We start from the raw sequence: 47,424 nt of genomic DNA on the forward strand, positions 1-47,424 counted from the left end.
TCCGGGCCCGCCTGAGCACCGTCGATGAACTGAACGCCGAGGTCCTGTTCCTCGTCGAGAAGGGCGGCGAACTGACGTAGGAGAGAGCTCTTGCCGACTCCGGCGGGACCGCGGACGAGTACCACGTCGCCGGACAGCGCCTCGCGCAGGCGGGCCAGGGATGCCGACCGCGTGGCCCAGAACCGGCTCGTCCGCCGGCTCGTGCGGGCGCCAGGGGTGACAGAATCCACGTCGATCAGCATCGTTACCTCCAGTAGCTGGGATGACGGCTCCTCTTCGGGTGAGGAGTCGCGTCGACGCGACGAAGGAGCGGTCGCGTTGGAACGATCCTGAGGGTGACGCTCGGCGCGGACCGACCAAATCCGCCACTTTCATCCCCCACGTCATCCCCTCATCACCCCCCTCTGCATCACCCTTTTCATCACCCTTTTGCCCTCGGCTCCGGCTTCGTCCCCCGCCGCGTCTGAGGGCGGCGTCAGGAGTGTCGCGGATCCGGCCCTAGGCTGCCTGCGACCTCGACGACGCCCTCGTCGAGATGGGAAGGCGGAGTTCGAGTGGACATGCAGCGAGTGGTGCGCATCCTGCGCGCCTATTGGATGACGATCGGGGCCCTGTTCGCGCTGGGAGCGTTGGTCGGTCTGGGGTGGAGCGCGCTGCAGCCGAGGGTTTACACGGCCGACGCGAGCGGGTACGTCGCAACCGTCTCGTCCGACGGATCGACCGGATCCGCCCTCGCGGGTGATCAATTGGCGCTCTCCAAGGTGAAGTCGTTCGTCGACATGGGGTACTGGCGCAGCGTCGCCGAGGCCGCGCGGGAGTCCCTCGGCGTGGAGGACAGTCCGGAGTCGCTCGTTCAGCGCGTGCGGGTCTCGAACCCCGTCGAAACCGTCAATGTGCGGGTGGATGCCACCGGGTCGACTCCCGAGTCGGCGCGGGACCTCGCAGAGGCGTGGATCCGTGGCATGACGACCCAGGTCGACGAACTCGAGACGGGAGGCTCCGGTCAAGGCGCGGTGCGGCTCATCGCCGGAGACTCGGCACGCCTGCCGACGTCGCCCTCCTCGCCGAACGTCAAAGTCGATGTGGCCGTCGGGGCGATCGCCGGAGGCGTGCTCGGCGTCGTCTTCGCACTCGTGAGGCGCACCTTCGACCGGCGCGTCCGAACTGTCGAGGACATCACCGCCGCGGTCGGTGCCTCGGTTGTCGGCGTCCTCCCCATCGACAAGGAGCTCGCGAACGGACGGGCGGTGTTCTCCTTCACCGACACCCACGATGGGCGGGGCTCCTTCGCGCACAAAGAAGCGGTCCGGGAGCTGCGCACGAACCTGCAGTACGTCGACGTCGATCACCCCCCACGGGTCATCGTGGTGACGAGCCCGCTCCCGGGCGATGGCAAGTCGACGACCGCCGCGAACCTCGCCGTCAGCATCGCCGCGACGGGGCAGTCGGTGATCCTCATCGACGCAGACCTGCGTCGCCCGGTCATGGGCGGGGTGTTCGGCTTCTCGGACGACGTCGGACTGTCCGACGTGCTCGCCTCCCGCGCGCAGATCGAGCAGGTCGCGCATCAGGTCGATGATCATGGGCGTCTCTTCGTCGTCGCCGCCGGGCGAACCCCTCCGAATCCGACCGAGATGGTCGGTTCCCAGCGCATGCAAGCGCTCGCTCGGAAGCTCGCCGAGGACATGGTGGTGATTGTGGACTCGCCGCCGACCCTCGCGGTCGCCGACGCCGCGGTCATCGGGAGTTGGGCGGACGGGGTGGTGCTGGTGGTCACAGCCGGTCGGACGACCGATGACATGCTGACCCGCGCGGTCGACAACCTGTCGAAGACGCGGGGGCGCCTGCTGGGTATCGTCCTCAACCGAGCGCCCCTGCGCGGACCGGACTCTTCCTATTACGGAGCCCGCTACGGCGGAGCCTACGGGTACAGCGAGCCCGACGCCGACACTCGGAAAGGGGCGAAGCGGACGAGAGGTCGCGATCGGCGACCCTCCTCGGTCATGGGCGCTCCGGGTGCGACGGGCCCGCGTCGCCGCTCCGGTACGGCCTCGGACGATGCCCGAGTCGGGGCTTCGGGTGAGGTTCGTCGCAGCCGCGGGTGAGGCGTTGGGTCAAGGTGCCGGACGGGGCGGGCCCGTCTGGTGGTGATCGGCGGACCCGCTTGATGGGTGACCGCCGGATCCACGTCGGACGGCGAGGCGTGGGCACGCGAGGCGGAACGCTCGTCGCAGGCTCCCGCACTCGAGATCGGACCCGCGGAGTCGCCGTCGCCCCGGGCCTGCGGGCGACGACCGTCGGGGCTGAGGCGAACCGATCGGTGGGCGCAGTCAGTGCGCGGTGCCGCCCGGAGCGACGACGGCTCGGAAGGTTTTCGCGAGGATGGCGATGTCGCCCACCAGCGACCAGTTCTCCACGTAGAAAAGATCGAGTCGGATGGCGTCCTCCCACGCCAGAGAAGACCGCCCGCTGACCTGCCAGAGGCCGCTCATTCCCGGACGCACGATGAGCCGACGCCGCGCGTCGTCGTCGTAGAAGGCGACCTCTGCGTCACGCTGCGGGCGGGGACCGACGAGACTCATCTGGCCGAGGATGACATTGAAAAGCTGGGGCAGTTCGTCCAGCGAATAGCGGCGGAGCCAACGGCCGATGGGAGTGATCCGGGGGTCTTGCTCGACCTTGAAGAGAGGAGTGTCGGCCCGCCCCTGCGCACGGAGAAGCTCCTGCAGCGCGGTGTCGGCTCCGTCGACCATCGAGCGGAACTTGAACATGTCGAACGGGATGCCGCCCTGCCCTACTCGTTCCTGACGGAACAGGATCGGTCCCGGACTCGACGTTCCGACCATCACCGCGACGGCGGCGAGGAGAGGGGAGAGCAAGATGACCAGTACGCTCGCCCCCGCCACGTCGAAGATCCTCTTCGACAGCTGTTGAGCCCGCGAGTAGCGGGGGGTCTCCACGTGGATCAGCGGAAGACCCGCAACCGGTCTGGTGTGCAGGCGCGGTCCGGCCACATCGGTCAGGTTCACCGCCACGATGAGCTGTCGCCGGCGGGGGTCGAGGCTCCACCCTATGCGTCGGATGTCGTGCGGGTCGAGCACGGAGCCGCCGGAGACGAGGACCCCGTCGGCGTCCAGGTCGTCCAGTCGGCGACGAAGGAGATCGGATTGCTCGTCCGACCAGGATGTAACGCCCACGACGTGGCCGACGCTGTGCAGGCCGGCGACCCGAAGGCCGGCCGACGGTTGCCGGGCGAGTTCGGCGGACACCCGGGCGTTCTCATCCGAACTGCCGACAAGCACGACGCGCGTGCCCATCGATCCCGCGCGACGTCGGTGTGCGAGAAGCCGGCGGCAGAGCAGGCGCCCCATGACGAGCGAGATGCAGCCGAGGGGCAGGCTGAGGAGGAAGTATCCGCGTGAAAGGTCGGCGGTAGTCAGGTAGGCGGCGATGGCGACGATGCCGAACACCTGCATCGATGCGGTGACCACCAGTCGGAGCTCGACGGCACCGTAGCCGATGATGCGTTCCTGTCGTGAACCTCCGAGCGCGAGCGCCAGCATCCAGGCCGCGCCCACGACGATCGAGACCACGCTGTAGTCGAGATTCGATGAGGCCACTTCCGCCGAGCGCGATCCCAGCCACATGAACTGTGTGCCGAAGACGACGAGCGAGATGACGATGGCATCGGCGAGGAGTACCCAGCGTGCGTAGCGTCGTTGCCAGGGGGCTCTCTTCGTCGGTCGCTTACGCCCCGCATCGGGCGAAAAGCCGGGTGAGTCGTGGTGCGAAACAAGTGCCTTCACGGATGGTCCGCCTTCCGCGTCCGAGGACGTTCTCTCTGCACGGCGCTCGTCCGTCATCGCCGCTGAGCGCGATGACTCTGCCACCGCCCTCGGAGCGAGCCGTGCGACCGACACCGCGTGCTGGCCGGGTGAGGGGTTCGTGCGGAGCGTCGTCGACCGCGTTCCGCTCGACCACCGTCGAGGTCGATGGCCACCGAGAGCGGGATGCCGACAGTGGCCCCCGTCTCGTGCAGAGCAACCGGTTCTCGCCTCAGTTCTCACCCCGCCCACCGAGGCATTCACCATGCGATCGACGCGGTGGGGCGCCGTCCCGACGAGCGCGCCGAGAATGTTTACATGTTCATGTGAGAATGGCCCATCGCTCAGGCTTGAGCCATGAGCGAGTTGACCGACCCCTGGACCGATTTCGCCCGCGAGCTCGGAGTGCGGATGCTCCGCGCCCGCGCGGAGAAGCAGATGTCTCAGGAGCAGGTGGCTCATGCCGCCGGCCTCGCGACTTTCACCTATCGCAAGCTGGAGAAGGGCGAGTCCAATCCGGGTACTGCCGCGAATCCGCGTCTCAGGACCCTCGTTGCTCTCGCCGAGGTGCTGGATGTCCCTCTCAGCGACCTTCTGCCCGTCCCTCCGGAAGGTCTCGCAACCGGCCGGTGAGGGGGATGTCGGAGGTGTGCGTTTCACTGTGTTCGTGCCCACCGATGTTCGGACCGTCGCGCGCGACGGTCCCTCGAGGAAGGTGCACGCCATGAAAGACGAGACCCCCCGTAACCTCCCGTCGGTCCGACGGTGCGCATTCGCATGGTGCGCGACCCCACACGGCGAAACAGTCCACCCCGCGGACGAGGACCACCGCAGCGAGGGCTTCGCCCTGACCATCAGGGCGAGAGACGTGCGGACGCACGGCGACGGGGACACCGTCGACGTCGAGATCGGTGTCCTCCGGCGCCAGGACGACGATTCGACCTGGATCGTCATCGAGACGGGCGAGCGGTCGTCGGTCGCGATCCACCTCGACGACGCCGCGGCTATCGGGCGCCGGATCCTCCGCGAGACGCATCGGGCACGCGGGGTCGCCGTTCCCCCGACGGCATCCTCGATCGCGTGAAGCGGGGGCTCAGCTCTCGGAACGATTGCGGCGCTCGACGCGTCGGTCATGCAGCCAGGTCCACACCGCTGAGCCGGCGTACAGGGCGCAGAGGGGCAGGGCGATGACGAGCATGCTCAGCAGGTCGGCGGGGGGCGTGACAGCGGCGGAGAAGACGATGATCACGACGAGAGCGACCCGCCACCCCCGCACGATCGTGCGCCCGCTGAGCACCCCGACCGCATTCAGCGCGATCAAGACCAGGGGCGACACGAAGGAGAGGCCGACCCCGACCACGAGCTTCAGGAGGAAATCGAAGTACTGACTCGCCGTCAGCATCGTGGTCGATCCGGCGGGGGCGAAGCCCGCGAGCAGTGTCACGATCTGCGGCACCACCATCCATCCGAAGGCGACGCCGCCGAAGAACAAGGGAACGGCAGTCGCCACGAACAGGAGGCCGGCGCGCCGTTCGCGCGAGGTGAGCCCGGGTACCAGGAACGCCCACCCCTCGAAGATCCAGACCGGCGCCGCGAGCACGATGCCGAGCGCGAGGGCGATCTTGAAGCGCAGGTCGAAGGCCTCGCCGATACGGGTGAAGTTCAGCCCCGTGAGCGAGGGGCCCTGAAGATGCCGCAGGGGCTCGGCTGCGGCGGCGATCACGAGGTCGCTCATCGCGAACCCGGCGATACCGGCGACAGCGACGGCGATCGCGCAGATGGTCACGCGACGCCGCAATTCGGACAGATGGGCGAGGAGCGGCATCCGGCCCCCGTCCCCGGCCCCCTCCGGGGTCGGGAGATGCCGCGTCCCGCGGATCACGTCGTCGACGTCGTCGTGTCGGGGCGACCGGTCTCGGTGGTCTCGTCGGTGGAACGGCCGGGCTCCGACGCGGAGTCCTTCGTCTCCGAGCGCAGGATGCGGACCGACTGGCCGACGCTCTTGGCCAGCGCGGGGAGCTTCGCCGCGCCGAAGAGGAGAACGACGACGGCGAGGATGAGCAGTAGATGCCAGCCCGAGAACGCATTTCCGAAGATGCCCATGGCGACCTTTCTGTCGTGGATCCTCCCATCGTGCGAGCGCGAGCCGCATCGCCGGGGGATTACCGGCTCAACCTCGCCCGTCCGCCATTCCTACTTCACCCGCACCACGGGGACGCGATGATTTCCGGGGGTGAGGAGGTCCGGAAGAGGAGGGCGGTGTACTGGACGCCGTGCGTGAATGACGCGCGAGAGGAGAGTGCGATGCTCGAGGCCGTTCGATGATGCGTGACCGTCTGGTGATCGTGTGCACCGCCAACATGATCCGCTCGCCTTTCATAGCGGGCCTGCTCGCATCGCGGCTGGCCTCATCCCCTCAGGTTCGGCTCCATCTGGAGAGCGCGGGGACGGCCGCTCGGCCGGGGGCCTCGGCGACCGGTGAGGTGCTGGAGGTGGCACGGACGTACGGAATGGACCTCAGCACTCACCGCGCACGGCGACTGACGGACGGCATCCTCCAGCCGGGAGACACGGTGCTGTGCGCCGAACGCGCGCATCGCCGGGTCGTCCTCGACCTGCGACCAGACCTGGTCTCGTCGGTCTTCACGGTGCGCGAGTTCGCGCGACGCGCCGAGGCGGTGTGCGCGCGAGGCGAGGCGACCGACTGGCCGTCGATGGTTCGGGCGGCGGGGCGGCAGCGCCTCGCGACGCCCGGCGAGGGAGGTGGCGAGGACGACATCGTCGACCCGATCGGCGGCTCGCGGTCGGTGTGGCGCGACTTCGAACGCCAGGCCACTCTGGCGGTGTCGAGCATCCTGGGGGCCGTTTCGACGCTCTCCGTTCCGACATCCGCCACGAGCGAGCCGCGACCCATGACGCGGCGGGAGTATCGCCGCCGCTCCGTCGGCGCTTCCTCGCACCCGGTCGTGCGGGGGGCTTGACGATGCTGGGCCTCGACATCGACAAGCTGGTGCTGGTGGGCATCCTGATCGGTCTCGTCGTAGGACCCGGTCACCTGCGCGAGTGGAGCCGGGAGCTGCCCCGTCGCATCGGTCGTCTTCACGCGCTGTACCAGCAGGGGCGCTCGCAGGTACTCCGCGAACTCGAGACCGCGGCCCCCGAGTGGAGGGAATACGACCCGCGCCGTCTCGACCCTCGTCGGGTGCTTCGCGAGGTCGCGTCCGCGGACGCGCCGGAAAGTATCGCCCCGTGGCGGGTGACCTCAAACCCGACTTCGGGTGTGGTTTCGGGTGACTCGTCGGCAGACCAGGGCGGTCACGGTCACGCCGGCGAGGGCGCCCACGGCATTGGCGACGACATCCCCCGCACTCGCGGTGCGGCCGGGGAGGAGGACCGCCTGGGCGGTCTCGATGATCGTCGGGACGCCCAGCGACACGACCAGCACGACCCAGGGCCAGCGCCGCAGGAAGACGGCGAGCAGGACACCGAAGGGCACGAACAACAGCACGTTCAGCGCGAAGTCGACCTGCAACGGGTCCGCGCCGGGGAAGACCGCGTAGATGACGCCGTAGGCGAAGCCCGCGTCCCGATCGAGATGGTCGGGCCACAGGAGGATCACGGCCAGCCCCGCCGCGTAGAGCCCGCCCAGGACCAGGACGGCGCGCCGACGGGCGCTGATCTCGCGGCCCGGCCGCGCACCTCGCCCTGAGGCCGGCCCCCGGGGACGCACGCCCCACGGCGGCGTGCGTGCGGGGGAGCGGGCGGGCCGCGGCATCCTCAATCCTTCCTGGCGAACGTCCGACGGACGATGCGCAGCAGACCGAGGAAACCGAACAGCCCGACTCCTGCGCCCAGCACCGCGAAGAGCGTGATGGATCCCCCGAGCACGGGGCCACCACCGCTCACGATGAGCACGACAGCCAGGACGACGGCCGCGATCGACACGAGCGTCGACGCGATCTCCGCCGTCGCGCGGTCGAGAAGGCCGCGCAGGTCGCGGCCGTCCTCGCCGCGCAGGGTGATGCCGATCGACCCCTTCTCGGCACCGGTGAGCAGCGCGTCCAACCGACGCGGGATCTGTTCGAGGCGCGCCATGCCGATCACCGCGTTCGCCTGCACGTCGGTGGCCATGCGTGAGAGGGACAGCGTGCGGCGCAGGAGGGTGGGCATGAGCGCGAGCGCGCGACCGGCCATGTCGAAATCGTCCACGATCACGCGCAGGCATCCCTCGAGTGTCGCGAAACTGCGGAAGGCGGAGGCCAGTTCACCGGGGAGGGCGAGGCGATGCTGCCGGATCACGTCGACCATCCGCGTGAAGATGGACGCGTGCGCGTCGCTGCGCAGGTGCTCGGTCGTCAGGACCACGCCCACGTCGTGGCGGAAGGCTTCGAGGTCGAGGTCGGCGGGGGCCTCCACGATGAGGAGGAGGGCGTCGACGGCCGCGACGTCGTTCTCGCTCAGCGCGGCCAGCAGCAGGGCGGTGAGGTGCTGACGGCGACTGCGCTCGATGACCCCGACGGCGCCGAAGTCGATCATGCCGAGCGTGCCGTCCTCGCGCAGCAGCACGTTGCCCGGATGCAGGTCGGCGTGGAAGACGCCGTAGACGAGGATCTGCTCGATGACCGTCGACATGAGCACCTCCGCCAGGCGGTCGCGCGCGGCGGCATCCATCCGCGAGAGCCGATCCGCGGAATCGCTGAGCGCGGTGCCGTCGACCAGTCCCATCGTCAGGACGCGCTGGTGCGAAGCGGCGGGGAAGATCGCGGGAGCCGTGACGGCGCGCCGCCGGAGGGGATCGGCCCGGTCGATGCGGTCGAGGGTGGCGCCGATCATCTGCGTGTTGCGGGCCTCGATACGGTAGTCGAGCTCTTCGAGGAGCGTCGTGGTGAACCCCCGGGCGACGGACTCGATGCGCAGATCGCGGCCGACGCGCGTGCGCGCCTCGGCCCGGTGCGCGAGCCGCAGGATGATGTCGGCGTCCGCCTCGACCTGGGCGCGGGCCGCCGGCCGCTGCACCTTGACCACGACGTCGGTACCGTCGAGCAGACGCGCACGGTGCACCTGGGCGACCGAGGCTGCGGCCAGGGGAACGGGGTCGACCTCGGCGAACACCTGGTCGAGGGGGACGTCGAGATCACCCTCGATGACCGCGCGCACGGTCTGCCAGGGCAGCGTCGTGGCGTTCGTCTGCAGCGAGGCGAGGGCGCTCAGATACGGCTCGGGCACGAGGTCGCGACGGGTGGAGAGCACCTGTCCCAACTTGACGAAGCTCACGCCGGCGTCGTTAATGGTCGCGACGATCGCGTTGGCGCGCTCCTCCGACGTGCTGAGCTGCTCCTCGACACGGGCGCGGCCCCCGTGGAAGAGCCACCCGACCCCGTGCCGTGAGGCGATCGCGAGGATGTCGATGTAGCGCCGCGTGCGCTTGCGCTGACGGAGGGCCGCGCGGACGAGGTCGATCGGATTGGGCAGGGGGCGGGTGGGGAAGATGGCCTCGCTCGCGACGAGCGCGGCGACGCCCAGGGCGAAGACCCACGCCAGCGAGAGGACCGTCACGCCGATCCACAGCCACAGGTCGTCGGGAGGGACCGCCCCCGCGGAATCGAGGCCGGTCTGACGCAGGGTCCAGGCGGTCGAGGGCACGCCGACGAAGAAGACGACGAGGCCCACGACGATGCTGCGGGGCCATCCGACCGCGGTACCCAGGATCCGACGCGCCACGAATCCGACGAGCACCGCCGAGACGACGGCGGAGATCGAGATGAGGATGCTGGCGACCACGGGGTCAGCGTATCCCGGCGGGGATCGCGGCTCCGCCGGATTCGCCGACCCCGCGCGACGAGGTGGGGCGGGTCAGGAGCCGCCGGTGAACCGCTGCCAGAGGTCGCCCAGGAGCGGCCCGACGTCGCTGACGCGTTCCGCGGAGCCGGCCGCGACCGCGATCACCGGGAACGCGGTCACGGCGAGGGAGACCAGCACCGCGAAGACGGCGGCCGCCCACGCGGAAGCGGGACGACGGCGCGTCACCGCGAAGAGCAGGAGGGCCGCCACGACGACGATCCCCACCAGGGTCACGGCCGTCACGCTCAGGCCGGGGAAGGGCACGAGACCCGCGGATGAGGCGGTCACGCCGATCAGGAGTCCCGCGAGAGGCAGGAACAGTCCGAGCGCGACGAGCACGACGACGGCCGTGCCGGTGACGGCGGCGATCAGGCTCTGGCGCGACCGAACGAGACGGCCGGGGGCGGTGGTGCGCATCATCGACTCCTCTCGCGAGCGGTGCTCACTTGCGGAGTTCGCGGAACGTCTTCTCGGCCCGCTTCTGCGCCGCGGCTGCGGCCTTCTTCGCCGCCTTGTGGCGGCGCTTGCGGGCGCGAGGGTCGTTCCACAGGCGCACCAGCTGGTGGCCCACCGACTCACGGCTCTTCATCTGCACGCGCGGGGTGCGTGTTCCGACGACATAGGCGATCACCGCGACCGCGCCGATCAGGACGATCTTGTTGCGCATGGCATCCTCCGTTCGGACGGGCTCTCCCGCTCGGGGCCCCGCCCGGGAGGGCGAGACGGCGGTCCCGTCAGGGAAAAGACGTGTCGAGCGGGGGATTCGTCACGCGCGGCGCGCGCTCAGTCGTCGTGACCGCGCGCGAGACGGATGCGGCGGCCCTCGGCGACGTCCTTCTCTTCGCGCTCGCGCGCCTTCTCGAGCTTCGCGGTGCCGCGCGGCGGCAGCTGCAGTTCGCGCTCGGCGGGGATGCCGGCCTGGAGCTGACGGCCGCGTTCGAGCTCGGCATCCAATTCGGCTCCGAACAGGATCGCGATGTTGGCGATCCACAGCCACAGCAGGAAGACGATGACGCCGGCGAGCGATCCGTACGTGCGGTCGTAGCTCGAGAAAGTCGTCACGTAGAAGCCGAAGCCGGCGGTCGCGAGGGCCAGGATGACGATGGCCGTGAGGGCTCCGACGCTGATCCACCGGAACTTCGGCTGCTTCGCGTTGGGCGAGCCGTAATAGAGCACCGCGAGGATGAGCACGACGACCCCCAGGAGGACGGGCCATTTGACGATGTTCCACGTGGTCACGACGGCGGTGCCCAGCCCGAGGGCCTCGCCCACCGCTTCGGCGACGGGCCCGGACACGATCAGCAGCAGCGCCGCGAGGGCGACGAGGACCACCGTGATGAGCGTCAGCAGCAGCTGCACCGGCACGAGTTTGAGGAAGGGGCGGCCCTCGTCGATCTCGTAGATGCGGTTCATCCCGCGTCCGAGCGCGCGGACGTACCCGGAGGCGGACCAGATCGCGAGCACCAGGCCCGTGACCAGTGCGAAGCCCGCTGCCGGGGAGGCCGCCAGCTGCCGGATGGGGTCGCTGAGCATCTCGGCGGAGCCGCCCGGGGCGACATCGCGGATGATTCCGAGCACCGTTTCGGCCGCCGCGTCGCTCTGACCGATCACACCCAGCAGGGAGAACACCGCGATGAGCCCGGGGAACAGCGCGAGGACGCCGTAGTACACCAGGCTCGCGGCGATGTCGGTGCACTGGTCGGTTCCGAACTCCCGCACGGTCTTGCGCAGGACGTACTTCCAGGAGCGTGCGTGCAGGTCGGTGGGGGAGTCGGGTGCTGCGGTGGGTGCGGACACGTGGAGCCTTTCGCCGGGGGGACTCTCCGGTCTACGCGGCGCGAGTGAGGGCGTCGCGCCCGTTGACCGGGCCCCGCGCATATGGAAGACGCCCCAGCCGGGGCCGGGGCGTCTCGGGGCGCGAGGCGTCAGGGACGCCCCATCCCGTAGTAGGTCCACCCGGCCGCGCGCCACGCGGCGGGGTCGAGGCAGTTGCGCCCGTCGATGACGACGCGCCCGCGGGCGAGGGACGCCGCGTGCTCGGGGGAGAGATGGCGACGGTACTCGTCCCACTCGGTCACGACGATCACGGCGTCCGCATCGCGAAGAGTGGCGTCGAGGTCGCTGTCGTACGTGAGCTGGGGGTGCAGGCGCCGCGCGTTGTCGATGGCGGCCGGGTCGGTCAGCGTCACGCGGGCGCCGAGACCGTGCAGGCGCACGGCGACGTCGAGCGCGGGGGAGTCGCGGATGTCGTCGCTGTGGGGCTTGAACGCCGCGCCGAGCACGGCGATCTTCTTGTCGAAGACGCTGCCGTCCAGTGCGGTCGTCGCCAATTCGACCGCACGGTCGCGCCGGCGGAGGTTGATCGCGTCGATCTCGCGGAGGAAGGCGACCGATTCGCCTCGGCCGAGCTCCTCGGCGCGAGCCGAGAAGGCGCGGATGTCCTTGGGCAGGCAGCCGCCGCCGAAACCGATGCCGGCGCCCAGGAAGCGACGACCGATGCGGGCGTCGTGTCCGATCGCGTCGGCGAGTGTCGTGACGTCGGCGCCGGTGACCTCCGCGATCTCGGCCATGGCGTTGATGAAGCTGATCTTCGTGGCCAGGAACGCGTTCGCCGACACCTTGACGAGCTCCGCCGTCGCGTAGTCGGTGACGATGAACGGCGTGCCCTTGGCCACCGAGGGGTGGTACACCTCGCGCAGGATCTCGGCCGCCCGCTCACCCTCGGCAGTGGGGGCGCCGTCGTCCGAGGGGACGCCGGCGACGAGGCGATCCGGGTCGATCGTGTCCTGCACCGCCCAGCCCTCGCGCAGGAACTCCGGGTTCCAGACGAGGGTGGCCCCGCGCTCCGACACGCGGGGGGCGAGGCGCGCGGCCGTGCCGACGGGCACGGTGGACTTGCCGGCGACGATGTCGCCCTCGGCGAGGAAGGGCAGCAGTCCGTCGATCGCGGCATCCACGTAGGTGAGGTCGGCCGCGTACCCGCCCGCCTGCTGGGGTGTGCCGACGCCCACGAAGTGCACGGCGGCGCCCTGGGCAGCGGCCATGTCGGTCGTGAAGGACAGTCGACCCGAGGCGATGCCCTCGGTGAGGATCTCTTGCAGGCCGGGTTCGAAGAAGGGCGCCTCACCCTTGGAGAGGGCGGCGATCTTGCGCTCGTCGACGTCGATACCCACGACCTCGTGACCGATGGATGCCATGGCAGCCGCGTGCACGGCTCCGAGGTATCCGCAACCTACAACAGACAGACGCATGGCGAGAGCCTTTCAGTTCGGTGCCGTCCTCCGCCGATGGGCGGGAGCGCGGCGGGGAGGGGGTGAGTCATGCGGCGGTGTCGCCCGGGGCGAGAGCGGCGCGGGCTGTGCGGCCCAGGATGACGAAGTCACTCAGAAGGGTCCAGTTTTCCACGTACGACAGATCGAGGCGGACCGACTCCTCCCACGAGAGAGAGGACCGTCCGCTGACCTGCCACAGGCCCGTGATGCCGGGTTTGGCCAGGAAGCGGCGGTGCACGTGGTCGGCGTACACGGCGACCTCGGACGGCAGCGGGGGACGCGGGCCGACGAGCGACATGGACCCGCCGATGACGTTGAACAGCTGGGGCAGTTCATCGAGACTGAACTTGCGCATGATCCGCCCGATGGGCGTCACGCGCGGGTCGTTCTTCATCTTGAACAGGACCTCGTTGCCCGCGTCGCGCTGCTGCGCGGCGAGTTGGGCGAGCAGCTCCTCGGCATTGACGACCATCGACCGGAACTTGATCATGGTGAACTCGCGGCCGCGGAAGCCGACGCGCGTCTGACGGAAGAAGACCGGGCCTTCGCTGGACAGTCGGACCGCGATGACGAGGAACATCAGCAGCGGGCTCAGCAGGACGACCCCGACGGAGGCGGCGATCAGGTCGACGCTGCGCTTGAGGAAGCTCTGCCCGCGCGAGAACTTGGGGGTCTCGACATGGATGAGGGGGAGTCCGGCCACCGGACGCGTGTGCAGGCGCGGGCCGGCGATGTCGACGATGCTGGGGGCGAGGACCAGGTGCTGGCGACCCGCCTCGAGGCTCCAGGAGATCTGCTTGACCTTGTCCGCCGGGAGTTCGTCGGCGCTGGTGATGGCGACGGTGTCCGCACCCGTCGCCTGCAGCGCCCTCGTGACGTCGCCGACGTGGCCCATGACGGGGATCTGCGTGCCGGGGATGACGTCGGCGATCTTGCCGTTCGGGACGCAGGCCCCGACGACCCGGTACCCGGCGCTCGGGGTGCGGGCGAACTCGCGCGCGAGCTGGGTGACCGAGTGGAGTGAGCCCACGAGCAGCACGTTCGCCGAATAGCGTCCGCGCGAGCGCTGGACGACGAGCCACTGCCGCCACATCCAGCGGGTGAGGAAGAGCACGATGATGCCGAGCGGCAGGCTGACCAGCAGGTATCCGCGGGCGACGTCGATCTGCACGAGGAAGGCGATGATCGCGACTGCGCCGAAGAGGCGGAAGCTCGCGTCGGCGATGCGGACGTACTCGGCGGAGCCCGTTCCGACGACGCGGTCGCTGCGGGACTCCACGAAGGCGAGCGCCCACATCCAGGTCACGATGAGGATCGCCGAGAACGCCCAGTAGGAGAGATCGCTGATGCGACTGTCGCGACCGGCCGCCAGTTGCGCATTGCCGAGTCCGAACCAGAGGATCTGGGTGCCGTAGACGACCCAGATCAAGGAAGCCAAGTCGGTGACGACGAGGTTGCGCCGGTACCGCGCGCGCCACGGGTCGCGCGCGTGCGAGGGCGCGCTCACGGGCTCGGGTGCGGGGAGCGCGGATGCCGCGGGCGGCGCGGAATGCAGGTGGGGGCTCGCCGTCGAGGTCCGGCCGGCGTCGGGTTCGGACGCGTTCTCGCGAAGATCGAACGTCACGTCCCGCGCCCCTCCTCCACCGGCTCGTGCCGGTTCCCCCTGCGAACGATAACAGGCAAAGATCACCCGGAAAGTCACCCGTCATCGCTTTTCATGCGCGCGAAACGTGAACGGAAAACGACATTTGCTCACCCCGAGGGTGAGGAACGGCCGGAGCAGGCCGCTTCGATACACTCGGCGCAGGTCAGCCGATACCGGCGATCGCGAGATCGCCCCGCGCCGCGGGGGAGATGAACCGCCCACCGCACGAAGGTCACGATGTCCCGCGCCTCGACCCCGCCGCCGCGCCGCCGCGTGCCCGCGGGCCTGATCGCCGCGATCGCCGCCGCCGTCATCGTGGTCGCCGCCGTCACGGGCGTCTTCGCCTTCGCGCTCCTGCGTCCCGAGTCCGCGACCGTCGGCCCGGCCGTTGCAAGTCCGTCGACCTTTACCTCCCGCCCGACCGCCACCCCGACGCTCAGCCCGACCGTGTCACCCGCTCCGACCCCGACGGCGTCGTCGACACCGACCCCCACCGCGCCGGCCGTCCCCGCGTCTCCCGCCGCCCAGGGATGCCCGGGGTCGACCACCGTCATGACCGTGTGGGCCCACCCCGACGACGACATCATCTTCGCCAACCCCACGATCTCGGACGCCATCGCCGCCGGTCAGTGCGTCCGCACGGTCTTCGTCACGGCGGGAGACGCGGGCAAGGGCGGCGGATACGTGGATGCCAGGGAGCTCGGCATCCTGCGCGCCTACAACCACATGCGGGGCACGGACGGACTATGGGACGCCACCGAGCTCACGCTGAACACGGGGATGCACGCGCGGCGTCTGACCCCCCAGAACGACCAGCGGATGTCGGTGATCTTCCTCCGTCTGCCCGACGGCAACATCACGGGAGCAGGCTTCGACGCGACGGGGCACGCCACGTTGAGCAAGCTCTACGACGGCGGCATCTCGAGCTTCGCCCCGATCGACGGGGGTCCGGCGGTCATGCGGGACCAGCTGCTGGCATCCGTCCGCGAGATCGGCACCGCTCTCGCCCCGGCGGTGACCCTCACCCACATCCCCCGTGGCTCCGCCTTCGCCCCGGGCGACCACCCCGACCACTCGGTCGTGGGCAGCATCGTGCGCGACGCGCTGAGCGCGGATGCGACGGTGGGGCCCGGCATCCGCTACTTCGTGGGATACCCCTCTCTCGACCTGCCGCGCAACCTCGACGGTGCGGTGCTCGACGCGAAGGTCGACACCTACCGCATCTACACGCAGCAGGACGAGGTCATCCGGTGCGCGGACCGCTCCGCGTGCCTGAAGACCCGCAAGTTCGGCGAGTGGCTGCAGCGTTCCTACCCGAAGACCGAGGCGGAGCTGCAGTTCGGCTGAGCGGGCCTAGGCACCGTCGAGGGTCCCGGCGACCGCGGTTCGGGCGTCGCGTTCGGCAATGATCTCGATGAAGTCCTTGACGGGGGCGTCGGCGTACTTGTCGACGGCGGCCGCCGCCTCATCGTGGACGACCTCGTCGGGCGCCGCGGGGAAGCGCGCCTGCACGCGCTCCTCGACCTCCGCCACGGTCTCGTCTTTGTCGAAGTCCTGGTCGCGCGTCGTCATGACCGGCCTCAGTGCTGGTACGTGCCGTGCAGGATGGCGCGGCCGAGGGTCTTAAAGGCGAGATTGAACGAGACGACTGCGGGAGACGCGTCCGCGTCGACGCCGAGGGTCTCCTCGGACACCGCGTGCACGACGAAGAAGTACCGGTGGGGCTGATCGCCCTGCGGGGGCGCGGCGCCCATAAATCCCGACTCGCCACCGTCGTTGCGCACGTGGAAGGCTCCGTCCGGCAGTGTGGCGCCGGCCGCTCCCGTGGGCAGTTCCTGGACGTCGGCGGGCACGTCGACGAGGACCCAGTGCCAGAAACCACTCGGGGTCGGGGCGTCGGGGTCGAAGGCCGTGACGACGAACGATTTCGTGCCCTCGGGCGCACCGGACCAGCGCAGGTGCGGGGACGTGTTGCCCTTCTCAGCGACCTGATCGTCCTTCAGGGGCCGCCCGTCGGAGACGTCGTCGCTGGTGACGTCGAAGGACGCGACGGCGGGGAGCAGCGGATACGGGTCGGGGGTCTGGGGACGCGTGAGATCAGCCATGGGCGCGAACATAACGCGGCCCCCTGACGGGGCCGGAGGGCTTGCATCGCCCGCGGAGGGCGGTTAGCGCTCAGCGGGGGAGGGCGAGCAGCGAGCGCGCGGCGTCGTGGCATCCGTCCGGGGCGGGGAGCCCGTAGTCGATCTCGACGACGCCGCGCAGCTCCGCGGCAAGATCATCGACGGAGGGCCGGACGTCGAGGGCCTCGAGGATGGGGAGGATCAGGTCGTCGTACTCGTCGTCGGGCCACCCCCGGCCGATGAGATGCACGCCGATGGGGTCCCACTCGTTGAGGACCGCACGGACGCGGAGGGCTACGGGCGACAGTGACCGCGGCGGTGAGGACGTCTGCATAGGGCGAGTGTCGACGGGCTCCTTAGGTTCTCGCTGAGGATCGTCGATGCGTTCGGTGCGGGCTGCGGGGGCTGTCGGTTCACCCGTCGGATGATGAATCGCCGCGACCGGCTCACACGCCCGCCCGGCGGTGGCTCCGCGGGGTTGCGTGTCCGGGATGCCGCCCCGGGCGCGATAGCGTCGGATGGCGCCCACGGGTGCGGAATCCGAGATCCGTCGCCGGGGGGCGCATGACAGGACGGAGTCGCCGTGAGTGACATCGACGAGCCTTCGACCGGGGAACCCTCCCCGCCCGAGGGGGCGCCCGCGCGCCCCGGGCTCAGTCGTCGAGCGCTGCTGTTCGGCGGGATCGCCGTCGGCGGACTCGCCGCCCTGGGCGGAGGTGCCCTGGTGTACCGCGAGATCCGTCGCTCCGCCGGGCCCGAAGGCACGTGGGTCAAACTCAGCCCGATCGTCCCCGTGCCCGACGCGCTGCCGCGGGAGCAGTCGCCCGCGTTCGAGGAGGCGGGCACCGAAACCACCGTGGCCGTGTGGGCGCACGCCGACGACGACATCATCTTCGCCAACCCGCACCTGAGCACGGTCATCGCCTCGGGGGCGACGCTGCGGACGATCTTCGTGACCGCGGGCGACGCGGGTCGCGGACTGGCGTACGCGCAGCAGCGCGAAGCGGGCATCCGCGCCGCCTACGACATGATGCGGGGCAGCACGGCGCCCTGGCAGACGCGCGAGATCACCCTGCTGAGCGGTGCTCGGGTGACGCGGTTCGTGCCGAGCGACGACCCCCGCCTCTCGGTGACCGTGCTGCGTCTGCCCGACGGCAACCTCAGCGCGAAGGGCTTCCCCAGCACGGGCGATGCCGGTCTGACGCAGCTGATCAACGGCATCGTTCCGGCGCTGAAGCCGATCGACGACGGTCCGACGCTGGACGCGGGCCGTCTGTCCGACACGATCGCCGAGCTGATCCATGCCGCGGGGGCCGATCGCATCACGACGAACATCCCGCACGAGAGCGCGTTCGCCCGGGGCGACCACCCCGACCACTCGTGCGTCGGTTCGCTGGTGCGGGCGGTCGCGCCGGCGGTCGGGATAGCGGTGGATGCCGTGACCTACTACATCGGCTACCCCTCGCAGCACGAGCCGGCGAACGTCTTCGGCACCGAGCTCGACGGCAAGGTCGACGTGTACGAGACGTACGCCGCGCACGACCCGGTCGTGACGTGCGACGGACCGGCGGCGTGTCTGGCGCAGCCCGGGTTCGGTCAATGGTTGCGCCGCTCGTACGCCAAGGGCGATGCGGAGCTGCGCTTGGCGTGACGCGCCGGACGCAGCGACGCCGCCCGCGCAGGGCGGGCGGCATCGGGTCCTGCGCGAGCAGGCCGGGACGAGGCGCGATACGTGGGGCTCAGCGCCCCGCCCCGGGGTCGGGAGAGGTCAGTCCTCCGAGACGGTGACGGTGACGTCGATGTTGCCGCGGGTCGCGTTCGAGTAGGGGCACACCTGGTGGGCCTCGTCGGCGAGCTGCTGGGCGAGCTCGGACTCGATGCCGGGCAGGACGACCTCGAGCAGCACGGCGAGCTGGTAGCCGCCCTGGCCGTTCGGGCCGATCTGCACGCGGCCGCCGACCGAGGAGTCCTCGAGCTTCACCTTGTGGCCGCGCGCGACGGCGTGGAGGGCACCGTGGAAGCAGGCGGCGTACCCGGCGGCGAACAGCTGCTCGGGGTTGGTGCCGGCGCCCGATCCGCCCATCTCGGTGGGAGGGGCGACCTCGAGGTCGATGTACGAGCCGGCGGTCACGTGACCGGTGCGGCCGTGGCCGGTCGAAACGGCTTCTGCGGTGTAGAGAACGTCCATGATGTTCCTTTCTGGGGACGGTCGGTGGGAGCGGGCGTCACGCCCGGCGGCGGGGCGCTCCGACGGCGTCGAGGACGGTGCCGGGGTGATCGCGCAGGCTCTTCATCGCCTCGGTCAACTGGTGCAACGCGTCGATCAGGTCGCGGGCGCTGTCGGCATCCGTCAGTCCTGCGCCCGCCGCGATGCAGCGGGGGACGTGCGTGAGCTCGTCGCGCAGGGCGGAGCCGCGGGCGGTGAGCGAGACGGTGACGACGCGTTCGTCGTCGCCGCCGCGGGTGCGCGTGACGTAGCCGGCGGCCTCCATGCGGGCGAGCATGGGCGACAGGGTGCCGGAATCGAGCTGCAACGCGTCGCCCAGGCCGCCCACCGTCTGCGGGCCGTCGGACCATAGCGTCACCAGGGCGATGTACTGCGGGTACGTCAGGTTCCAGGGCTCGAGCAGCACGCGGTAGGCCTGGGTGGTCGTGCGGTTCGCGGCGTAGAGGGCGAAGCACACGAGCGAGTCGACGGCGGGCATGACAGAACTATTGCACACAATTCAATTGCGCACAATGTGATTTCTCCGGCGCGCGAGCGTGGTCGGCCGATGTCAAGCCCTGCCCTCGCTCCGCCCGGACGGCGAGCATGGGTCGCATGATCAGCCGGAGCGACGCGAGCGCCACGGGACCCGCGGGATTCCTTCCCGACGGCGACCGTGATCTGCTCGCCATCAACGGGCACCACTTCGACCTCGGCGAGGGCATCGCCCCGCTCGGAGGAGACATCGCCTGAGCCCCGCCTCGCCGTGCGAGGGCCGGGTCAGTCCCGCACGTCCGCGTCGTCGTCGGCGTCGTCGAGCGGATGCCGGGTGACCAGCAGTTCGGCGACGCGCCGACGATCGACGGCGCTGACCTGGAGGGTCGCACCGTCCACCTCGACGGTGTCGCCGACGCGCGCCAAGCGCCCCAGCCGCTCGATGACGAATCCCGCGACCGTGTCCGACGCGCCGCGGGGGAGGGCGACCCCGGTGGCCTCCTCGAAGTCCTGGAGGTTGAGCCGGCCCTCCACCGTCCCGTGCTCGCCCTCGGCGAGCGGCTGCTCGGCATCGGTGTCGTACTCGTCGAAGATCTCGCCCACGACCTCCTCGACCAGGTCCTCGAGCGTGACGATGCCGTCGGTGCCGCCGTACTCGTCGACCACGACGGCGATGTGGCTCCCCTCGGCACGCATCGCGGTGAGCGTCGGCAGGACCCGCGCGGTGGACGGGATGTAGCGGATCTCGCGCACGACCGCGGTCAGCGAGCGCGCGGTGTCGTCGTACAGGTCGCGCACGTGCACGAAGCCGATCACGTCGTCGATCGTCTGCTCGGCCACCGGGTAACGCGAGAACGGCAGGTCGCGCACGCGCTCGCGGGCCTCGGCGATCGTGCCGGCGGCATCCAGCGTCACGACCTCGGGGCGGGGGCGCATGACCTCGCTGACGTGCCGGTCGCGGAGGGACAGGACGTCGTCGAGGATGCGGCGCTCGTCGGCGGGGAGGCCCTCGTGGCTCGAGACGATGTCGCGCAGCTCCTCTTCGGTGAGCTCCTCGCCCGTCTTGTCGGGATCGCCGCCGAGAAGACGCACCAGCACGTTGGTCGAGATCGACAACAGCCAGATGACGGGTCGCATGAGAGTGGCGAAACCGTTGAGGACCGGGGCGACGCCGTAGGCGAAGGCGGCGTTGCGCTGGATCGCGAGGCGCTTGGGCACCAGTTCGCCCAGCACCAGCGACAGGTAGGCGATCACCAGGGTGAGGGCGATGGTGGCGACCGTCGCCGCGGCGGCCGGCTCGAGGCCGAGCCCGGTGAAGAGCGGGGTGACCGACGGCGCGATGGACGAGGCGCCGTAGGCGGCAGAGGCGAAACCGGCCACCGTGACGCCGATCTGCACGGCGGAGAGGAACGTGTTGGGGTTGCGGGCGAGATCGGCGACCTTGCGACCGCGCTTGCCGCGCGCGGCGAGGGCGTTCACCTGGCTCTCGCGCAGCGTCACCAGTGCCATCTCGGTCGCGGCGAAGACCCCGCCGATGAGCACGAACACGACGACCAGGACGATGTTGAGGGCGAGGTCGTTCATCGACCGGCCCCCGTCGTCGTACCGCGGACGCCCGGGGTCACCCGGGCGCGCGGATGATGACCGTCGGTGCCACGCGCTGCAATCATGCGCCGAGTGTAGTGAGCGCGACGGGACAGGCGCTCCTCGCTCGCGGGGCTTGCGCGCCGGTCCGGGATCTGCCCGGTCAGCGGATCGAGCCGTCCGCGCCCGAGACGCGGACCGCGGCATCGCCCTCGAACTCGATCTTCCACACGGCGCTGTCGTTCTCGCGTTCGAGCGAGGCGCTCTCGATGCGGTCGTCACCGGGGCTCTGCGATGCCGCGATGCGGAGCGCATCGGCAAGGGTGGTCGTGGCCGCTTCCAGCGCCCGACGGTCGTCGGCGTCGATCCCGTCGCCGTCGTCCTCGGAGGATTCGACGGCGGACCCGTCGGCGCTCACCCGGACGTCGACCTCGCGGTCGCCGACCGCGACGTGGATCTCCCACCGTCCGTCGTCGACGTCGAGCTCGAAACCCCGGCCGCCCGCGGCCGACTCGGCGGTGGTGACCGCGCGGACGCCCTCGCGGTCGGTGAACCCCCCGTCGCCGGTGGACGGTGCGCAGGCGGTCACCGCAAGTGCGACGGCGACGAGGAGGGCGACGGCGGGGATGCGGGTCGGGACCATGGCGAGAGGCTAACCATCGTCTCGGGCTCGATCCGAACCGTTGCGCCGGGGACCCTCGTGTGCTGACGGGTCGATGCTCTGCGCTCGTTACCAATCCGAGACCGTTCCGTCAACCGTCGGCCGTCGTCCAGGATGGAGGCGAACCATCTGGGGCATGAGCGAGATCACCGCACACCACGGACTCCTGACCGACATCGACCTGCACGTCGACGACACCGGCGGCAGCGGTCGCCCGGTCGTCCTGATCCACGGTTGGCCCCTCTCGGGCGAATCCTGGGGCCACCAGGTTCCGGCCCTCGAGTCGGCCGGCTACCGCGTCGTGACGTACGACCGCCGCGGATTCGGTCGCAGCGACAAGCCGCGCACCGGATACGACTACGACACCTTCGCCGACGACCTGCAGGCGGTGCTCGAGACGCTCGATCTGCGCGACGCGACCCTCGTCGGCTTCTCGATGGGCGGCGGGGAAGTGGCACGCTACCTCACCCGCCACGGCAGCGACCGCGTCCACAGCGTCGTCTTCGCCGCCGCGGTCCCGCCGTACCTGGCCCAGACCGAGGACAACCCCGAGGGCCCTCTCGACGATGCGACCGCCGACGGCATGAAGCAGGGGCTCACGGATGACGAGAAGTCGTTCTACCACCAGTTCACCACCGACTTCTTCTCGGTGAACGGCTCGCTGGCCGTTCCGCAGCAGGAGCAGGCCGAGGCGGAGCGACTGGCGAACCAGGCCGACCACCACGCCGCGCTCAAGGCCATGGAGGCGTTCGCCACAACCGACTTCCGCGAGGATCTGACGCACGTGACCGTCCCGGCGCTGATCATCCACGGCGACAGCGACTCGACGGTGCCCTTCGAGGGCTCGGGCAAGCGGACGCACGAGGCGATCGCCGGCAGCGAGCTGCACGTCGTCACGGGTGCGCCCCACGGCGTGAACGTCAGCCACGCCGATGAGTTCAACCGCGTCCTGATCGACTTCCTGAAGCGCTGAGGACGTCCTGCGGGGGAGGGCCTCCTTCCCCGCAGGCAGCCCTTCTGAGCCGTTCGGCATCCGCACTCTCGCCCGCACCCGCGGTGGATGTCCGGCTCCACGAATGCCCCGTCCTGCGCGACGGGGCATTCGTGCGTGCGTCCTCACCATGCGGGTGAGTCGGTGGGTGAAGGGTGAGGCGGGATGCCGCCGCCCACCCGAGGCACCCGACCGGACGGATGATCCCCGGTCTAGCCTGCGTCCATGACCCACCCGACCCGGCGCTCCGAAAGGCGAGGGGCCGTCCGACGGTCCTGGACCGCCGACGACGCGGTCGTCGACGGGTGGGGCGCCGAGCTGTTCGGGTGGGCGGTCGTCGGTATCGGCGTGGCCACGGTGATCGGGCACCTCATCCCGGACGTCCTGCCCGGTCCGGCGGGATCGGCGACGGTGCAGGCGCTCGTCTGGATCGCCCTCGGCATCCCGGTCCTCCTGGGGCTGCGACGGTCGCGACCACGCGACCTGCTCGCGATCCGCACGATCGACGTGGCCGCGGGGCTGCTCCTCGGCATCCTGTTGCGCCTCGCCGACGGCGCGATCGAGGGGATCGGCGGCGTCTCTGCCGCGTGGCCGGCGCTGATCACCACCGACGGGGGGATCCCGGGTGAGTTCTGGGGACGGGCGGCGGCCGGAACGCTGGTGACGCCGATCGTGGAGGAGACGCTGTTCCGCGGTGTCGTGCTCGTCAGCCTCGTGCTCCTGCTCCGGCCGGTCGCGGGCTCCTCGGCCGCGGCCGTCGCCGCGATCGCGCTCTCGACGACCCTCTTCGTGGTCGCCCACGCCCTCTCCGCGCCGCAGAGTGGAGCGGACCTGCTGACGCTCGCCCTCCTGGGACTGGTCGCCGGGATCCTCACGATGACCACGAGCCGCCTCGCTCCGGCTGTGGTCACGCACCTCGTGTTCAACGCCACGGGATTCGCGCTGCTCGCCGTCGGCACCCTGCTCGCGTGAGAAGAGCGTGCGCGTTTGGCGCTGGCATCCGGATGCCGTAGTCTTGCTCTTTGGTGACCGCCTCTCTGCGAGCGGGTTGCCCGAACGTGAGCCCTCCACCGGCCCTGTTCTCCCGGCATCGACGGGGCAACGGACCACCGGAGCGGGATTCACGAACTCCTCCGTTCGATCAAGAAAGCAGCACTACTGTGACGCGCACTTTCACCCCCAAGGCCGCTGAGGTCACGCGCGAGTGGGTCGTTATCGACGCCACCGACGTCGTCCTCGGCCGTCTCGCCTCCCACGCGGCGGTCCTCCTCCGCGGCAAGCACAAGGCCACCTTCGCCAACCACATCGACTCCGGCGACTTCGTCATCGTGATCAACGCCGAGAAGGTGGCGCTCACGGGTCAGAAGCTCTCGCAGAAGAAGGCCTACCGCCACTCGGGCTTCCCGGGCGGCCTCAAGTCCGTCACCTACGACGAACTCCTCGAGAAGAACCCCGTCCGCGCGGTCGAGAAGGCCATCCGCGGCATGCTGCCCAAGAACAGCCTCGGCGCGGCGCAGCTCAAGAAGCTCAAGGTCTACCGCGGCGCCGAGCACCCCCACGGTGCCCAGCAGCCCACGGCATACACCTTCGACCAGGTCGCCCAGTAAGCGCCGCCGGATAAGGACGAAACAGTGTCGAACATCGACTCCAGCAGCTACAGCACCGAGACGCCGGCCGAGCAGTCCGCCGTCGCCACCGAGCGCCCCGTGCTCTCGGTCCCCGGCGCAGCCGTGGGCCGTCGCAAGCAGGCCATCGCCCGCGTGCGTCTCGTCCCGGGCTCGGGCACGATCACGGTCAACGGCCGCACGATCGAGGACTACTTCCCCAACAAGCTGCACCAGCAGCTGATCAACGACCCGTTCACGGTCCTCGAGCTCGCCGGCTCGTACGACGTGATCGCCCGCATCTCCGGTGGTGGCCCCTCGGGTCAGGCCGGCGCGCTGCGCCTGGGCATCGCCCGTGCGCTCAACGAGATCGACGCCGAGAACAACCGCCCGACCCTGAAGAAGGCCGGCTTCCTCTCGCGCGACGCTCGCGTCAAGGAGCGCAAGAAGGCCGGTCTCAAGAAGGCCCGCAAGGCGCCTCAGTACTCCAAGCGCTGAGTTCGATCCTCCGTATGCCTCTTTTCGGCACGGACGGGGTGCGGGGGCTGGCCAACGGCCTCCTCACCGCCGAACTCGCGCTGCACCTGGCCCAGGCGACTGCTGTCGTCCTGGGCCAGGGCCGTTCTGCGGAGGCGCGCAAGGCGGAGGGCCGTCGACTGACGGCCGTCGTCGCGCGCGACCCGCGGGTGTCGGGGGAGTTCCTCGCCGCCGCGGTGGCCGCAGGACTCGCCTCCTCGGGCGTCGACGTGCTCGACGCCGGAGTGATCCCGACCCCGGCCACCGCCTTCCTCATCGCCGACCACGACGCGGACTTCGGCGTGATGGTGTCGGCCTCGCACAATCCCGCCCCCGACAACGGCATCAAGATCTTCGCCCGCGGCGGTACCAAGCTCCCCGACGTGGTCGAGCAGCGCATCGAGAGCGCCCTCGAGGGTCAGCGCCTGCAGCCCACGGGCGCCGGCGTCGGCCGCATCCGCCGCTTCGCCGACGCCGAGGACCGGTACGTCCTGCACCTGCTGGGGTCGCTGCCGCACCGGCTCGACGGCATCCACGTGGTCCTCGACTGCGCCCACGGCGCGGCCGCCGGGGTCTCGCCCGAGACGTTCCGCGACGCCGGCGCCCAGGTGACCGTGATCGGCGCCGAACCCGACGGGCTCAACATCAACGACGGGGTCGGCTCGACGCACCTCGACGTCCTGGCCGAGGCCGTCGTGCGCCTCGGTGCCGACGTCGGCATCGCGCACGACGGCGACGCCGACCGCTGCCTCGCCGTCGATGCGCACGGGAACGTCGTGGACGGCGACCAGATCATGGCGATCCTCGCCGTCGCGATGAAGGAACGCGGCGCGCTCGTGGACGACACGCTCGTGGCGACGGTGATGAGCAACCTCGGTCTGCATCGCGCGATGCAGGCGCACGGCATCCGCGTTCTGCAGACCGCCGTCGGCGACCGATACGTCCTCGAAGCGATGAACGAGGGCGGGTACTCGCTGGGTGGCGAGCAGTCCGGCCACGTCATCATGAGCGAGTTCGCCACGACCGGCGACGGCCTGCTGACGGGACTGCACATCGTCGCCGAGATGGCGCGTCAGAAGAAGACCCTCGCCGAACTCGCGTCGATCATGACGGTCTACCCGCAGGTGCTCGTGAACGTGCGCGGCGTCGACCGCGACGGTGTCGCGGACGCGGGCGTGCAGGAGGCCGTGGCCGCTTCGAGCGCGGCGCTCGGCGACTCCGGCCGCGTGCTGCTGCGCGCGTCGGGGACCGAGCCGCTCGTGCGCGTCATGGTCGAGGCCGCCGACGAGCACACCGCCCGTGCGCACGCCGACACCCTGGCCGCCGTGGTGCGGGAGCGTCTGGCGCTGTAAGCACGGCGTCTTCCGATGGGCTCGGCGCCCTCCGTTCCGGCGGGGCGCCGAGCCCTTCGTCGTCAGTACTCGAGCGACTCGATGTACCGCAGCAGCACGCCCTCGCGCAGGGCCCACGGCGAGACCTCGAGTTCCTCGACGTCCATCGCCTTCATCGCGCGCTCGACGACCACGGCTGCGGCGACGATCTGGAATGTGCGGTCCGCGGTGATGCCCGGCAGCGCTTCGCGCGCGTCGGCCGGGATGCGGGCGAGACGCGGGATCCAATCCTTCAGCTCGCGCCGCGGCAGCACCATGCGGTCGATGCCCGACCAGCCCGGCACCGGGTAGCCGGCCAGCTTGGCGAGCGAGCGGATCGCCTTCGACGAGCCGATCACGTGGTCGGGACGGGGGAGGGCGGCGAAGCGCTCGGCCACCGGGGCGAGGACGGATGCCGCGTGCCGGCGCATCGCATCGATCTCGGTCTCGCTGGGGGGATCGTGGGGAAGGAACCGCACCGTCGAGCGGCCGGCGCCGAGGGGGACGGACTCGGCCAGATCGGGCAGTTCATCGGCGCCGCCGGCGATCTCGAGCGACCCGCCGCCGATGTCGAACAGCAGGATCTGACCCGCCGACCAGCCGAACCACCGGCGGACGGCCAGGTAGGTCAGCCGGGCCTCGGTCTCTCCGCCGAGCACCTGCAGCGGCTGACCCAGCGTCTGCTCGATGAGCGCGATCACCGCTTCGCCGTTGGTGGCCTCGCGCACGGCCGAGGTCGCGGTGGCGAGCAGCTCGTCCACCCCCTCGGCGCGGGCGCGGTCGCGGGCGGCGGTCACGGCATCCACGAGTCCGCGCACCCCCTCGGGGGAGATCGATCCGTCCGGCTCGAGGTAGCGCATGAGGCGCAGAACTGAGCGATGCGAGCTCGTCGCGGTGGGGCGCCCGCCCGCCCGGGCGTTCGCGACCAGCAGGTGGACGGTGTTCGAGCCGATGTCGAGGACTCCCAGGCGCACGGTCCGAGCGTAGCGAAACGCGCGCGACGCGCGGGGCACGGGGCCTCCGCGGCCCCGCGGGTAGCATGAGCGGGTGTCCGCCGCCGAGACAGCCGTTCCCGCACCGTCGCTGAGTCCCTACCGCCAGATCGGTCGCGACGACTGGGCCCGCCTCGCCGGGGGCATCCAGCAGCCCCTCACCGAGAACGAGATCGTGCAGCTGCGCGGGATCGGCGACCGCCTCGACCCGCGCGAGGTCGCCGAGGTCTATCTGCCCCTCAGCCGTCTGCTCAGTCTCTACGCACGGGCCACGCGACGCCTGGGGGCCGATACGAGCGCCTTCCTGGGCGAACCGGATGCCACGACCCCCTTCGTCATCGGGGTCGCCGGATCCGTGGCGGTGGGCAAATCCACCATCGCGCGCCTGCTGCGCGAGCTGATGAGCCGCTGGCCCGACACCCCGCGCGTCGAACTGGTGACGACCGACGGCTTTCTGTACCCCAACGCCGAGCTCGAGCGGCGGGGACTCATGGAGCGCAAGGGCTTCCCCGAGTCCTATGACCGACGAGCGCTCGTGGAGTTCCTCAGCACGGTGAAGTCGGGCGCCGACGAGGCGCGCGCGCCGTTCTACTCGCACGTCCGGTACGACATCATCGAGGACGCCCACGTCACCGTGCACCGGCCCGACGTGGTGATCGTCGAGGGGCTGAACGTGCTGCAGCCGCCGCCGTCGCCGAACGAGGTCGCGGTCAGCGATCTCTTCGACTTCTCGATCTACGTCGACGCCGACGCCGCGCACATCGAGCGCTGGTACGTCGATCGCTTCCTCGCTCTGCGCGACAACGCCTTCACCAACCCCACGTCGTTCTTCCGCGTGTTCGCCGACATCAGCGACGACGAGGCCGTCGAGCGGGCCCTCGGCTACTGGCGCGAGATCAACCTGCCGAACCTCGAGGAGAACGTGCTGCCGACTCGGCACCGCGCCAAGCTCGTCCTGCAGAAGGGCGCCGACCACACGGTCGAGTCGGTGCTGCTCCGCAAGCTCTGAGCGCGGATCGCGGCTGCCCGCGCGGTGGTCCGCGTCGCCCGGGGGGTGCCGATCGCGCCGCTCGGAAAGTACCGGTGCCAGTAGTACCTAGCCACGCCACCGGGGCCGGCGGACCGGTAGCGATCCCCGTACCCCCGGGCGTTCACAGCCTGCGCATAGCCGCTTTGAATGGTTCGCACGGCTGTCGGAAGGCCGCAGAGGGTGCTGCAGTCGCGGTTCCCCGAGCACCAGGTACAGGAGCATCGCTATGGATCGCGAGGATGTGGGGACGTCCGGGGCATCGCCCGGGCGCTCCGGAACACGGAAGAGGAGCGGACTGTGGTCTCGCTCCCGAATCGGAAGGACGGCGGTCAAGACGGCCGCGGCGGTGGGGGCCGCCTCCTTGAGTCTGTTCGGCGGCGTCACGGCCGCCTCCGCCGCCCCCGGTGACACCTCGAACGCGACCGGGACGTTCCTGGGCGGCTCCATCCTCAGCCTGATCGATCTCGACGCCGTCGCCGAGATCGAGGGCGCGGAGGCGACCAACGACGGTACGCAGCCGACGGTCACCGATTACAACACCCTGGACCTCACGGCCCTCGGCGTCGTCACGATCGAGGTGGACGGCGGCATCCAGATCCCCGTCGACCTCGGCGACCTCGGCGTCGTCGGACAGTACGCGCAAGCGGATCCCGACGGGTCGTCGGTCGGCGCCTCGGGCGCGGTGGGCTCGGGCGGCGTCATCGGCACGGGTGCTCCCGCGACCGGTCCGCTGAACGTCAGCCTCGGCGGGGCGGTCGACGCCCTCGCCGGGTCGTTTGCGGAGGACCTCGTCGCCGAGCTCGGAGATGTGGATCTCACGCTGGATGCCGTCTCCGCCCGCGCCTCTCTTCAGGCGACCGAGGACGGCGAGCCCGAGCTCGTCCGCGACTACACGATCGCCGGCGGTCGACTCGTCATCGAGAGCGCGACCCTCGCTGCCCTCACCGCCGACCTCAACGCCGCGGTCGCCGAGGCGCAGGGCACGGTCGACAACGTCGACACCGGTCTGAACAGCACGCTCGCCGCGCTGCTCGGACCGCTCGGCGGTGCGGTCACGGCGAACCTCACCGTGAACACGACGAGCCTGACCGATGCGATCGCGGATCTTCTGCAGGGCCAGCTCACCTCTCCCGATTACCCCGGGGTGGTCATCGATCTGTCCACGGGCGAGATCATCGTCGATCTCGACGCGATCCAGCCCCTCAACGGCCTCGCTCCTGGAACGAACATCCTCGGGTCCGAGACGGTGGGGAAGATCGGCGACGCCGTCTCCGCGCTCGTCGGAGGCCTCGTCGACGACGTCAACGAGGCTCTCGTCGCCGCCGTCCGTGGACTCAGCGTCACGGGCGGGGCCTCTGTCCGCCTCGGGCTCCTCAACGTCGACGTCCTCGAGGTGAACACCACGGTCGGGGCGATTCTCGACGGTGACACGACCGGCATCGAGCTGCTCGGCATCGGCGCGAACCTCGGAATCGGAGCGCAAGGCCTCATCGACGGGTTGACGACACCCCTCGAGACGCTGCTGACGAACCTCGGGGCGACCGTCGATGCTGTGGCCACCCCGGTGACCACCGTGCTGACACCCGCGTTGGACCAGCTTCTGCCGGAGCTCGTCACCGTGACCGTCAACAACCAGAGCGAGCCCTCGCCGGGCGTGTTCTCGGAGACGGGGGTCATCGTGACGATCCTTCCCGGATCGATCGCGACGACCATCGAGTTGGCCAACGCCACCGTCGGACCGAACGTTCTGGACGCCAACGCCGACGTGACCATCGAGAGCCCGGAAGACGGCACCGCCTTCGTCGTGCCCGACGCGGACGACGTCTCGGACGTCACCATCACCGGCACCGGTGAGCCCCGCGCCGTGATCACCGTCTCGATCGAAGGTCAGGATGACCAGGTCGCCTCGGTCGGCGAGGGCGGTACCTGGACGGTGACCTTCCCCGATCTGCCGGTCGGCGGATACACCGCCACGGCCACGCAGAACGTCGACGGCTCGACCGCCACGGTGGACTTCTCGGTCGTCGATGCGCCCGACGTGGCCATCCTGACCCCCACGCCCGATCAGATCTTCGTGGTCCCCGGTGCGGATGACACGTCCGACGTGGTCGTCACCGGCACCGGCTCGCCGGGATCGGATGTCGAGGTCGTCATCGGCGACGAGACCCAGACCGTCACCGTCACCCCTGAAGGCACCTGGACGGCGACGTTCGAGGACCTGCCGATCGGCGACTACACCGTCGTCGTCACGCAGGAGATCGACGGGTCGACCGACTCGGTCGACTTCTCGATCGCCGAGACGCCGGATGTCGTGATCGAGGAGCCGGCTGACGGCACGCAGATCGCCGTCGGGCAGGAGGACGACGTCACCACGGTGACCGTCTCCGGATCCGGTTCGCCGGGCGCGACCGTGACCGTCGTGCTCGACAACGGCGACACCGAGACCGACGTGGTCGAGGAGGACGGCTCGTGGAGCGTCGACTTCGCCGATCTGCCGATCGGCGAGTACACCGCCACCGCGACACAGGATGTCGACGGCTCCCAGGCGACGGTTGACTTCTCGGTGGTGCTGGCCACGCCGGTGACGATCACCGCACCGGTCGACGGCACCGACTTCCTCGTCGGCGAGCCGGACGCGACCCGGTCGGTCACCGTCTCGGGTACCGGCCAGGCGGGTGCCGAGATCGAGGTCACCCTCTCGAACGGCGACATCGAGACGACGACCGTTCTGCCGACCGGATCGTGGACCGTCACGTTCGCCGAGGTGGGCGTGGGTGAGTTCACCGCGACCGCGGTCCAGGACATCGACGGCTCGAGCGACACCGTGTCGTTCTCGATCAGCGCGCAGGCCGCCGACGCCGATGTGCTCGACATCGACGTCGATGGTGGCGATGCCGATATGGCGGACGCGGACGGTGCTGACGCGGACGGTGCTGATGCGGATGGGCTGGACGTGCTCGACATCGATGCCGATGGTGGCGATGCCGATATGGCGGACGCGGACGGTGCTGACGCGGACGGTGCTGATGCGGATGGTGCTGAAGCGGATGGGCTGGACGTGCTCGACATCGATGCCGATGGTGGCGATGCCGATATGGCGGACGCGGACGGTGCTGACGCGGACGGTGCTGATGCGGATGGTGCTGATGCGGATGGGCTGGACGTGCTCGACATCGATGCCGATGGTGGCGATGCCGATATGGCGGACGCGGATGGTGTTGATGCGGACGGTGCTGATGCGGATGGGCTGGACGTGCTCGACATCGATGCCGACGGTCTGGACGTAGCGGATGCGCTGGATCAGCTGGACATCGCGGATGCGCTGGATCAGCTGGACATCGCGGATGCGCTGGATCAGCTGGACATCGCGGATGCGCTGGATCAGCTGGACATCGCGGATGCGCTGGATCAGCTGGACATCGCGGATGCGCTGGATCAGCTGGACATCGCGGATGCGCTGGACCAGCTCGACATCGATGCGATCGACGCGGACGTGGCCGACGCTGACGCGATGGATGCCGACGCCGACGCTGACGCGATGGACGCCGATGCGGCCGACGCTGACGCGATGGACGCCGATGCGGCCGACGCTGACGCGACGGACGCGGACGTGGCCGACGCTGACGCGGTGGACGTGGCCGACGCTGACGCGACGGACGCCGACGCTGACGCGATGGACGCCGACGCTGACGCGACGGACGCCGACGCTGACGCGATGGACGCCGACGCTGACGCGACGGACGCCGACGCGACCGACAGCGACGCGACCGACGGTGGTGTGACCACCCAGGCGCGCGCCGACGTCGCCCTCACGCAGATCGTCCGGGGAACCGGTGCGACCCAGACCGTGATCCTCACGGGCTTCCAGCCCGGCGAGACGATCTCGGCCACGGTGAACTCCACCCCGTTCGACCTCACTCCGGTGACCGCTGACGCTTCGGGCTCGGCGCGCATGACCTTCGCGGTCGGCGCCGACTTCCGGCTCGGTGGGCACCGCGTGGAAGTCCGCGGCTCGGTCTCGGGTGAACTCCCGACCGAGCGGGAGAACACCGCCTTCACGGTGACGGCCCAACCCGTCCCCGCGGCCGGCGGTGGGGGCAGAGCCCTCCCGGCCACCGGTATGGACCTGAACGGTCCGCTCACCGGCGGCATCGCGGCGGCGTTGATCCTCGCTGGTGCGACTCTGTGGACCCTGCGTCGACGGAGCGCCAGCGGAGAACAGCGCTGACGATGACCACCACGGCGGAGGGCGCCCCCGAAGCGGGGGTGTCGGAGGGGCGTCCCTCCGCCCGGCGGTCGGGCGGGGTCATGGCGGCGGTCGCCGCCGCCATGACCCTCGCCATCGTTCTCGGCTACGCCTTCGTGGCGGTGTCGTTCACCATTCCCTCGAGCCCGACGCGTCCCGCCGTGTCGGACGCCTTCTCCCCCTATTTCTCGCAGCGGTGGAACGTGTTCGCGCCGAACATCATGAAGGTGAACCGCTCCCTCCAGATCCAGGTCCAGTGGCGCGAGGACGGCGAGCTGCAGCGCAGCGAGTGGGTGGACGTGACCGATATCGAGTTCACGTCGGCCCGTGGCATCCCGACTCCCTCGCGGATCTCGAAGAACAGCTTCAACGCCGCGCAGGCCTACCTGACGCGGTATCAGTCGCTGAGCGCCGACCAGCGCGATCGGGTGCGCGACACCTTCATCCGGAGGACGAACGACGGGGCTTTCGCTCCGATGGATCCCGAGGCGCTGCTGGAGGACCTCGACGACCTGGGCGGCAGTCGCTCGGCTTTGGTGGGCTACCTGCGCTACGACTACATGCTGGTGCGTTTCGCGTCGGCGTTCGGCGGCGCCTACTTCGACCGCGACGTCGAACGTGTCCGCTGGCGGATCCAGCACGACCGTCCCAACGACTTCCTGCACCGATTCGATGAGGAACGTCAGAGCGAGCGGTCGTACACCACATTCGGCTGGCGTCAGCCCGCCGTGGCGCCGTCGGACGAGGTCCGCGCCATCTACGACGAGGTCATCGAGAGGTACACGGGGCGATGAGCAAGGTGGCATCCGTCGACGAGGCGCCGCCCGTCGAGAAGTCGCGTCTGCGGGAGCGTCTGGGGCCCGCGGCGTTGTGGGAGCGGCTGCAAGGGTGGCTGACCGGGCGCAAGCACTCCACGATCGGGTTCTCGATCCTGCGGATCCTGTTCGGGATCGCGATACTCATCGTGCTCGTGCCCAGCTACGCGGACCGGCGGTACCTGTGGGGGGCCGGCGCGTGGTGGGTGGAGCCCGAGGCGAGCAGACGCGGGTGGTGGGAGCCGTTGCGCCTGTTGTTCCCGAAAGACAACGCGGTCGTCTTCGAGACCTCCTTCCACGTGCTGCTGCTTCTCGCGGTGCTGTTCCTCGTCGGATTCCAGACCCGGTGGGTGACGCCGGTGCTCCTGGTCTTCTGGGTGGGACTGTCCACGAACAGCACGCTGCTCGGCAACGGCGGTGACACGCTCATGCGCATCGTGCTGCTGTTCGTCGTCTTCGCCGACCTCAGCCGCCATTTCTCGGTCGACGCGTGGATGCGCTCGCGTCGCGGTTCCCGCCCCTCGCGCTTCGCGGCCCGGATGCCGCGCTGGGTGCCGTCGTGGACGGGAACGTGGGCGCACAACACGGTGCTGATCCTGTGCGTGTTCCAGATCCTGCTCGTGTACCTCGTCTCGAGCGTGCTGAAGTTCCAGGGCGAGGAGTGGGTGAACGGCACGGCGATCTATTACGCGCTCAGCATCGACCAGTTCCACGTGATGCCCGCCCTCAGCCAGCTCGCGTGGCAGTCGGCGCCCGTGGTGGCGCTCGCGACATGGACCGCCCTCTGGGTGCAGATGCTCTTCCCGGTGCTGATCCTGTGGAAGCCCACGCGCTACGTCGCGGTCGTGCTCATCACGGGCATGCACCTCGGTATCGCCGTGCTGCTCGGTCTGTGGCCGTTCTCGCTCGCCATGATCGCCCTCGACCTGCTTCTCGTCCGAGACGGCACGTGGCTGCGCGCCGCCGCCCGACTCGGTCGCATCCGTCGGGGGGTGCTCAGCCCCGCCGCGTAGGATTGACGTCCATGTGCGGAATCATCGGTTACGTGGGTCCTCGGCAGAGCCAGGACATCCTTCTCGCGGGGCTGTCGCGTCTGGAATACCGGGGGTACGACTCCGCCGGCATCGCCGTGATCGACGGCGACGGCGAGCTCGGAATGCGCAAGCGCGCGGGCAAGCTCGCGGTGCTGCGCGACGACCTCGAGGCCTCGCCCATGCCGAACGGCACGACCGGCATCGGCCACACCCGGTGGGCGACGCACGGCGGCCCGACCGACGCGAACGCCCACCCGCACCTGGCCGACGACGACAAGCTCGCCGTCATCCACAACGGCATCATCGAGAACTTCGCCGAACTCAAGAGCGAGCTCGTGGGCGAGGGCGTGGCCTTCCGCAGCGAGACCGACACCGAGGTCGCGGCGGCCCTGATCGGTCGTGAGTACGCCCGGACGGGCGACCTCGTCGCCGCCTTCCGCGCCGTCGTGTCGCGACTCGAGGGGGCGTACACGCTCCTCGCCATGCACCAGGACCACCCGGGCCTGGTCGTCGGCGCCCGTCGCAACTCGCCGCTGGTGATCGGCCTGGGCGAGGGTGAGAACTTCCTCGGTTCCGACGTCGCCGCGTTCGTCGAGCACACCCGCAACGCCCTCGCGATCGGGCAGGACGAGATCGTCGCGATCACGCCCGAGGGCGTCGAGGTCACCGACTTCTCGGGTGCTCCCGTCGAGGTCGAGGCGTTCGAGGTGACCTGGGACGCGTCGGCCGCCGAGAAGGGCGGATGGTCGTCGTTCATGGCCAAGGAGGTCTCGGAAGAGCCCGAGGCCGTCGCCAACACGATCCGCGGCCGCATCCACGAGGGTCGCGTCGAGATCCCCGAGCTCGACGGGATGGACGACTTCCTCGCCGACATCGACCGCATCCTGGTGATCGCGTGCGGCACGGCCGCTTACGCCGGCATGGTCGGCAAGTACGCGCTCGAGACGTGGACCCGCGTGCCCGTCGACGTCGAGCTCGCCCACGAGTTCCGCTACCGCGACCCGGTGCTGACCGCGCGCACCCTGGTGGTCTCGATCAGCCAGTCGGGCGAGACCATGGACACCCTGATGGCGGTCAAGTACGCGCGCTCGCGCGGAGCCAAGACGCTGTCGATCTGCAACACGCAGGGCGCGACGATCCCGCGCGAGTCGGACGCGATCGTCTACACCCACGCCGGCCCCGAGGTCGCCGTGGCGTCGACCAAGGCCTTCGTCGCCCAGATCACCGCGCTCTATCTGCTGGCCCTGCACGTGGGCCGCGTGCGCGGCGCGGTCGACCCGGTCGTCGCCGTCGAGGCCGTCACAGAGCTCGAGTCCGTCCCCGGCAAGATCGCCCGCGTGCTCGAGACCGAGCAGGCGCGCATCGAGCAGCTCGCGCACTGGATGGCCGACACCCGCTCGGTGCTGTTCCTGGGCCGAAACGTCGGGTACCCGATCGCGCTCGAGGGGGCTCTCAAGCTCAAGGAGCTGGCGTACATCCACGCCGAGGGCTTCGCCGCGGGCGAGCTCAAGCACGGCCCCATCGCCCTCATCGAGCCCGGCCAGCCGGTGTTCGTCGTCGTGCCCTCGCCCCGCGGCTCGGGCGAGATGCACAAAAAGGTCGTCTCGAACATCGAAGAGATCCGCGCCCGCGGCGCCCGCGTGATCGCGATCGCCGAAGAGGGCGACGTCGCCGTCCTCCCCGCCGCCGACGAGGTGCTGCGCATCCCGCTGGCCGCACCCCTGTTCGAGCCGCTGCTGGCCGTCGTTCCGCTGCACATCTTCGCGATGGGCCTGGCCGAGGCGAAGGGTCTCGACGTCGACCAGCCGCGCAACCTCGCGAAGTCGGTGACGGTCGAGTAAGCGCATGGCGTTTCTGACGGGGTCGGATGCCACGGCATCCGGCCCCGTCGTCGTCCGTGACGCGGGCCGTCGATGTCGGTGCGCACGGGCAGAATGAAGGGGATGCCAGAGGAGGGCCCATGATCGTCGGGATCGGCGTCGACCTGGTCGACGTTCCGCGGTTCGAGCAGCACCTCGCCCGCACGCCGCGCCTGCTGCCGCGGCTGTTCGCTCCGGGGGAGCGGGTGCTCAAGCCCCGCTCGCTGGCGGCCCGTTACGCGGCGAAAGAAGCGCTGATCAAGGCCCTCGGCGGGTCGGACGGCGTGCACTGGACCGACATCGAGGTCACCACCGAGCCCTCGGGCCGGCCCGCTTTCGCCCTGAGCGGAGAGACCGCGACGACGGTGGCCGCGCGCGGCATCACCGACCTGCACCTGTCGATGTCGCACGACGCGGGCCTGGCCACGGCGTACGTCATCGCCGAGGCGCAGGTGCCATCGGCATCCGTCCCGACCCGAGAGGACCCCGCATGAGGATGGCATCCGGAGTACTGCGCGAAGCGATCGTCGACGTCGACGCGATCGCCGAGAACGTCCGGCACCTGCGCCGGTTGACCGCGTCCGAGGTCATCGCCGTCGTCAAGGCCGACGGCTACGGGCACGGAGCCCATCGCGCCGCGGTCGCCGCCCTGCGGGGCGGGGCGGCGCGGATCGGCGTGTCGGACATCGACGAGGCGCTCGCGCTGCGACGTCAGGGCATCCGGGCGCCGCTGTTCGCCTGGCTGCACGCCCCCGGCGCCTCGTTCGCCGAGGCCGTGCACCACGACATCGAGCTCGGGATCTCGGACCTCGACCAGCTGCTGCGCGCGGGAGCGGCCGCCGAGGGCGACCGACCCGCCGCGGTGCACCTCAAGATCGAGACGGGCCTGTCGCGCAACGGCATCGCCCCCGCCGACTGGCGCCAGGTGTTCTCGGAGGCGGCGCGGCTGGAGCGCATCGGGCGCGTGCGCGTGGTCGGACTGTTCTCGCACCTGTCCAACACGAGCCCCGACGACGATCGCGCGGCGCTGGCGCGTTTCGAAGAGGGCGTCGTCATCGCCGCAGCGGCCGGGCTCACCCCGCCGCTGCGCCACATCGCCGCGACGAACGCCGCGATCGCGCTGCCCGAGGCGCGCCTGGGCTGCGTGCGCATCGGCATCGGTCTGTACGGCGTCTCGCCCTTCGACGACCGATCCGCCGCCGACCTGGGGCTGCGACCGGCGATGACCCTGCGCGGCGCCGTCGCGGCCGTGCGTCGCGTACCGGCCGGAACGGGGGTGTCGTACGGCTACGCCTACCGCACGGGCAGCGACACGACGCTCGCGCTCATCCCCCTGGGCTACGCCGACGGGGTGCCCCGCCAGGCGTCCGGCCGCGGTCCGGTGTCGATCAACGGCCGTCGCTTCACCGTCGCCGGGCGGATCGCGATGGATCAGTTCGTGGTCGACGTGGGCGATCACCCCGTCGCGGTGGGCGACGAGGCCGTCCTCTTCGGCGATCCGACGTTGGGCGTGCCGTCGGCACGCGACTGGGCGGATGCCGCCGACACCATCGACTACGAGATCGTCACTCGCGTGGGTGCGCGCGTGCCCCGGCGAGAGGGGGGAGCATGAGCGTTCCCGACGACCTGCTCGGAGAGCGCGTCATCGACGGCCCGGGCGACATGGAAGAACTCGGTCGCCTCATCGGCGCGGCGCTCGCCCCCGGTGACGTCGTGGTGCTGACCGGACCGCTCGGCGCCGGAAAGACGACCCTGACCCGCGGGATCGGAGAGGGACTCGGCATCCGCGGGCCCGTCCAGAGTCCCACGTTCGTCATCGCGCGCACGCACCCCTCGCTCGTCGGGGGGACGCCGCTCGTCCACGTCGACGCCTACCGCCTCGGCGCGGCGGTCGAGCTGGACGACCTCGACATCGACGTCTCCGGGTCGGCGGTCATCGTCGAGTGGGGGCGCGGGGTCGCCGAACACCTCGCCGACAGCTGGTGGGAGATCGAGATCTCGCGTCAGACCGGGGGGCGCGGGGTCGACAACGCGTGCGGCGAGATCGCGGTGCACACCGTCGAGCTCGACGCCGACGCCCCGCGCACGGTCACGATCTCGCGTCGTCCCTGAACCGGCGGCCACTGCGCGGTCGGCTCCGGGCGTCCTGCCCGGCCCGCGCCGGGGCGCGGTGGGCAGCCCAGACCTCGCGCAGGGCGCGCAGGGCCGCCTCGGGCTGTTCGACGTGGGCGAAGTGCCCGCTGTCGGCGAGCACCCGGTCGTCGTAGTCGTGCATCAGACGCGTCCACTCGCGAGCGTCGCTGGCCGCCACGAAGACGTCGTGCTCTCCGCGCACCGAGCGCACCGGGCAGGCGATGCGGCGCCAGACCCCGTCGTCGTGCGAGCGCGCGGCCTTCGCCGCGGCGAGGAATGCCGAGGGGCGGATCTCGTCGGCGAGCGCGTCGGTCACCGACCGGTCGACGCCGTCGGGGTGGCGGAACAGGGGGCGCGCGAGTGCGTGCAACGCGCCCACGCGCCGCAGCGTCCGCAGCAGGGGACGAGCCACGGGCCCGAGCGCCTGCAGGATGCGCATCGCCCACACCATGCCCGCCAGCCACGGCAGGCGCAGCCCGCCGGCGACCGGGCGTCGGGTGACCGCGCGCGCTCCGGCTCCGCTGGGCGAGACGACGCCGACGGCGACGGTTTCGCGGGGGAACCGCGCTGCCACATCGAGCGCGATCACGCCGCCGAGGGAGTGACCCACGATCCGCCACCGCGGATACCCCAGAGCCCGGGCGACGGCCGCGATCGCCACCGCGAGATCGGCGGGATCGGGAACGGGTCCGGGCGTCTCGCCCCAGCCCGGCAGGTCGATCGCGACGATGTCCGACAGCGGGAGCCGCAGTCGGTCCGACGCCGCGATCAGCTGCTGCCACGTCCGCCACGACCCGGCGGCCCCGTGCAGCATGACCGTCGCCACGGGACTGCCCGACGCCCGGCCCGCACGCACGACGATCGGCCCCACCCCCGTGGGCACGACGACGCGGCGCAGGCCGAGGTCGGTGGCATCCATGCCTCTTGTTCGGAGCGGAGGGGGTGGACGGATGCCGTGTCGGGGCGCCGACTACCCTGGAAACGTGATCATCGGCATCGACACCTCGCTCGGCACCGCCGTCGCGGCGATCGCGCGCGACGGAGAGGTGCTCGCGGACGAGCAGAGCTCCCACCCGCTCGGCCACGCCGAGGTCATCGGCGACCTGCTGCGCCGCGCCTCGGCCGTCGCCCCGACGCCCACGCACGTCGCGATCGGCATGGGACCGGGGCCGTTCACCGGGCTCCGCGTGGGCATCGCGACGGCGCGCGTGTACGCGCTCGGACGGGGCGTCCCCGCGGTGCCCGTGCCCAGCCACGACGGCGTGGCCCTGGGGCTGCTGCTGTCGGACGCCGTGATCGGCGCCGAGACGGGACGCTTCGCCGTCGTCACCGACGCGCGACGCCGGGAGTTCGCGTTCAGCGTCTACGAGGGCATCGACGACGACGGGCTGCCGATCCGCGTGACCGACGCCGCGCTCAGCCCCCGCGACGACCTCGACGCGACCCTCGAGGCGGTGGGTGCCCGCCGCTACGACGCGACGAGCGTGTCGGCGGCGATGATCGCGCTCGCCGCCGCTCGGGCGCTCGACGCCGGCCGCACCCTCGCGGGCACCGAGCCGCTGTACCTGCGCAGCCCCGACGTCGTCGCGGCGCACGCCCCGAAGCGGGTCAGCTGATGACCACGCGCGCCGCGACCCCCGCCGACCTCGACGCCATCATGGCCCTCGAGCACGCCTCGTTCCCCACCGACGCCTGGAGCCCCGCGATGATGCGCGAGGAGCTCTCGTCGCCGCACGGCTTCTACGTCGTGGTCGAAGAGGCCGGGCGTCTCGTCGGCTACGCGGGTCTGCGCGCGGTGCGCGGGGCGCGGGATGCCGACATCCAGACGATCACGATCTCGGAGTCCGCGCGCGGGCGCGGGCGCGGACGGGCGCTGCTGGGCACCCTGCTCGACGAGGCCGTGGGTCGCGGCGTGCACGACGTCTTCCTCGAGGTGCGCGCCGACAACCCCGTCGCCCAGGCGCTCTACGCGTCCGAGGGCTTCGCCGAGGTGGGGCGCCGTCCCCGCTACTACCAGCCCGACGACGTCGACGCGATCGTGATGCAGCTCGACCTGCGCGGGTGGGTCGCCCGGCGGGGCGACGCCGCGACCGGCGATGACGCGCGCGGACCGATACCCGCTGATCCGACCGACGGAAAGGGATGGTGCTGATGGACGCGCCCCTCGTGCTGGGTATCGAGACCAGCTGCGACGAGACCGGCATCGGCATCGTTCGTGGACGCCGGCTGCTGAGCAACACCATCGCCTCGAGCATGGACGAGCACGCCCGCTACGGCGGCGTCGTCCCCGAGGTCGCCGCGCGCGCCCACCTCGAGGCGCTGCAGCCCTCGATCGACGCGGCACTGGCCGAGGCGGGCGTCACACTCGCCGATCTCGATGCGGTCGCGGTGACCAGCGGCCCGGGGCTCGCGGGGGCCCTCATGGTCGGCGTCGGCGCGGCCAAGGGCCTCGCCGTGGCGCTCGACAAGCCGCTCTACGCCGTCAATCACCTCGTGGGCCACATCGCGGCCGACATCCTGGATGCCGACGCCGGAGAGCTCGAATACCCCACGGTCGCCCTGCTGGTCAGCGGGGGCCACACCTCTCTGCTGCTCGTGCGCGACCTGACCAGCGACGTCGAACTGCTCGGCGAGACGATGGACGACGCCGCCGGCGAAGCGTTCGACAAGGTCGCACGACTGCTCGGGCTGCCGTATCCCGGCGGGCCCGAGATCGACCGCGCGGCCGCCGAGGGCGACCCCACGGCGATCCGCTTCCCGCGGGGGCTGTCGCGGGCGTCGGACATGGCATCCCACCGCTACGACTTCTCGTTCTCGGGGCTGAAGACGGCCGTGGCCCGGTGGGTCGAACAGCACGAGGCCACAGCACAGCCCGTGCCGGTCGCCGACGTCGCGGCGTCGTTCCGCGAGGCGGTCGTCGACGTCCTCGTGACGAAGGCCCTCGACGCGTGCGCGCGCTACGGGGTGCCGCGGCTGCTGCTCGGCGGCGGCGTCATCGCGAACAAGCGCCTTCGCGACGTCGCACTCGAGAGGGCCGAGGCGGCCGGTGTCGCCGTGCGCATCCCCCCGCTACGGTTGTGCACCGACAACGGGGCGATGATCGCCGCGCTCGCGGCCGAACTCATCTCGTCGGGCCGGCGGCCGTCGACGCTCGCGTTCGGCGCCGACTCGACGCTGCCGGTCACCGAGATCCAGGTGGCCGAGGACGGGGATGCCGAGGCTCCTCGACCGCGCTCCGGCGGCGCCGCGTGAGCGAGCCGCTGCCGACGCGACGCACGCGCAAAGAGGCGGCGACGCCCCCGGTGCCCACCCTTCCGGCTGCGGAGGCCGCAGCTCTCGCCGCCGCGCTGCCCGAGGCGCCGACTTCAGCCGACGCGTCCGACCCCGAACGCCTGCCGACCGCGCAGCTCGAGATGGCCGCGTTCGGCGACCACGTCATCCCCTACGTGCCGCCCGCGCCCCCGCCCCCGCGGTCGTTCGCTCCCTGGGCGCTCGCCGCGGCGATCATCGCCCTGCTGGCGGCCCTGTTCACCGGGTGGCTGGTGCCGCTCGGCGTGGTCGCCGCGGTGCTCGCGCTGGTCTCGCTGCGCCGGCCCCGCGACAATCGCACACTCGCCGGGTGGGCTCTCGCCCTCGCGCTGCTGTCGGTGGCGTTCAGTGCCGGATGGCTGATCTGGGGTTTCTCGCAGCTCGCGGTCGTCTAGCCCCCGTCAGACGCGGTCGGCCAGCAGAGCGAGGCGCTTCGATCCCACGCGGGTGAGCAGGAGCGTCGCGGACTCGTCACCGCGCAGCGACAGCTTCTTGCGCAGCACTGCCGGGTCGACGTCGACGCCGCGCTTCTTGATCTCGAGCGTGCCGATGCCGCGTGCACGCAGCGCCTGGGCGAGCTTCTTGGGGTCGGCGGGCAGCTGCTCGCGCACCCGGAACGACGACACGAACGGGCTCGTCATCGCCGCGTCCGAGGTGAGGTAGGCGATCCCGGGGCTGAGCATGCCGGCATTCAGCGCCCTCGCGACCTCTCCGATCAGCCGGGCGCGGATGACGGCCCCGTCGGGTTCGTGCACGAATGCGCCGAGCTCGCGCGGCTCGGCGTCGGGGGTATCGGCCGGGGCGGTGAGCTCCCACGCCTCGCCGCCGCGCACGACGAGCGCCGCGCGGCGGACCGCCTCGCGCGCGAGCGCCCCCGACCACAGCACCAGCTCGATCGTCGACCCGTCGGCACTGATCCACTGGGCCTCGACGTCATCGGGGATCTGCGTGCGGTCGAAGCCCGGCCCGAGCTTCACGCCGCCGGGCACGCGGGAGATCAGGTCGAACACCCACTCGAGCGACGGGGACCACTCGTTCGAGGCCACCTGCCGCGTCTCGGAGTGACCGGCCGTGCGGCGCGCGGGGTCGAGCCAGACGGCATCCATTCCGCTCAGATCCACCTCTTCGGCGCGCGCGTGCTGCACGGTCGCCGCGTCGGCGAAGGGAGCGAGGTTGTACGCCGCGATGGCGGCGGTCACCTCGTCGGCGTCGACCGCGTGCACCCGGATGCCGAGCCCGGCCAGGCCCAGGGCGTCGCCGCCGATGCCGCAGCCGAGGTCGGCGACCCTTCCGATCCCGGCGTCGCGGAAGCGTCCCGCGTGACGTGCGGCGATCGGCAGGCGCGTCGCCTGCTCGAGGCCCGCGCGGGTGAAGAGCATGCGATCGGCGAACGCGCCGAACTTCGACGCCGCCCGGACGCGCAGGCGCGCCTGCCCCACCACGGCCGAGACGAGCGCGGGGGAGTGGCCCGCCGCGCGCAGCCGCGACACGACGCGGGCCGCGTCGTCGGTGGACTCGATGGGTCCCACGTCGTCGAGCAGGCGCAGCCCCTCGGGGGTCAGCAGGGCGGTGAGCTCGGCGGTGTCCACCCGTCCAGCCTAGGTGGGAGGGGATGCCGTGCCCCGGCGTCGGGGGGACGGCATCCACCCCCCTGCCGGGGGAACGGAACCCCGTACCTCCCCCCTCCCCCCGGACGAAACCCCGGGGTACCCCGAAAGCGATACCGGGGGTCCCCCCGATGTCGGAAACGCGGGCCGTTCCTAATCTCGGAACTACGAACAGCACCTGCGGGCCGCGGCCCGAGAAATGGGATGGGAAAAATGCCTACCACTGGCGACATCAACAACTCGCTCAACACGGTCATCGCGGACTCGCTCAACGAGGTCAACGAGGACAACTCGGTCAACACCGACCTGAGCGCCGAGGACTCCTTCAACGAGACCACCAACGAGACGGTCACCAACGAGTCGACCGTCGACGTCGACGGCTCGTTCAACGAGGACTCCAACAACGAGTCCACCGTCATCACCGACTCGGGCAACGACAACTCGGACAACTCCGACAACTCGGTCGACCTGGACTGGACCGAGGGCTCGTACAACGAGTACACCGACGCCTCCGAGACCGACAACTCGATCAACGCGGGTGTGCGCGAGTACAACACGGGCTTCGGCGCGTGGGGCGGCGCCTCGGCTGCCGAGTCCGGCGCTGCCGGCTCGGGCCACACCGAGATCTGGAGCAACTCCACCATCCTCGACCAGTCGGTCAACCAGAACATCGCCGCCGACGGCGCCGTGGGCCAGGCCTTCGGCAACTCGGCCGTCGCGGCCTCGGGCGAGGGCTCGATCGCGGCCGGCGGCGACGTCGACTGGAGCTACGACGTCGACCAGTCGACCAACATCATCGCCGGTGGCGACATCAACATCGGCAACGAGACCACGGTCACCACGGTCGTCGACTCGTACAACGAGTACAACCTCGACTACTCGTACACCGACGAGTCCACCGTGATCGACGTCACCGACTCGTTCAACGACTTCTCGGAGAACTACTCGGCCGACGGCTCGTTCAACACCTCCGAGGTGTTCGACAGCGAGACCACGATCGACATCGACTACACCGAGGTCGTCGACAGCTTCAACACGGCCGACCTCAACCTGCCCCTGGCCTGAGCCTCTTCAAGAAATAAGGAACGAACATCATGGTGTGGAACATCGGTGACGTGGACGACTCGGGCAACGAGGGCTGGGTCAACGTCGGCAACCAGTCGACGACGAACAACAGCAACAACCTGGCCGTCGACCTGAACAACGTCGGCAACGTCGACAACACGTTCGAAGAGACCAACACGTCCGACACGACCGTCGTCGACTCCGGCAACGTCGGTTCGGGCAACACGGACTGGGACATCGACGGCTCGTACAACGACAACTCCGACAACTCGGACAACTCGGTGGACGCGGTGGTCACGATCGACTCGAACAACACCTACCTGGACGAGTCCTTCGAGGACAACTCGACCAACGCCGGTGTCCGTGCGTACAACACGGGCTTCGAGGGCTTCGGCGGCTTCGGCGGCGGCGACGCCTCGATCTACAGCCAGGCCACGATCCTCGACCAGTCGGTCAACCAGAACATCCTCGGTGGCGACGTCACCCAGGGCTTCGCCAACAGCGCCGTCTCGGCGTCGGGCGAGGGTTCGGTCGCCGCGGGTGGCGATGTCTCGATCTCGCGTTCGCTGGACGCGTCGACGAACTTCGACGCCGAGGGCGACATCAACATCAACAACACCACCGAGCTGACCTCGTACGACAACGTGGGCAACACGACCGACATCTCGGTCGACCTCACCGACGCGTCGCAGGACTGGACGATCGACAACTCGTACAACGACGCGTCGACGAACGTCGACCTGACGGACTCGTTCAACGACGACTTCAGCTCGACCGAGTCGGAGGACTGGACCATCAACGCCGACGTCATCTGGGGTTCCGGCAACTCCGAGGTCGTCGACGTGCAGCTGCCCGACGACATCGAGGACTGAGAGATCATCCGTAACGATCTCAGCGTCTGAACGGTAGCCCTGGGCGGGATTCCCCGCCCGGGGCTATCGTCGTCCCCAGAACCCTTCGACGCCGAAGAGGCGTCGGCATCTACCGAGAGGTGCCCTGCGTGTCCGCACCGGCCCAGCCCACCACGTCCCCCGCCGCTCCCGCCGACGCGAAGAACCCGCCGCCGTCGCCCGCCGAGCTGGCCGCCCTGGTGGAGCGCGCGCGCCGGTTCTCGGCGGCCGTGGGCCGCGAGGACCTCGCCGAGAAGCTGGGCAACACCCGGTCGCGCCTGCAGGACCCGCACGTGCGGGTCGTCATCGTCGGTCAGTTCAAGCAGGGCAAGAGCAAGCTGGTCAACGCCCTCATCAACGCTCCCGCGTGCGCCGTCGACGACGACATCGCCACGTCGGTCCCCACCTCGGTCGGTTACGCCGAAGAGCCCTCCGCCACGGTGCTGGTGCGCCGCGAGAGCGGAGAGGCGCATGAGATCCGCCGCGTCGACATCCCCTTCGAGCGCCTCTCGGACTACGTCACCGCCCGCGCGGAGGACGAGCAGGAGGGCGACGTCGTCGGCGCCGAGGTGCTGCTTCCCCGGGAGATCCTCAAGGGGGGTCTGCGCATCGTCGACTCGCCCGGCGTCGGAGGACTCGAGTCCACCCGGTCGCTCGCGACGCTCGCGGCACTGACGACCGCGCACGCGGTGCTGCTCGTCTCGGACGCCTCGCAGGAGTACACCGAGCCCGAGATCCAGTTCCTGCGCCACGCGATGCGCATCTCGCCGAACGTGGCCGCGGTGCTGTCCAAGACCGACCTGTACCCGCAGTGGCGCGACATCCAGCGCGTCGACGAAAAGCACCTGAACGAACTGGGCGTCGACATCGACGACGTGCCCGTGTTCGCCGTCTCGAGCGACCTGCGTCTGCTCGCCGCCGAGCAGCAGGATCGCGAACTCAACGACGAGTCCGGGTTCCCCGAGCTCGTCGCGCACCTGCGCCGCGATGTGCTGGGCAAGGCCGAGGAGATCAACCGCAAGGGCGCGGTGCACGACCTCATGACGGTGGCCGATCAGCTGTCGCTGACCGTCAAGACCGAGCTGAACGCCCTCGAGCACCCCGAGGACACGCCGGGCATGATCGCTCGACTCGAGGATGCCAAGGCCAAGGCCGACGACTTCCGCAGCCGCACGAGCCGGTGGCAGGTGACGCTGTCCGACGGCATCGCCGACCTCATCTCGGACACCGAGCACGACCTGCGCGACCGCCTGCGCAAGGTGCAGCGCGAGGGCGAGGCCGCGATCGACGAGGGCGACCCGGGCCCCATCTGGGACCAGATCGCCGAGTGGGTCGACCAGCGCGTGAACGCCGCCGTGTCCGAGACGTTCGTCTGGACCAACGAGCGCTCGCAGTGGCTCGCCGAGCAGGTGGTCGACGAGTTCCGCATGGGCGAGGAGTCCATCCCGCTGATCGACGTCGCCGGCACCGACGGCCTGCTCGACCCGGTCGAGGAGCTGCAGCACCTCGACGACGGCAAGATGGGCGCGGCCGAGAAGATCTACATCGGTGTCCGCGGCTCGTACGGCGGTGTGCTGATGGTCGGTCTCGCGACCAGCATCGTCGGGCTCTCGCTGATCAACCCGCTGTCGCTCCTCGCCGGCGTGCTGGTGGGGCGCCGCGCGTTCCGCGAGGACATGTCGTCGCGTCTGCTGCGCCGTCAGAACGAGGCGAAGAACCTGCTGCGCCGCCACATCGAGGACACCGTCTTCCAGGTCGGCAAGCAGCTCAAGGACCGCCTGCGCATCGTGCAGCGCACGGCGCGCGACCACTTCGGCTCGATCGCCGACGAGCTGCACCGCTCGCTCAGCGACTCGGTCCTCGTCGCCAAGCAGGCCGCGGCGAGCTACACCGCCGACCGCGACAAGCGCATCCAGCAGCTGCACGCGCAGCTGCGCGACATCGAGGCGCTGCGCGGCCGCATCCCCGCTGCCGAGCTCTCGTCGGGCCGCCCCGCGCGCGCGGCGGTCACCCGATGAGCGCGGGTCTTCCCGAGGTCGCCCGCATCGTCGACGACGCCCTGGGCGTGTACGCCGACGACGCGGCTGCCGTCGAGGTGCTCGAGTCGTTCCGCGCGCGCCTGCGCGAGCCCCTGCGGCTCGCCGTGGCCGGCATCGTCAAGGCCGGCAAGTCGACGCTGCTGAACGCCCTGATCGGCGAACGCATCGCCCCCACCGACGCGGGGGAGTGCACCCGCACGATCACCTGGTACCGCTACGGCTCGACCGCCCGCGTCGACCTGCGGCTGCACGACGGGCGGCGCAKCYGTAGCG

Annotated in this window: 49 protein-coding genes (1 of these 49 running past the window's edge); 28 read left to right on the plus strand and 21 right to left on the minus strand. The window is 70.5% G+C overall.

What is annotated here, in order from left to right; translation table 11 throughout:
• Positions 1-230, minus strand: the 5' portion of a protein-coding gene (locus tag DC432_RS16730) for a LuxR C-terminal-related transcriptional regulator (protein WP_165801185.1). Its footprint begins 2,230 nt before the window's first position; the window shows 230 of its 2,460 coding nt (coding positions 1-230); it begins with the start codon at positions 228-230; the stop codon falls past the left edge of the window.
• A 330-nt stretch (positions 231-560) separates the two neighbouring features.
• On the opposite strand from DC432_RS16730, the gene DC432_RS05085 reads away from it, so the two are divergent.
• Positions 561-2,105 (plus strand): polysaccharide biosynthesis tyrosine autokinase, encoded by a 1,545-nt coding sequence (locus DC432_RS05085; protein ID WP_243393037.1) that lies wholly within the window; start codon positions 561-563, stop codon positions 2,103-2,105.
• A 225-nt stretch (positions 2,106-2,330) separates the two neighbouring features.
• Here the strand turns inward: DC432_RS05085 and DC432_RS05090 are convergent, their stop codons facing one another.
• Positions 2,331-3,863: a sugar transferase gene (locus DC432_RS05090; protein WP_116536942.1), complete on the minus strand. Its 1,533-nt coding sequence runs from the start codon at positions 3,861-3,863 to the stop codon at positions 2,331-2,333.
• Positions 3,864-4,181: 318 nt separating this feature from the next.
• Between DC432_RS05090 and DC432_RS05095 the strand changes: the two genes are divergently transcribed.
• Both DC432_RS05095 and DC432_RS16150 read left to right on the plus strand, forming a co-directional pair.
• Positions 4,182-4,457, plus strand: a complete 276-nt coding sequence (locus tag DC432_RS05095; RefSeq protein WP_116536943.1) for a helix-turn-helix domain-containing protein — start codon at positions 4,182-4,184, stop codon at positions 4,455-4,457.
• Between the two features lie 235 nt (positions 4,458-4,692).
• The gene (locus tag DC432_RS16150; RefSeq protein ID WP_133177885.1) at positions 4,693-4,908 is read left to right on the plus strand and encodes a hypothetical protein; all 216 of its coding nucleotides are present in this window, start codon (positions 4,693-4,695) and stop codon (positions 4,906-4,908) included.
• A gap of 9 nt (positions 4,909-4,917) precedes the next feature.
• Here DC432_RS16150 and tatC read toward each other — a convergent pair whose 3' ends face one another.
• Positions 4,918-5,649 (minus strand): twin-arginine translocase subunit TatC, encoded by a 732-nt coding sequence (tatC, locus tag DC432_RS05105; protein ID WP_116536945.1) that lies wholly within the window; start codon positions 5,647-5,649, stop codon positions 4,918-4,920.
• 53 nt (positions 5,650-5,702) lie between these two features.
• Positions 5,703-5,927 carry a twin-arginine translocase TatA/TatE family subunit gene (tatA, locus tag DC432_RS05110; RefSeq protein ID WP_116536946.1) on the minus strand — a complete coding sequence of 75 codons (225 nt, stop codon included), beginning with the start codon at positions 5,925-5,927 and terminating at the stop codon, positions 5,703-5,705.
• A 221-nt stretch (positions 5,928-6,148) separates the two neighbouring features.
• Between tatA and DC432_RS05115 the strand changes: the two genes are divergently transcribed.
• The gene (locus DC432_RS05115; protein ID WP_279304100.1) at positions 6,149-6,805 is read left to right on the plus strand and encodes a hypothetical protein; all 657 of its coding nucleotides are present in this window, start codon (positions 6,149-6,151) and stop codon (positions 6,803-6,805) included.
• 281 nt (positions 6,806-7,086) lie between these two features.
• Here the strand turns inward: DC432_RS05115 and DC432_RS05120 are convergent, their stop codons facing one another.
• The 7 genes from DC432_RS05120 to DC432_RS05150 all read right to left on the minus strand — a co-directional run bounded on the left by DC432_RS05120 (position 7,087) and on the right by DC432_RS05150 (position 14,561).
• Positions 7,087-7,599, minus strand: a complete 513-nt coding sequence (locus tag DC432_RS05120) for a VanZ family protein (protein ID WP_116536948.1) — start codon at positions 7,597-7,599, stop codon at positions 7,087-7,089.
• Between the two features lie 2 nt (positions 7,600-7,601).
• Positions 7,602-9,605 (minus strand): ABC1 kinase family protein, encoded by a 2,004-nt coding sequence (locus tag DC432_RS05125; protein WP_116536949.1) that lies wholly within the window; start codon positions 9,603-9,605, stop codon positions 7,602-7,604.
• A gap of 72 nt (positions 9,606-9,677) precedes the next feature.
• Complete coding sequence (locus tag DC432_RS05130) at positions 9,678-10,082, minus strand: MFS transporter permease (protein WP_133177886.1); 405 nt, start codon at positions 10,080-10,082, stop codon at positions 9,678-9,680.
• Positions 10,083-10,107: 25 nt separating this feature from the next.
• Positions 10,108-10,332, minus strand: coding sequence for a hypothetical protein (locus tag DC432_RS05135; RefSeq protein WP_116536951.1), 225 nt, complete (start codon positions 10,330-10,332; stop codon positions 10,108-10,110).
• Between the two features lie 116 nt (positions 10,333-10,448).
• Positions 10,449-11,462, minus strand: coding sequence for a YihY/virulence factor BrkB family protein (locus DC432_RS05140; RefSeq protein WP_243393033.1), 1,014 nt, complete (start codon positions 11,460-11,462; stop codon positions 10,449-10,451).
• Positions 11,463-11,590: 128 nt separating this feature from the next.
• Positions 11,591-12,916: a UDP-glucose dehydrogenase family protein gene (locus DC432_RS05145; RefSeq protein WP_116536953.1), complete on the minus strand. Its 1,326-nt coding sequence runs from the start codon at positions 12,914-12,916 to the stop codon at positions 11,591-11,593.
• Positions 12,917-12,983: 67 nt separating this feature from the next.
• Positions 12,984-14,561 carry a sugar transferase gene (locus DC432_RS05150; RefSeq protein WP_243393034.1) on the minus strand — a complete coding sequence of 526 codons (1,578 nt, stop codon included), beginning with the start codon at positions 14,559-14,561 and terminating at the stop codon, positions 12,984-12,986.
• 258 nt (positions 14,562-14,819) lie between these two features.
• Here DC432_RS05150 and DC432_RS05155 point away from each other — a divergent pair, with 258 nt between their 5' ends.
• Positions 14,820-15,929 (plus strand): PIG-L family deacetylase, encoded by a 1,110-nt coding sequence (locus tag DC432_RS05155; RefSeq protein WP_116536954.1) that lies wholly within the window; start codon positions 14,820-14,822, stop codon positions 15,927-15,929.
• Between the two features lie 6 nt (positions 15,930-15,935).
• Here DC432_RS05155 and DC432_RS05160 read toward each other — a convergent pair whose 3' ends face one another.
• From DC432_RS05160 to DC432_RS05170, 3 genes are all read right to left on the minus strand, one after another.
• Positions 15,936-16,154 carry a three-helix bundle dimerization domain-containing protein gene (locus DC432_RS05160; RefSeq protein ID WP_116536955.1) on the minus strand — a complete coding sequence of 73 codons (219 nt, stop codon included), beginning with the start codon at positions 16,152-16,154 and terminating at the stop codon, positions 15,936-15,938.
• Between the two features lie 8 nt (positions 16,155-16,162).
• A complete protein-coding gene (locus tag DC432_RS05165) occupies positions 16,163-16,687 on the minus strand; it encodes a YbhB/YbcL family Raf kinase inhibitor-like protein (RefSeq protein WP_116536987.1) in 525 nt (174 codons plus the stop codon).
• 70 nt (positions 16,688-16,757) lie between these two features.
• A complete protein-coding gene (locus DC432_RS05170) occupies positions 16,758-17,039 on the minus strand; it encodes a hypothetical protein (protein WP_116536956.1) in 282 nt (93 codons plus the stop codon).
• A 249-nt stretch (positions 17,040-17,288) separates the two neighbouring features.
• Here DC432_RS05170 and DC432_RS05175 point away from each other — a divergent pair, with 249 nt between their 5' ends.
• Entirely contained in the window at positions 17,289-18,356 is a 1,068-nt protein-coding gene (locus DC432_RS05175) for a PIG-L family deacetylase (RefSeq protein ID WP_116536957.1), read from the plus strand.
• Between the two features lie 117 nt (positions 18,357-18,473).
• On the opposite strand, the gene DC432_RS05180 is transcribed toward DC432_RS05175, so the two are convergent.
• Together DC432_RS05180 and DC432_RS05185 are read right to left on the minus strand one after the other, a co-directional pair.
• Positions 18,474-18,893, minus strand: a complete 420-nt coding sequence (locus tag DC432_RS05180; protein WP_108318426.1) for an organic hydroperoxide resistance protein — start codon at positions 18,891-18,893, stop codon at positions 18,474-18,476.
• 37 nt (positions 18,894-18,930) lie between these two features.
• On the minus strand, positions 18,931-19,410 hold the full coding sequence (locus DC432_RS05185; protein ID WP_116536958.1) for a MarR family winged helix-turn-helix transcriptional regulator: 480 nt from the start codon (positions 19,408-19,410) through the stop codon (positions 18,931-18,933).
• 116 nt (positions 19,411-19,526) lie between these two features.
• Here DC432_RS05185 and DC432_RS16345 point away from each other — a divergent pair, with 116 nt between their 5' ends.
• Complete coding sequence (locus tag DC432_RS16345; RefSeq protein WP_165801186.1) at positions 19,527-19,664, plus strand: hypothetical protein; 138 nt, start codon at positions 19,527-19,529, stop codon at positions 19,662-19,664.
• 27 nt (positions 19,665-19,691) lie between these two features.
• Here DC432_RS16345 and DC432_RS05190 read toward each other — a convergent pair whose 3' ends face one another.
• Both DC432_RS05190 and DC432_RS05195 read right to left on the minus strand, forming a co-directional pair.
• A complete protein-coding gene (locus DC432_RS05190; protein WP_116536959.1) occupies positions 19,692-20,990 on the minus strand; it encodes a hemolysin family protein in 1,299 nt (432 codons plus the stop codon).
• A 163-nt stretch (positions 20,991-21,153) separates the two neighbouring features.
• Positions 21,154-21,633: a PepSY domain-containing protein gene (locus tag DC432_RS05195; protein WP_116536960.1), complete on the minus strand. Its 480-nt coding sequence runs from the start codon at positions 21,631-21,633 to the stop codon at positions 21,154-21,156.
• Positions 21,634-21,787: 154 nt separating this feature from the next.
• On the opposite strand from DC432_RS05195, the gene DC432_RS05200 reads away from it, so the two are divergent.
• From DC432_RS05200 to glmM, 5 genes are all read left to right on the plus strand, one after another.
• On the plus strand, positions 21,788-22,624 hold the full coding sequence (locus tag DC432_RS05200) for an alpha/beta fold hydrolase (RefSeq protein ID WP_116536961.1): 837 nt from the start codon (positions 21,788-21,790) through the stop codon (positions 22,622-22,624).
• A 243-nt stretch (positions 22,625-22,867) separates the two neighbouring features.
• Positions 22,868-23,614, plus strand: a complete 747-nt coding sequence (locus DC432_RS05205; RefSeq protein WP_116536962.1) for a CPBP family glutamic-type intramembrane protease — start codon at positions 22,868-22,870, stop codon at positions 23,612-23,614.
• A 188-nt stretch (positions 23,615-23,802) separates the two neighbouring features.
• Positions 23,803-24,249 carry a 50S ribosomal protein L13 gene (gene rplM / locus DC432_RS05210; RefSeq protein ID WP_058624377.1) on the plus strand — a complete coding sequence of 149 codons (447 nt, stop codon included), beginning with the start codon at positions 23,803-23,805 and terminating at the stop codon, positions 24,247-24,249.
• A gap of 24 nt (positions 24,250-24,273) precedes the next feature.
• A complete protein-coding gene (gene rpsI, locus DC432_RS05215; protein ID WP_116536963.1) occupies positions 24,274-24,744 on the plus strand; it encodes a 30S ribosomal protein S9 in 471 nt (156 codons plus the stop codon).
• Positions 24,745-24,758: 14 nt separating this feature from the next.
• Entirely contained in the window at positions 24,759-26,114 is a 1,356-nt protein-coding gene (gene glmM / locus DC432_RS05220; protein ID WP_116536964.1) for a phosphoglucosamine mutase, read from the plus strand.
• 62 nt (positions 26,115-26,176) lie between these two features.
• Here glmM and DC432_RS05225 read toward each other — a convergent pair whose 3' ends face one another.
• Positions 26,177-27,106: a Ppx/GppA phosphatase family protein gene (locus tag DC432_RS05225; RefSeq protein WP_116536988.1), complete on the minus strand. Its 930-nt coding sequence runs from the start codon at positions 27,104-27,106 to the stop codon at positions 26,177-26,179.
• 73 nt (positions 27,107-27,179) lie between these two features.
• On the opposite strand from DC432_RS05225, the gene coaA reads away from it, so the two are divergent.
• From coaA to tsaE, 8 genes are all read left to right on the plus strand, one after another.
• Positions 27,180-28,133 carry a type I pantothenate kinase gene (coaA, locus tag DC432_RS05230; protein WP_116536965.1) on the plus strand — a complete coding sequence of 318 codons (954 nt, stop codon included), beginning with the start codon at positions 27,180-27,182 and terminating at the stop codon, positions 28,131-28,133.
• A 382-nt stretch (positions 28,134-28,515) separates the two neighbouring features.
• Positions 28,516-32,382 carry a choice-of-anchor G family protein gene (locus tag DC432_RS05235; protein ID WP_165801187.1) on the plus strand — a complete coding sequence of 1,289 codons (3,867 nt, stop codon included), beginning with the start codon at positions 28,516-28,518 and terminating at the stop codon, positions 32,380-32,382.
• Positions 32,383-32,384: 2 nt separating this feature from the next.
• Entirely contained in the window at positions 32,385-33,194 is an 810-nt protein-coding gene (locus DC432_RS05240; RefSeq protein WP_116536967.1) for a DUF5819 family protein, read from the plus strand.
• Between the two features lie 5 nt (positions 33,195-33,199).
• The gene (locus DC432_RS05245; RefSeq protein ID WP_165801188.1) at positions 33,200-34,228 is read left to right on the plus strand and encodes an HTTM domain-containing protein; all 1,029 of its coding nucleotides are present in this window, start codon (positions 33,200-33,202) and stop codon (positions 34,226-34,228) included.
• Positions 34,229-34,239: 11 nt separating this feature from the next.
• Positions 34,240-36,090 carry a glutamine--fructose-6-phosphate transaminase (isomerizing) gene (gene glmS, locus DC432_RS05250; RefSeq protein ID WP_116536969.1) on the plus strand — a complete coding sequence of 617 codons (1,851 nt, stop codon included), beginning with the start codon at positions 34,240-34,242 and terminating at the stop codon, positions 36,088-36,090.
• A 119-nt stretch (positions 36,091-36,209) separates the two neighbouring features.
• A complete protein-coding gene (locus DC432_RS05255) occupies positions 36,210-36,602 on the plus strand; it encodes a holo-ACP synthase (protein ID WP_116536970.1) in 393 nt (130 codons plus the stop codon).
• Positions 36,599-37,720, plus strand: a complete 1,122-nt coding sequence (gene alr, locus DC432_RS05260) for an alanine racemase (RefSeq protein WP_207770750.1) — start codon at positions 36,599-36,601, stop codon at positions 37,718-37,720. Before DC432_RS05255 ends, alr begins: the two co-directional genes overlap by 4 nt.
• On the plus strand, positions 37,717-38,220 hold the full coding sequence (gene tsaE, locus DC432_RS05265; protein WP_116536972.1) for a tRNA (adenosine(37)-N6)-threonylcarbamoyltransferase complex ATPase subunit type 1 TsaE: 504 nt from the start codon (positions 37,717-37,719) through the stop codon (positions 38,218-38,220). Before alr ends, tsaE begins: the two co-directional genes overlap by 4 nt.
• Here the strand turns inward: tsaE and DC432_RS05270 are convergent.
• Positions 38,198-39,160 (minus strand): alpha/beta fold hydrolase, encoded by a 963-nt coding sequence (locus DC432_RS05270; RefSeq protein WP_116536973.1) that lies wholly within the window; start codon positions 39,158-39,160, stop codon positions 38,198-38,200. The two genes, tsaE and DC432_RS05270, sit on opposite strands and share 23 nt — an antisense overlap.
• A 64-nt stretch (positions 39,161-39,224) precedes the next feature.
• Between DC432_RS05270 and tsaB the strand changes: the two genes are divergently transcribed.
• From tsaB to DC432_RS05290, 4 genes are read left to right on the plus strand one after another with little or no spacing between them, the layout of a single operon-like run.
• Complete coding sequence (gene tsaB / locus DC432_RS05275) at positions 39,225-39,857, plus strand: tRNA (adenosine(37)-N6)-threonylcarbamoyltransferase complex dimerization subunit type 1 TsaB (RefSeq protein WP_116536974.1); 633 nt, start codon at positions 39,225-39,227, stop codon at positions 39,855-39,857.
• A complete protein-coding gene (rimI, locus tag DC432_RS05280; protein ID WP_116536975.1) occupies positions 39,857-40,393 on the plus strand; it encodes a ribosomal protein S18-alanine N-acetyltransferase in 537 nt (178 codons plus the stop codon). The genes tsaB and rimI overlap by 1 nt, the downstream gene beginning before the upstream one ends.
• On the plus strand, positions 40,393-41,493 hold the full coding sequence (tsaD, locus tag DC432_RS05285) for a tRNA (adenosine(37)-N6)-threonylcarbamoyltransferase complex transferase subunit TsaD (protein ID WP_207770752.1): 1,101 nt from the start codon (positions 40,393-40,395) through the stop codon (positions 41,491-41,493). Before rimI ends, tsaD begins: the two co-directional genes overlap by 1 nt.
• Positions 41,490-41,945, plus strand: coding sequence for a hypothetical protein (locus tag DC432_RS05290; RefSeq protein WP_116536976.1), 456 nt, complete (start codon positions 41,490-41,492; stop codon positions 41,943-41,945). Before tsaD ends, DC432_RS05290 begins: the two co-directional genes overlap by 4 nt.
• 6 nt (positions 41,946-41,951) lie before the next feature.
• Here the strand turns inward: DC432_RS05290 and DC432_RS05295 are convergent, their stop codons facing one another.
• Positions 41,952-43,139 (minus strand): THUMP-like domain-containing protein, encoded by a 1,188-nt coding sequence (locus DC432_RS05295; protein WP_116536977.1) that lies wholly within the window; start codon positions 43,137-43,139, stop codon positions 41,952-41,954.
• A 231-nt stretch (positions 43,140-43,370) separates the two neighbouring features.
• On the opposite strand from DC432_RS05295, the gene DC432_RS05300 reads away from it, so the two are divergent.
• From DC432_RS05300 to DC432_RS05315, 4 genes are all read left to right on the plus strand, one after another.
• The gene (locus DC432_RS05300; protein WP_116536978.1) at positions 43,371-44,222 is read left to right on the plus strand and encodes a hypothetical protein; all 852 of its coding nucleotides are present in this window, start codon (positions 43,371-43,373) and stop codon (positions 44,220-44,222) included.
• 29 nt (positions 44,223-44,251) lie between these two features.
• Positions 44,252-45,094 (plus strand): hypothetical protein, encoded by an 843-nt coding sequence (locus DC432_RS05305; RefSeq protein WP_116536979.1) that lies wholly within the window; start codon positions 44,252-44,254, stop codon positions 45,092-45,094.
• A gap of 128 nt (positions 45,095-45,222) precedes the next feature.
• A complete protein-coding gene (locus DC432_RS05310; RefSeq protein ID WP_243393035.1) occupies positions 45,223-47,130 on the plus strand; it encodes a dynamin family protein in 1,908 nt (635 codons plus the stop codon).
• Positions 47,127-47,424: dynamin family protein (locus DC432_RS05315; RefSeq protein ID WP_207770753.1), on the plus strand; the 298-nt coding region annotated here is incomplete at its 3' end. The genes DC432_RS05310 and DC432_RS05315, both read left to right, overlap by 4 nt.

This window comes from Microbacterium testaceum, from assembly GCF_003075375.1.
In the GTDB taxonomy this organism is placed as follows: Bacteria; Actinomycetota; Actinomycetes; order Actinomycetales; family Microbacteriaceae; genus Microbacterium; species Microbacterium testaceum_E.

Excerpts from the sequence above, each read along its gene's own strand:
- DC432_RS05085 (WP_243393037.1), top strand. The coding sequence starts at position 561 with ATGCAGCGAGTGGTGCGCATCCTGCGCGCCTATTGGATGACGATCGGG.
- DC432_RS05090 (WP_116536942.1), bottom strand. The coding sequence starts at position 3,863 with ATGACGGACGAGCGCCGTGCAGAGAGAACGTCCTCGGACGCGGAAGGC.
- DC432_RS05095 (WP_116536943.1), top strand. The coding sequence starts at position 4,182 with ATGAGCGAGTTGACCGACCCCTGGACCGATTTCGCCCGCGAGCTCGGA.
- tatC (WP_116536945.1), bottom strand. The coding sequence starts at position 5,649 with ATGCCGCTCCTCGCCCATCTGTCCGAATTGCGGCGTCGCGTGACCATC.
- tatA (WP_116536946.1), bottom strand. The coding sequence starts at position 5,927 with ATGGGCATCTTCGGAAATGCGTTCTCGGGCTGGCATCTACTGCTCATC.
- DC432_RS05115 (WP_279304100.1), top strand. The coding sequence starts at position 6,149 with ATGCGTGACCGTCTGGTGATCGTGTGCACCGCCAACATGATCCGCTCG.
- DC432_RS05120 (WP_116536948.1), bottom strand. The coding sequence starts at position 7,599 with ATGCCGCGGCCCGCCCGCTCCCCCGCACGCACGCCGCCGTGGGGCGTG.
- DC432_RS05130 (WP_133177886.1), bottom strand. The coding sequence starts at position 10,082 with ATGCGCACCACCGCCCCCGGCCGTCTCGTTCGGTCGCGCCAGAGCCTG.
- DC432_RS05135 (WP_116536951.1), bottom strand. The coding sequence starts at position 10,332 with ATGCGCAACAAGATCGTCCTGATCGGCGCGGTCGCGGTGATCGCCTAT.
- DC432_RS05145 (WP_116536953.1), bottom strand. The coding sequence starts at position 12,916 with ATGCGTCTGTCTGTTGTAGGTTGCGGATACCTCGGAGCCGTGCACGCG.
- DC432_RS05155 (WP_116536954.1), top strand. The coding sequence starts at position 14,820 with ATGTCCCGCGCCTCGACCCCGCCGCCGCGCCGCCGCGTGCCCGCGGGC.
- DC432_RS05160 (WP_116536955.1), bottom strand. The coding sequence starts at position 16,154 with ATGACGACGCGCGACCAGGACTTCGACAAAGACGAGACCGTGGCGGAG.
- DC432_RS05165 (WP_116536987.1), bottom strand. The coding sequence starts at position 16,687 with ATGGCTGATCTCACGCGTCCCCAGACCCCCGACCCGTATCCGCTGCTC.
- DC432_RS05170 (WP_116536956.1), bottom strand. The coding sequence starts at position 17,039 with ATGCAGACGTCCTCACCGCCGCGGTCACTGTCGCCCGTAGCCCTCCGC.
- DC432_RS05180 (WP_108318426.1), bottom strand. The coding sequence starts at position 18,893 with ATGGACGTTCTCTACACCGCAGAAGCCGTTTCGACCGGCCACGGCCGC.
- DC432_RS05185 (WP_116536958.1), bottom strand. The coding sequence starts at position 19,410 with ATGCCCGCCGTCGACTCGCTCGTGTGCTTCGCCCTCTACGCCGCGAAC.
- DC432_RS16345 (WP_165801186.1), top strand. The coding sequence starts at position 19,527 with ATGATCAGCCGGAGCGACGCGAGCGCCACGGGACCCGCGGGATTCCTT.
- DC432_RS05190 (WP_116536959.1), bottom strand. The coding sequence starts at position 20,990 with ATGAACGACCTCGCCCTCAACATCGTCCTGGTCGTCGTGTTCGTGCTC.
- DC432_RS05195 (WP_116536960.1), bottom strand. The coding sequence starts at position 21,633 with ATGGTCCCGACCCGCATCCCCGCCGTCGCCCTCCTCGTCGCCGTCGCA.
- DC432_RS05200 (WP_116536961.1), top strand. The coding sequence starts at position 21,788 with ATGAGCGAGATCACCGCACACCACGGACTCCTGACCGACATCGACCTG.
- DC432_RS05205 (WP_116536962.1), top strand. The coding sequence starts at position 22,868 with ATGACCCACCCGACCCGGCGCTCCGAAAGGCGAGGGGCCGTCCGACGG.
- glmM (WP_116536964.1), top strand. The coding sequence starts at position 24,759 with ATGCCTCTTTTCGGCACGGACGGGGTGCGGGGGCTGGCCAACGGCCTC.
- DC432_RS05240 (WP_116536967.1), top strand. The coding sequence starts at position 32,385 with ATGACCACCACGGCGGAGGGCGCCCCCGAAGCGGGGGTGTCGGAGGGG.
- glmS (WP_116536969.1), top strand. The coding sequence starts at position 34,240 with ATGTGCGGAATCATCGGTTACGTGGGTCCTCGGCAGAGCCAGGACATC.
- DC432_RS05255 (WP_116536970.1), top strand. The coding sequence starts at position 36,210 with ATGATCGTCGGGATCGGCGTCGACCTGGTCGACGTTCCGCGGTTCGAG.
- alr (WP_207770750.1), top strand. The coding sequence starts at position 36,599 with ATGAGGATGGCATCCGGAGTACTGCGCGAAGCGATCGTCGACGTCGAC.
- tsaE (WP_116536972.1), top strand. The coding sequence starts at position 37,717 with ATGAGCGTTCCCGACGACCTGCTCGGAGAGCGCGTCATCGACGGCCCG.
- DC432_RS05270 (WP_116536973.1), bottom strand. The coding sequence starts at position 39,160 with ATGGATGCCACCGACCTCGGCCTGCGCCGCGTCGTCGTGCCCACGGGG.
- rimI (WP_116536975.1), top strand. The coding sequence starts at position 39,857 with ATGACCACGCGCGCCGCGACCCCCGCCGACCTCGACGCCATCATGGCC.
- tsaD (WP_207770752.1), top strand. The coding sequence starts at position 40,393 with ATGGACGCGCCCCTCGTGCTGGGTATCGAGACCAGCTGCGACGAGACC.
- DC432_RS05300 (WP_116536978.1), top strand. The coding sequence starts at position 43,371 with ATGCCTACCACTGGCGACATCAACAACTCGCTCAACACGGTCATCGCG.
- DC432_RS05305 (WP_116536979.1), top strand. The coding sequence starts at position 44,252 with ATGGTGTGGAACATCGGTGACGTGGACGACTCGGGCAACGAGGGCTGG.